The organism is Desulfovibrio oxyclinae DSM 11498, assembly GCF_000375485.1.
GTDB classification, from domain to species: domain Bacteria; phylum Desulfobacterota; class Desulfovibrionia; order Desulfovibrionales; family Desulfovibrionaceae; genus Pseudodesulfovibrio; species Pseudodesulfovibrio oxyclinae.
In genome coordinates, this window is record NZ_AQXE01000005.1 from 115,343 (window position 1) to 170,850 (window position 55,508).

A 55,508-nucleotide genomic window follows, 5' to 3' on the forward strand; every position below is an offset into this window, starting at 1 on the left:
GGATTTTCCCGGCTTCCCAGAGGATGCGCGGAAACGTCAGGTGTGCGGTGAACGGGCGGGTGAGGGCGGTCCTTGCAAGGACTGCGTCGGATATGGGCTGCCTTTCGCCTTCCTCCACCAACGACGCCTCGAAGACCTTTTCCCCCTCACGGTAAAGGCTCACGGTGACGTCCAGCCCGTGTCGCACATCGCCGAAGCGGAAGCGGTATTCTCCGCTGCGGTCGAAGAACGGGGAGACGTGAAAAGCCTTGTCGGCCCGGTAGCGGGCCGGGAAGCCATCCGTGCCGCCCGCTCCCGGCAGAGGGTAGACGTGTTTTTCCCCGAAGGTGTTGTTGACCTCCGCCACGCAGCCAAGGTGTTTGCCGTCCCGGAATATCCAGTAGAAGCTTACCGGGTTGAACACGTAGTTCAGGAACCGTGCGGAGGTGGCCACCAGCACGGTGTCGTGTGCGGTGAGCGCCATTCCTTGCGGCTTCAGCAGCCGGGAGAGCTTGTCGCGAACCGTGCCGGGGTCGTCTTCGAGATAGTCGGCGTCATGCACGGATGCCAGCCGAACGCGGTTGTGCCCGAACAGGCGCAGCTTCCGGTCCAGTTCGTCCAGTTCATCCACATCCAGCAGGTAGGTGTAGAGCGGATACTCGAACCGGTGCGCTTTTGGCCATGTCCGCTCGTGCCGGACGCGGCAGCTCAGCAGGCGGCTGTTCAAAACGATTCTCCGAAATGCGCCGCGACCCGTGCTCCGGAGCGGGCTCCGTCTTCGTGGAAACCATATCCCTGATACGCGCCGCAATAAAAGGTCCGGTTGTGTCCGTCGAGTTCGGGCAGCTCCTTCTGGGTGGCCATGGAGGCCAGCGAATACTGGGGGTGCTCGAAAAGCACGTCCTTGATGACCGTGCCGCTGATGGGCTCGCGCACGGGATTCAGCGTCACCACGTACTCTTCATGGCTCTGAATGCCCTGAAGGCGATTCATGTGATAGCTCACGCCCACCGGGGAATCCGCCGGGCGGCCCGGGTCGCGGATGAAGTTCCACGAGGCGCGACCGGCAATCCGCGGTGGCAGAAACTCTTCGTCGGTGTGCAGCACCACGCGGTTGGCGGCGTATCGCCACGGGCCAAGCAGTCTGCGTTCGTTTTCGTCCGCGTCGGAGAGCAGCCGCAGGGAATCCGAGGCGTGTGTCGCCAGCACCACCGCGTCGAAGTCCTCGGAGCCGTGGTTGGTGGCCACATGTACGCCGGTGTCGTTGCGCTTGACCGACCAGACCGGGGTCCCGGTGCGCACCTCGCCGGTGAATGTCTTGGCAAAGGCGCGGACATAGGTGTCGCTGCCGCCTTTCACGAAGTACCACGGCGGGCGTTCCATGTAGTCCAGCAGCATGTGGTTGTCGAAAAAACGCACCAGCGCCTCGGCGGGAAAATCGTGAGCCTCGCCGTCGGGCGCGGACCAGATGGAGCCCGCCATGGGCAGCAGGTAGTTGTCCTCGAATTCCCGGCTGTAACCGTGAGCTTCCAGATATTCCCCGATGGTCACGCCCTCAAGGCGGCCTTGCTCAAGGTCCTTCTTTGCCTCGGTGCAGAAGCGCTTGATGCCGGAGATCATGCGCCAGAACACCGGAGAGATGAGGTTGCGCTTGCGTGCCAGCATCCCCCGGATGCCGGTGCCCGCGTACATGAACCCCGTGGCCGGGTCGTGGAAGGCGAAGGACATGTCCGATTCGGCCCGCTCCACACCCAGTTCGGAGAGGAAGCTGTTGAAGGTCGGGTAGTTGGGCTCGTTGAAGACGATGAAGCCCATGTCCACCGGAACCTGACCGCCGTTGCGGTTGACGCGCGCAGTGTGCGTGTGTCCCCCGAGCTGCGGTTCTTTTTCGAACAGGGTCACATGGTTGCGTCTGGAGATGAGATGGGACGCGACTATGCCTGAGATGCCGCCGCCAATGACGGCCACACGCAGGCCACCGGAAGTGAGATCGAGATTTTGGTGAGACATACCGCTTCCATACCGCAGGAAAAACGATATGGGAAGTGCTGTGGAGAGATTTTGCGAAAGATTGTCGCCCGCGTCCGTGGTCAGGGTTTCCGATCCGGGGCGGTCCGCAGCCGTTGCTCGCGCCGCCGCTCGATGCGGCGAATGATGATCCGGACCGGCTGGAAAATCGCCGGTCCAAGGACTGCCCATGTGCATATCCAGCCCAGAATGGCGTGCAGCAGGGGAATGCCGAGCACTTCGAACGACCCGATGGGATCGGTGACCACGATGCGGATGATCTCGGGCACGGAGGTTTCGAAATGCTCGACGCCGAGGATGGTCTCCCCCAGCCGGAGAAACGGGATCATCAGCATGTACTGAAGCGGCGTGAAAACCAGCGATATGCCGCTGGTGACGGCCTTGTTGCAGCGGAACAGCCACGAGAGAAGGAGCGCCATGAGCGGGTTGGTGCCTATCTGCGGCCACGTGGCCGAGACGAAGCCCATGATGCAGGCCAGCGCCACCATGGCGGGCGAAGTGCCGCGCCGAAGTTCGCGCATGACCGGTTCGCGCACCCGCCGTCGCCAGAGCCGGACGGGCCAGCCTGCCTGTTCATCCCGGATAGGTTCCATGAAATCAGTCATAATCATTTTCCGTATAAAAAAACATGCTAGAGATGGATGTGACTCCCTCTCACCCTCGTCAAAGGAAACAGCATGGAACACGTGGAGACAATCTGGATAACCGGAGCCACCAGCGGCATAGGGCAGGCGCTCGTGGAGCGTTTCGTGGCGGACGGAAAGCGCGTGGCGGTAACGGCCCGCAGCCGCGAGAAACTGGAAAAGCTGGCAAACGGCCGTAACGCCGTGATCCCGGTTCAGGCAGACGTGACCGACGAAGAGGACGTGAAGCGCGCCTATGCCGAGGTCCGGGACGCGCTCGGGGTGCCTGATCTGGTCATCGCCAATGCCGGGACGCACATCAACATGGCCGCCAGCGAACTGGACGCCAAGAACTGCCGCAAGCTCATGGAAGTGAACCTCTTCGGGGCAATAACCACGCTGCTGGCGCCGCTGCCGGACATGCTGGCGCGCGGTTCCGGGCATCTCGCCGGGGTGGGGTCGCTCTCGTCCTACCGGGGATTGCCCCTTGCGGCCGCCTACGGGGCCACCAAGGCCGGGCTGAACAATTTTCTGCAAAGCCTGCGGTTCGATGTGGAGACCTACGGGCTTTCGGTGACGGCCATCAATCCGGGGTTCGTCAAGACGCCGCTCACCGACCGGAACCCGTATCCCATGCCCATGGTCATCAGCGCAGAGCGCGCCGCCGGATACATCGCGGACGGTCTGGCCCGCAGGAAGATGGAGATTCATTTTCCGCCGCTGTTCTCATGGTCCTGCAAGCTGCTGCGAATCCTGCCGTATCCCGTCTATCACGCGCTGGTCAGGCGCATAACCGGAAGCCGCAACAGGAGGGGCTGATGGAAAAACTGCTTATACCCTTGTGCGCCATGATGCTGGCCGGCTGCTCCAACATCCCCGCGTCCGAAAACGCGGCGGGCGGCACGCCCTTCGTGCTTCAGGAATTCTTTTCCGGCGAACTCGACGCCCACGGCGTCATCCTCAGCCGTGGCGGCGAGGTCCGCCGGTCCTTCAACGCGGTGATGCGCGGCAAGTGGCATCAGGAAAACGGCGTCCTGCGAGGCGTGCTCACCGAGGACTTCGTCTTTGACGACGGCGAAAAGCTTCAGCGTCGCTGGGAGTTGATCGGAACGGGCGAAGGTCGCTTCGAAGGAACCGCGTCCGACGTGGAAGGGACCGCCGTGGTGGAAAGCGCCGGGAACGCGGTGCGCATGGATTATTCGCTGGTTGTTCCGGTGAGCGGCCGCTCCGTCACGCTGTCCGTGGAGGACTGGCTGTGGCGCATGGAGCCGGATGTGGTGGTCAACAAGAGTACCATGCGTAAATGGGGTTTTCGCGTGGGAGAGATCATCACCACCATCATCCGCCGCAGGGACAGGAGCTAGTCCAAAGCCGTTCCGGGTTTTTCGGCATGTGCGTGCAGGTCCTCAAGGCTTACGTGCCGCGTGGCTGCCTCGTGCGTGCATTCAAGGAGCACCGGCGGGGCAAGGCCTACCTCTCGCGCCTCTTCCCAACGCAGGGCGCACAGGCACCACGTATCGCCCGGCACCAGCCCGGGAAAGCCGTGCTGCGGAGCCGGGCTGATCAGGTCGTTGCCGCGCGAGCGGGTGAACTCCAGAAAATCCTTGGTCATTCGGGCGCAGACCACGTGGCTGCCGCTGTCCTGCGGGCCGGTGCGGCAGGTGCCGTGGCGGAAGAACCCGGTCATGGGACGCCTGCCGCATGGCTGAAGCTCTTTGCCGAGCACGTTGCGGGCCGTTTCATCGTGCCGGGGTGTCGCGTCTTCCATCGTGACCAGTCCCCGGAACCCGTCCACCATGAGCCACTGTCCGGTACGGATGCGCGAAGTGGCCTCGGGAATGCCGGTGACGCAGGGGATGCCGTACTCGCGGGCGATGATGGCGCCGTGCACCAGCATGCCGCCGCGGCGCTCCACCACGGCGCAGGCCATGGGTGCCACAAAGGTCATGTTCGGATCGAGCGCGTCACAAACCAGCACCTCGCCTTTGCGGAAGGAGAAAAGATCGTTCGGCCCCATGACCACTCTGGCCGGGCCGCGCGCTATCCCCGAAGCGGCGGGCCACCCCGTCAATCCAGGAGATTCGTCCGAAGCCGCTTTTCTTTCGTGCCACGCGAGTCCCTTGGGCATAGCCTTCTTGGCTTCGGGTTCGGTCTCCGGCAGCTCAAGCCCGAGTGCGCGGGCGCGTTCCAGAGCTTCGTTGAATCGCGCCTGAATCCGGCCCAGATGGATGTTGTCGTCATCACGCAACCGGTATCCGGTCCGGGCCAGTTCCAGCACCGATGCCGCAAATTCCCGTCGCTCATTGGAGAAAGCGTTCAGGAACCGCTGCTCCATATCCTCCGAACGCATGGTGGCTCCCGGCCTTGGATGCTGCGGCACCGCGTCCAGCGTGAGCCGGATAATGCCCCACGGGCCCTCGTCGCACCATGAGGTGCTGCAGGCCAGATCGCCGAAGGTCTCCATGAACGCTTCGAGTCTGTCGGAATACGGCCCGGACTCCGGCAGTCTGCCTCCGCGCAGTTCGGCGGCCAGTTTCGGGTCGTGGCGCACCAGTTCCGCCATGTCTTCAAGCAGCGCGTTTCGTTCCACAGCCAGCAGGTGCTGACCCGATAGCAGGGTGGTGAACTCGAACGGGTCGTCGGGTGTCACCGCGTCGTTGTAGAGCATGCCGAACTGCCGGACCGTGTGCGCAAAGGGGATGAGTTCCCGCCAGTAAACGTCCCGCCAGTGGTCGAGCCGCTGCTTTCTGGTGGTCAGTTCACGCTTCAGTTCTTCCGGTGACAGGGCTTCCAGATCAAGCGCTTTCATGCGCCGGCTGTCCTCCTGCATCTCGGGCAGGATTGCCGACTCGATGCGCTCGCGAAGATGCAACAGGTTCTCGTGGCTTCTGGTCAGGCTCAGGTACCAGGGGCGCTTGTCCGACTTGTCCCAGCCGCTCTCGTCACCACGCTCCGAGAGCGTTGTTATGGGGCGTGACTGAAGGATGACCAGTCCTTTTTCTCCCATGGTCCATTCCACGTCCTGAGCAGTGCTGAAAATTTCCTCCACCTTGCGGGCGATGCGGAACAGCTTGGCGGCCAGACCGTTGTCCACCACCTGCGGGCCCGGACTCTTGCGCCCGACGACCTCGCCGGTGGAGCGCGCAAGGAGCGTGCGTTCCGATTCAACGGCATCGTCCACCACGTCCCTTGCAAGACCGGATACCGCTTCGATGACCAACCTGCTTTCATCCGTGGGGTCCTTGGTGAACATCACTCCCGAAGCGCGGCCGGGGATCATGGGTTGGAGGATCACGCCCATTCCCGAGGCGTCCGCGCGAAGGGTCATCTCCTTGCGGTAGAGCATGGCCCTGTCGCTCCAAAGAGATGCCCACACGATGCGCACGGCCCGAAGAATCTCGTCACGCCCGTGGACGTTCAGTTCGGTCTCGTGCATTCCGGCGTGGGACAGCCCCGAGTCTTCATTGCGACTGCACGAGCGAACCGCCAGCGGCGCATTGCCCAGATGCGTCCGAACGGCATCAAGCAGGCTTACTGCGATTGAGTCGGGAATTTTTCCCCGAAGGAACATGTTTCGCAGCGCAAGAGACGCGTCCCATATCTCCTCCCAGCGCAGGCCGTCCATGTCGGCCTCGGCCATGGCGCGCACGCGCTCGGTAAACCCGTTGTGCCGGACGAAAGCGAAGTAGGCTTCCGGAGGCAGAAAAAGCGTCGGCGGTACCGGTATCCCCTCGCGGTCCAGCCGCTGAAGATTCACGACCTTGGGGCCGGAGTCGGTGGGGAGGGACCGGCCTGCCGGGGCGGCAACGAGCGGGTGGATCGTGTCTGTCATTGGGTACTGCCTGTTCCGCCCTGCGGCGCGAGTTTTGTCGGAAACCCGCCGCGCTGGCAGACCTCCCGGCATTGATCGAAGGAAAGACGTTTCACGAAGCCGATCACGGCGGCCTCGTTTTGCATGTGCGGGTGCGTCGCCACGTCAGCCGAAGACTCTTCCTTGGCGATCAGGCGATTGTATGCCAGAGCCCGGGCGGCAAGCTGTCGTTCCGCTTCGGCATCCGGCGGGGCGTTGAGCAGATGGCGGTAAGTCAGCACGTCACCGGGCGGGAGCAAGCGTCTTCTGCCATAGTGTGTGCGGCAGATCTCTTCCATGAGGTGGACGACCCTGACCTTTCCCGTTCTGCGAAGCTGCCTGTGCATGAGCAGCACCATGAGATGGTGAATGGAACCGCACTCTACATAGGTGTCCGGCGAGTCATCGGAGGCGTCCATCACTGCCTTGGCGCGGACCGTGTCCATGTCGCGGATCTTTTCCGCATCCTCGGCAGCGAACCGGCGAACCGCTTCGATCATGGCCCCGAAGTCACCGGTGGCGGAGGACTCGTAGTAATCCATGAGGCTGCGTGTCCATGTCCGTTCCCGCTCATAGACGTCGCGTTCCGGGCCGCTCTCGGGAAGGTCGTCCGGCCCCTTGCCGGAGGCGAAGAACTCATGGATGGCGGCGAGTCGATCCATCCACGGGTGCACCTGCCTCACCCTAACGCCGTCACTGTGCAGCCGCTTCAGGAGTTCACACTGTTGGGCTGCGTAACGGGGAAATTCGAAATCGGTGAGCATGAGATACTCATCCACCGGCAATTCGTTGCGCAGCATGGCCTCGAATCCGGGCGTATCCGGCTCTTCGAGCAGCACCAAGGCATGGTCCCGCATGGCGATATTCGCATACGGCAGGGTCTCGGGCCGGAACGTGGTGAAACCGAGGGTTATTGTCGGGCGCGTGGTCATGCGTCCTCCCGCCGGCCATCATCAAGGCAGCCGTGGTCCCTTGCGGCCTGCATGGCCTGCTGCACGGCTACTTCCTTGTGTTTGGCCTCGATCATCAGGTCGAAGTCGAACGGTGCCGCATCGCAAAGCTCACGCACGTCGGCGGCTTCCACCGTATCTGCATGAGCGCCGTGTCGTGCGTCAGGGCGTCTTGAGGAAAGATGCAGCTTGGGCCTGCCGTCGGGCTCGCGCCATGTTTCACGGATTTGCGGCATGAGTTCGGGCAGCGGCGTCTCGCCGGGGTGAAAGCGGTGGTGGTGAATGTCGAAGACTGCGGGAACACCGCATCTGCGGCTGACGGTCAGGATATGTTCCGGCGTGAAGATGCGCTCGTCGTTCTCCAGCACCAGCCGGGAGCGTATGCGTTGCGGAAGGTTGTCCACTTCCCGGCTCAGTCGGTCCACGGCCTTGTCCATGTCACCGCAGCGACAGCCGCCGTGCAGAACAACCTTATGGGACGCGTCAAGGCCCATGAGCTCCAGCACCGTGCAGGAGTAGGCCAGCTCGGCAACGGTCTTCTGCACCACTTCGGGGTTTTCCGAATTCAGAACGTTGTACTGACCGGGGTGTAAAGAAAACCGAAAATCCTTGTTGCGATAGGTCTTCCCGAGATTCGCCAGACGATCCGCGACCATGGTTTGCCAGTCCAGATCCATATCAGGGTGCGAAGCAAATGGCACGAGGGATGAGCCGATGCGAAAAAGGCGCATCTGGTGGGCATCCATCCAGCCGAGGATGAATTCCATGTCATCAAGGTTGGTTCGGACGGTCCGGGAAAGTTTTTCCCGAGAAAGGTTGGCCAGTCGGAAACCGTGGTTGGTGGACCGCTTGCTGGAGTGCATGACGCAGGGAAAACCGATTCTTTCGATCATGACTGACCGTAGCAGATAATTTCACCCGTGGCATGTGCTAATTGATATAGGGGGGAGAGGGAAAGGGGCGGCCGGGGCCGCCCCTGGTGGTGCAGAGAGTGCTATTCCTGACGGAAGAGCTTTTTCCTGAAGCCGATGAGGCCGAGCAGGGGCAGTCCCATCAGCAGGAAGGTGGAGGGCTCGGGAACCGGAGCTACGCCAACGTTGTCCCAGTAGACATCGTAGGACTCGCCAAAGTTGTACGAGTTCAGGATGATGTTGCCGAGCAGTCCGTTCTGGGTATCGTCGGCAAAGGAGAGGGCGAGCGCGTCGTTGATGTAATAGTCCATGCTCGTGCCGGTGTACTTCATGGTAATGTCGTACCAGCGTCCGGTGTCGTTCGGAGCGACCATGTCGAGCCAGCCACCGACGATGTAGTCGAAAGCGTAGAAGCCGTCATCAATTTCACTGCCGGAACGCCATGCCACGATGGGGTAACCGGAAACTTCACCGAAATTGTCATAAGTGGTGCCCCAAATGCCGACGTTGGAGTCGCCCCATGCGGAGTCCACGAAAAGATCGGCGTTGATGGAATAGGAACCGACGGGCACGTTGAAGTCGCGCTTTTTGCCTTGGTAGTTGTAAAAGCTGTTGTCCTGCTGGTCGGCGCCGTCGATGCCGATGTGCAGACGGTTGTCCCCGTCGAATACGGCGGTTTCAAAAACCGAAGGCTCGAAGCGGTCGGTATACCAGCTGGAAAGATCGGGATCATCAAAAGTGAGAACTTCTGCGTTAGCGGCGTGAGCCGTCAGGGTGAAGATGGCAACGAAGCACATCAGGACAAAACGTTTCATGGAATAGCCTCCTTGTATTGTGAAAACAGAATGGCCGATATCAAAACCCGTGCCATGGTGTAAGTTGCTGAAAATGCGGATTAAAAATGCTGAACTTGGTTGACGGATGTTAGGAAAGCCGTCGGCTGTGTAAGGGATCTCGACAGGAAAAGTCTTTAATTCAAGCTCTTATAAGGAAGGTGTTGCAGCACGAACTGCCTTGGAGCTTCCAGCGACGGTTGTCGAAAATCCTATCTCAATATCTAGTGGTCAACAGCTTCGTGGTGAAGAGTTTGTCTGTTTCAGCTCTTCTTTATAGATGTTCTTCGGTGATGAAAGGAACAATCGCATTGCTATTGGTTTCATTCTTTTTGTCAGGCAATGCCGTGGGGCATGATCTTGAACGGTGTCCCTGTGTTTTTACAGGCGTAAGAGTTTGAAAAGGATGAAGTTATATCAGAGAATATGCCGGGCCATGCTCCGTCACAATACTGCTTGGTTTTTTATGAGCAGGGCGTTGGTGTTTCCAAGGACCTGAAAAAGGCCGAAGAATGGTACGCAAAAGCGGCAGCGCCAGGCTTTGCGGGGTAAAAGAAGTACTGAAGAGGATATTATAAAAGCTGCTAGCTTATGCGTTAGCGCAGAAAAAGGCGGTTGAAGGATTCCTTCAACCGCCTTTGATAATTCTGGTACCGAGGGAGAGACTCGAACTCTCAAGGGCCGAAGCCCGGCGGATTTTGAGTCCGCTGCGTCTACCAATTCCGCCACCCCGGCATGGATTGGTGGGTATTCATAGGCGAGCCCCGGCTCAAATGTCAATAAGCTTGTCTCTCGTGCGCCATGGTGATAGCCATGCTTCCTGCAAGGAGAGTGAAATGATACCAGTCGGATCTGTCGTCAACGCCGCGGCCATCGTCATCGGGTCGCTCATAGGATGCATGCTGCACAGCAGGTTCCCTGAGCGCATCAGAACCATTGTTTTTCAGGGCCTTGGCCTGTGCGTGCTGCTCATCGGGTTCCAGATGGCCTTCAAGGCGCAGAACATTCTGGTGGTGCTGTTCAGCATCCTGCTCGGCGGCATCATCGGCGAGCTCGTGCGTCTCGACACGCTGTTCGAGCGTCTCGGAAACGCCGTCAAAAAGCGCATCGGGTCGGCCAATCCCAAGTTTACGGAAGGGCTGGTTTCGGCTTCTCTCATCTTCTGCATCGGCGCGCTGGCCATCGTCGGGTCCATTGAGGAAGGCATCCGCAATAATCCGACCGTGCTTTACACCAAGTCCATTCTGGACGGGTTCGCCAGCATTGCGCTCGCCTCATCCTTCGGCTCCGGCGTGCTTTTTTCGGCAATCCCCGTGTTGCTGTATCAGGGTGGCATTACCATCGGCGCCGGCTACGTGGAAAGCTACCTCTCGCCGCTGATCATCGATCAGCTTTCTGCCACAGGCGGGCTGCTTATCGCGGGCATCGGCATCATCCTGTTGGAAATCAAGGACATCCGCATAGCGAACCTGCTGCCGTCGCTGGCGCTGGTTCCGATCCTGACGTGGGTCGCGGGGATGCTCCCCTCGCTGTAGCGCTAAAGGATGGGCGAAAGCAGGCGCGCCACTTTCACAAGAATTTTGAAGGCGGTGTGCGTGCGATCGTACTCGGCCGGGCCGGTCTCGACGCAGTTCTCGAAGTCCTTGCGGAACATGGATTCCACGTCCGCGCAAAAACTCTTGTCCTCCACCAGCATGGTTATTTCGAAGTTCAGGCGGAAGGAGCGGTTGTCCAGATTGGCCGTGCCGACTCCGGCCAGCCAGTCGTCGCATAGAAAAACCTTCTGATGCAGAAATCCGTCGCGGTAGCGGTAAACGCGGATGTTATCCATGTGCAACTCTTTGAGCGCCGCGAAGCCCGCCAACCAGACGATCTTGTGATCAGGCTTGCGCGGGATGAGCAGTCGCACGTCCACGCCGCGCAGGGCCGCGAGCTGAAGCGCCTTGGATACCGCCGAATCCGGCACGAAGTACGGGCTGGCGATCCAGATGCGTTTCTGGGCCGCGTTGATAGCCCGCACAAACATGAGCGAACACGATTCCCAGTCGTCCGCCGGGCTGGTGCCGACCGCCAGCACCTCGGCGTCGCCGCGCTTTTCGGGCGGCTCCCACGTGAGATGCAGAACCTTGCCGGTGGCCCAGTACCAGTCCTTGGCGTAACTCAGTTCCACCCCGAGCACCGCCGGTCCGGAGCAGCGCAGATGCGTGTCCCGCCAGCGGCCGATGGAGGGCTGCATCCCGATATACTCGTCTCCGACGTTGTGTCCGCCCACAAAGGCCGTATGGCCGTCCACCACCACGATCTTGCGGTGATTGCGGAAATTCAGCTGGAAGCGGTTGCCCCTGCCTCGCGTGGTCAGGAAGGGGTGCACGCGTACTCCGGCGCGCCGCAGCTCGTCCCAGTACTCTCTGGGCGTGGCGTGGCAGCCCACTTCGTCGTACAGAAAGCGAACCAGCACGCCTTCTCTGGCCTTGCGGCACAGGAGTTCCTTCATGCGTCCGCCGAGCCCGTCGTCGTGGACGATGAAGAACTGGACGAGCACATACTGCTCCGCCTGCTCGATGGCGTCGAAGATGGCGCCGAAGGTCGGGCTGCCGTCCACGAGCAGTTCGAGTTCGTTGCCGCCCATGTAGGTGATGGTGGCGATCTGTTCGAAGACGCAGCGAGCCTGATCGGAATCCTCGCGGTCCGTGGGACAGGGCAGGCTGGGCATCCGGTCCACGCCCTCGGTCATGGCCATGTAGTCCTCGCGAGCTGCGCGCATGGCCTCGACGTAGCCGTTGAATTTGCTGCGTCCGAAGACCCAGTAGAGCGGAACGCCCAGAAGCGGGGTGGTAACCAGAAACAATGCCCAGGCAATGGCCCCCTGAGAGGTGCGGGTATCACGCACGGCGCGTATGGCCGTCCAGATGCCGAGCACCTCCACCGTGGTCCAGAAAATACCGACCAGAACCAGAAGCATTGAGGATTCCATGGAGTTCTTTTATCAAACGTGTGCGGAAAAGGAAACTGGGCGCACCCGGCGTTTGACAAAGCCCTGCGGCGCGCCCAATATCCGGCTGCATGAAAGACGATTCACTCAAGGACATAACCCGCGCCATGCGGGAATTCGTGGAGCGGCGGGGCTGGCAGGAATTCCAGACGCCCAAGAATCTGGCCATGGCTCTGTGCGGCGAAGCCGGGGAGCTGGCCGCCGAGCTGCAGTGGCTGGACGGCGAAGCCAGCCGCGACCCGCTGCCGGAAAAGCGCGAGCGCGTTGCCGCCGAGATGGCCGACGTGCTGCTCTATCTGGTGCGCATGGCGGATGAACTGGACATAGATCTCGCCGCGGCCGCACTGGCCAAGTGCGAGGCCAACGAACGCAAATATCCCGAAAAAATGGTGCGGGGCGACCTGCGCCTGCGGGACGAATACGAGGAGTAAGCCAATGGGCAAAGGCATCTGGACCCTGAGCGTGACACGGGATTTTTCTTCCTCCCATCAGCTCAGGAACTACGGCGGCAAGTGCGAGCGGATGCACGGCCACAACTTCGGCGTGGAAGTCAGCGTCGAAGGCGAGCGGCTGGACGAAAAGGTCCAGTATCTCATGGATTTCAAGGAGCTCAAGAATCTTACGGATGACGTGCTGGGCGAGCTGGATCACCGCCATCTCAATGAACTTGAGGCCTTTCGGGACCTGAACCCGTCCTCGGAAAATATCGCCATGCACATCTACAAACAGCTCTCGCCGCGTCTGCCGGAGCACGTGCGGCTGGCCTCGGTCTCGGTTTCCGAAAAGGAATCTTCCAAGGCGACCTACCGGGAGGTGTAGATGCGGCTCGTGATTCAGCGCGTCACGGACGCCAGGGTGACCGTCGGGGGGGATAACGTCGGAGAGATCGGCAAGGGGCTTATGGTGCTGGCCGGGTTCGGCCGCGAGGACGGGGAAGAGCTCCCCGGGAGCCCTGTCTGGAAGAAGATTATAGACAAACTGGTCAACCTGCGAATTTTCACGGATGATGCGGGCAAGTTCAACCTGAGTCTGACGGACGTGGGCGGCGATCTGCTGCTGGTCTCCCAGTTCACGCTGTACGCCGACTGCCGCAAGGGACGGCGCCCGTCCTTTACCGGGGCGTGCCCGCCGGAGCTGGCTGACCGGCTGTTCGAGCGGTTTGTGGACGATGTGCGTCCTGTCGCGCCCGGAAGGGTGGAGACCGGTGTGTTCGGCGAGGAAATGTTTCTCGATTTCACCAACTGGGGCCCGGTGACCATTACGCTCGATTCCGACGAACTATAGAAAATAGAAAAACTGCTACTTGATTTTTATATCGATCACTGGGTAAGGTTTCTCCATTCGTTATCGAAAACGCGATGGAGGGCCGCATGGGTACGAATGGAAAGAGAGGGAGCATTCTTGAGGAGCTCAGCTCCGAAGAAGCGCGGAAGAAGATTCGAGAGGAAGGGGGCTTCGACGGCAGGCGACAGGTTCCCGTAACCGGGCAGCGGGATCTTTCGGCCGCGGAGCAGGACATTTACAATCGGTGTCTGCAGGCGCTGCGTGATGAGCGGGGCGAGGTGGATTCGCGCTTGTCCGAGCGCAGACGGGAACTGCTCGGCAGGCCGGCGGAAGGGCGGATCAGTTCTTCCCGCATCATGAAACGGCTCGACAACGACATCAAGAACCTGAAGGACGAGGCGCAGGCGGGTCTCAAGGAACTGTATCGCAAGCGCGACGCCACCGAGGCCGACCTTGAGGACTTTCGCGAGGAACACCGCATCAGCCATCAGGCACATTATCCGGAGAACCGTTTCTGGATTGTGGCCCTGCTGAGCGTCATGCTGGTGGTCGAGTCGGCGCTCAACGCCAACATGCTTGCCAAGACCAATGTCTACGGCATCATCGGCGGCTGGGCCGAGGCCATCTTCATTTCGCTGGCAAACATCTTCTTCGGCTTCTTCACGGGCCTCGTGCCGGGGCGCTGGTCCGGTTTCAGAAAGTCCGATTCCGTCAGAGGCTTCATGCGCAGCCTGCTCGGGTTCTGTGTTGTCTTCGTCATTCTCTTCAACTTCATCTTCGCACACTACCGGCTGGTGGGCACGCCCGAGGTCTCGCAGGCCATCTCTTCGGCATTGAAGAACATCATCGACAGTCCGCTGTCGATCTTCCTGGACATCAAGTCCTTTGCCCTGTTCATCGTCGGGCTGGTGTTTTCCGGTTTGGCCGGATGGAAGGGATTCACCTGGGACGACCCCTATCCGCTCTACGGCAGGATTCACCGTGCCCGAGAACGGGCCCGAGAAGAGCTGAACAACGCTCAGAACGATATCCGCAACCGTTGCATCAAGCTGGTGCGCGACTTGGTGGACGAGCTGGACTCAAGTGTCAAAAAGGCCCGCGCCTCGGTGGAAAAGACCGCTTCTCTTGAGGACCTGTGTGGTTCGGAAAGGGACGCGTTCAAAAATTACGCAGAGGCTCTTGAGGCGGGAATGCGGCATCTCATCACCCTGTACAGGGACAGGAACCGCAAGGCTCGCAGTACGCCTGCGCCCGAGTACTTCAACGAGCTGCCCTCGCTGCCCTGGGAGGACATGAACGTTGACTGCGACATGGAGCGCCTGAAGCTCGAAATCGAGTCATGCGAGGATTCGGTAAAGCAGTACGGCGAGGATGTGGATAGGGTTGTGGACACGCTTCAGAACCGCGAGCCAGAGATAACGGAGGAAATGAACGATTTCTTCAGACAGGTGGAGGCGGAGGCCGGATACGGCACCGAAGATGACGCAGAGGAACCGGAATTCGCCGGAGCCGCGTAATGAGCGGTTACGGCTTTAAAAAGCATAGCCTGCTCAAGGACAAGATCCTGCCGGGGCTGGTGATGGCCCTTGCGCTCGGGGTCATCCTCGGTGGCTCGTGGCTGGTCAAGTCGCTGCCCAAGGGGCAGAAGACGGCGGCGGCAAAGCTCGCTCTGCCGCGAAAGCACACAGTCGTGCTCATCGACCAGACCGACACCCTGAGCGCTCACTGTGCAACCCAACTGGAATTGTACCTTAAGGATTTGCCGGAATCCATGGAGCCGGGCGAAATGGTAAGCCTGTTTGCCGTGGACGCCAACTCCGACATCACGGTTTCGCCGCTTCTGAGCGAGGTGAATCCCGGAAGCAACGTCAATGAATGGCTGGAGAACTACGAACTGAAGCGCCAACTGTTCGACAAGGAGTTCGTTAAACCGATCACGGCGATAGCGGGCGAGGTCAAATCCCGGCCGGACAGCGAGACTTCGCCCATAATCGAAACCATCAACCGCATCGCCACGTGGCACAAGTTCAGCGACAAAGTGTCGGTGCGGCGCATGGTCATCTATTCCGACATGCTCCAGAACTCGCGGCACTGTTCGGACTACACCCATTCCAAGGCGGTGCACCCGGCGTCGCTCGGTTGTCCGGACCTTGAACCGCTCTGGGGGGTGGATGTGGACCTGCGCTACATTCTGCGCCGTGGCAAGAGCCACTTGCAGACGGACGCGCACAGGAAAAACTGGATACGCAGACTGCGCAGCGCCGGGGCAAAGGTGAAGCTTACACCCATATTGTGAGTTCTCGTACCCGGTTCAATAATTTGTCCCCCGTCGGAGCGAATCCGACGGGGGTTTCATTTTTTGAACCTGCGGGGCTGACGGCCTGTGGAGGAGGATACTCGCGGCCTCACAGTTAACCGTCTGAAATATATTTATAAAATTTTAATATTGGGTTGTGTCGATGTCTTGGCACGGCAACTGCTAGAAGTCGTATACCTTCACTTCTTTTGCATATGAGAAAGCACGGCTCTCCCGGGATGGTCCCGGGGGAGCCTTTCTCATTTCTGGGTGGACCGAGGATTGAAAAAGTTTAGCGGCCGGTCAGAAGGCGGGAGGGGAAGAAGCAGTAGAAATCTTCAGACTTAAGATTGTCCACGCGAAGAGTAAGGCGATGCCAGAAGCGACACAGGGCGCTTTTGCGCAGGCAGAAATGTCCTCTGGCGAAGCGTTCTATTTTGAATGGAAGAACGATCATACAAAATGCGATCAGTCCTTCAGTGAATTGCCATTCGAATTCCATGGCGAAACCTCCTTTGGTTTAGAACTAAAAGGTACGCCTCTTTTCCCCAAGGTCAACGGGGCTGGCTCTAATTCTTTTTTTCACTAACTTTCGCCGAATTTCGGCTCCGTACGACGTCGAGAATGGATTGAGCCTTGGCGTTCGGTATTGCTTGCTTTTCCAGCTGTCCTGAAAAAGCGGATGGAAGAAAAGTGACGGTAAACCGCAATGGAATTGTAACACATCAATACTACTGTGCCGCCACTATCAAGAGGTTCACGAATCGTGGCGGGCGTCCGGCGCTGACGCGGCAAAGATCGTTGCGGGTGCACGAAAGGCTTCCACGGTTTCCTCGGCGGGGTTCCGCAAAAGGCGCATTGCCGGATGAACGCCAGCGGAAAACATGCCCTGCAGGTCTTTCCAACCCAGCAGAAGTAGCGCTCATGAAAAGCAACATCGGATTTCGCGGAAAACTGTTTGCCGCAAGCATCTCAATTGTCCTGATCACCATCCTGTGCATGGCGGGTGTCAACTCCTTCCAGAGCAGGAAGGTGTATCTCGAAAACGGCATCACCGCCCTGAAAAACGTCTCGGATACCCTTGAAGAGACTATCTCCCTTCAGGATCACCTCTCCAAAACCAAGATTTCGTCCGACCTCAAGATTTTCCGCTCCATCATGGGCGTCAGCGGGCTCCCCATGCTCGAAATGCTCATGGACGTGACCATGAAGGTTACCAATCAGGATACGGGAAAGCAGGCGGAGATCACGCTGCCTGCCTTCAAGCTCGGGTCAAAATATCTGCACGAGAGTTCCGACCTTGTGGCGCGCATGAACACCATGGCGGGCGTGCGGTCCTCCGTGCTCCAACTGCACGACGAGAAGCTCGTGCGCGTCTCCACCACCATCAAGGATGAAAAGGGGGAGTCTCTACAGGGCGTCTTCATCCCCAAGAGCAATCCCGCATACAAGGCCGTTTTTTCCGGTGATACCTTTGAAGGCATCGTTACCCTCGGCGGCAAGCCTTTCGTGGTGGCCTACGAGGCCATTCGCAACTATGATGAAAAGGTCATGGGAGCCATCGAGGTGGCCAGCCCGCTCATTCCCGCCAAACTGGCGGACTTCATCCACAGCGTCACCGTCAGCGGCAAGGGGCAGTCCTTCGTGCTCGGCGCCGACGGCAGCGAGATCGTTGCTCCGGAGAGCCCGGCGGTCGGCGAGGCCGTGGCCGCCTACATCGCATCCGGCAAAGCCCCTGCGGACGGCAAGGCAGCAGTGGCCGCCATCGGGCTCGGCGACGACACGCTGCAGTCCCGGCTTGTCCACTTCAAGCCGTGGGACGCCTACCTTGTCACCGGGGTTCGTACCTCCAGACTGCTGGATGGCGTGAGCGAACAGATCATCATGAACGCGCTTGCCAGCGCCGGAGTCCCGCTGCTGCTTTCGCTGATCATCATCTGGTTCATGAGCCGCCAGCTCATGCGTCCCATGAACCGGCTGGAAACCATTGCCAATCAGGTTTGCAAAGGGAATTTCGACTTCGACTTCAACTACGACGTGGATGACGCCATCGGCCGGACCGTGGCCTCGGTCCGGCACATGGTGGGCGAAATCAAGAATCAGCTCGGCTTCAGCCGGGGCGTGCTTGAAGGCGTGACCATCCCCTGCGCCGTGGTGAATCTGGACAACGAACTCATTCATTTCAACTCGGCTGCGGCCACTATTCTCGGCAAGCGCAAGAATGCCGACCAGTATCTCGGCAAGACGCTCAACGAGGTGGTGTTCCACGACTCCAAGGAGAAGACGCTGACCCAGAACGCCATGGAGCAGCGCAAGCAGATGAACTGGGAGCTGAACCTCACCCGCGATCTGGACGGCAGCACCGTCAACCTGAACGTGGTGGCCACGCCCATTTACGATCTGGACAACGAGCTCATCGGCGCCATCTCCATATGGGTGGACCTGACCGAGGAACGCACTCAGAAGAAGGCCATCGAGGAAAAGAACCGCATCATCGAGCAGGCCGCGACCGAAGCCATCGAGGTAGCCCGCAAGGTCTCCGAGGCGACAGAGGGTCTCGCAGTGAAGATCGACTCCGCCAATGAGGGCGCAGACAAGCAGCGTGAACACGCCGGGCAGGTCTCAAGTTCCATGGAGCAGATGACCGGATCGGTGCAGGAGGTCGCGGACAACGCCAACTCCACCGTTGAGAATTCCGAGCTTGCAAGGGATTATGCGCGCGAAGGCGAGCAGATAGTTCGCCGCTCCGTGGGCATGATGCGCGAGGTGCACGAACAGTCAAAGGGCCTGCTGGGCCAGATGGACGAGATGGGGCGCCATGCCAAGGGCATAGGCGCCATCATGGGCGTGATTACCGACATCGCCGACCAGACCAACCTGCTGGCCCTGAACGCGGCCATCGAGGCGGCTCGCGCAGGCGAGGCCGGGCGCGGCTTTGCGGTGGTTGCGGACGAGGTGCGCAAGCTCGCGGAGAAGACCATGACCGCCACGGTGGAGGTGGAGGACTATATCAAGCTCATTCAGGGCAGCGCGCAGGAGAACATCGCCAGCACCCAGAAGGCCACCGATGCGCTGGAGGAATGCCGGGGCATGGTCGAGCAGTCCGGCAGCTCGCTTCAGGACATCGTCAGCAAGGTCGAGGAAGCCGCTTCGCAGGTGCGAAACATTGCGGGCGCGGCCGAAAGACAGTCTCGGGCCAGCGAGGAGATCAACGCCGCCACCGAGACCGTGAACGTTATCGCCGCCGACACCGCCGAGGCCATGCAGGAAGCGTCCGCCGCGCTGGACCAGCTCAATTCACTGGCGGATGAGCTCAAGGTTGCCATCAACCGTATGCAGGGCTGATACGCCACTGAAAGACAATCACTGCGGGAGCCCCCCGTCGTCGATGCGCGCCTTTCATCGGGAGGGCGGCGTTGATGGCGGGGGGCTCTTCGGGTATGACCACGGCAGAACGTCCGGAGAAGCCGTTTTCCCGGACAGGATGGATGCGGAGATGCTCCGCGCCGTCCCCCTTCCGCATCACACAAGGAAACGGTGGAACCATGATCTCCCGCGTCAGAACGCTGCTCCTGCTTGCCCTCTTTGTCCTTCTCGCTTCCGTCCCGGCCCGTGCCGGGGATTATTCGGTCAACGATTTCGAGGTGCAGTGGTCGTGGCGCATGCTGCACACAAAGCAGATCCAGAGCGCCATCGACGCCTGTTCCGAGTCGGGCGGCGGTACCGTAACCGTGCCCGACGGATTCTGGTTCACGGGAACACTGTTCCTGAAGGACGGCGTGACCCTGCATCTGGAAGAGGATGCCACGCTGGTGGCCGTGCCGCATCCGTCATTGTTTCCGGCCATCCAGACCCGCACGAAGGCCGGGTCCAACAAGATCAGCAACCGCGCGCTGATCTACGCGGAAGGGCGCAGGAACATCGGCGTCACGGGCTCGGGGACGCTGCAGCAGACCGGCCTGATCGACCCGCTGGTGTTCGACAGGCACGAGCGGCCCCATATCATCAAGTTTGCGGACTGCGAGAACGTCCGGGTGGCCGGAATTACCCTGAAGGGCGCGGCCACGTGGACGCAGCTGTACCTCAAGTGCCGGGACGTGGAGCTGGCGGACCTGACGGTCTACTCCATCTACGGCAGCGGCTCGGACGGTATGGACATCGATTCCTGCTCGGACGTGGTGGTCAGCAATTGCGACATCGACTCCTACAACGACGCGCTGGCCATCAAGAGCACCTCCCCGACCAAGGCCCAGAACATCCGGGTACGGGGGTGCGAACTGCGAAGCGGCAAGCGCGGCCTGAAAATCGGGACCGAGTCCGTGGGCGGCTTCGAAAACATCAGCATTCGCGATTGCGTGGTGGAAAAAGGGCGGCGGACCCTCGTGAATCCGTTTCCGAGGACCATGCGCGCGGCCATGTTCATTTCCACCGTCGATGGCGGCGACATTCGTGACCTGACGGTCAGCGGCGTGCGCATCGCGGACGCGCAGGTGCCTTTGTTTCTCACGGCCTCCAAGCGCAGTAGCAAGGTCGAGCCGGGACAGATCGTGAACCTGAACATCGAGGATATCCGTTCCGATTACGAGTTTGCGCAGCCTGCCATCATTTCTGCCTTTGAAGCCGACGGCATCAGAGGATTCCGGCTGTCGGAATTCCTCCCGGGGGCGGCGGGCCCTCGCGTGGTGAAGACCGATTTCCCGCAGAAGGCCATGATCGGCAAACCCAAGTTCGACATGTACGGTTTTGATTTCCGGCCGGGGCTTATCGTGCACAATACCGGGTTGGATCTCCGGTAGTCTCCCACTCCTTCAAGCATCAAAAAAGGGCGCATCCGGATGGATGCGCCCTTTGTATTTTCGGAGGTCGTCGCTCTTACCACTTGGTCTCGCGCTTGTTTCGCAGGTAGATGGCCAGTCCGTTCATGGAGAGCATGACTGCCAGCAACACGATGATGCCTGCGGAGGTGCGCTCCGTGAAGGCGCGCAGGGAGTCCGAGGACCAGGTGTAGATCTGTGCCGGGAGCACGGTGGCCGCGCTGGTGAAGTCGCCGGGGGCGTCGGGGATGTAGGCCATCATGCCCACGATGAGCAGCGGCGCGGTTTCGCCGATGGCCTGCGCCAGTCCGATGATGGTTCCGGTGAGGATGCCGGGCAGGGACAGGGGCAGGATGTTGGTCAGCACGGTCTGCCACGGGGTTGCACCCAGCGCCAGCGCGCCTTCGCGGACCGAGCTGGGGACCGCCCGGATGGCCGCCCGGGTGGATATGATGATGATCGGCAGGGTCATCAGCGAGAGCGTGAGTCCGCCCGCCAGCGCCGATGATCGCGGCACGCCGAAGAAGTTGATGAAGATGGCCAGACCCAGCAGACCGAAGAGAATCGAGGGGATGGCCGCGAGGTTGTTGATGTTGACCTCGATGATGGGCATGAACTTGTTGTTGGGCGCGAATTCCTCCAGATAGATGGCGGTCATGACGCCAATCGGGAAGCTGAAGAGGAAGGTGATGATCAGCACGTACATGCTGCCCACCGCCGCGGACCAGATGCCCGCCATCTCCGGCAGCTTGGAGTCGCCGTTGCCGAAGAATCCGGTGTTGAAGGCCAGTCGTGCCTGCCCGTGGCTTTTCATCTCGGTGATCAGCGTCTTCTCGGCCTTGCTCAGTCGGTTGGGCTTGCCCTTGAGGAACTGGTCCACTTCGGAATCGGCCAGAACCCACTCCTGCCTTGACGTGCCAAGAAGGGTCTTGTCTTCCTTCATGCGAACCGGAATCAGCCGGGTGTACCCGCGACTGACCAGATAGGACATCTCTTCGGAAAGAGCCCAGTTGCCCATTTCCATGGCTTCTTCACTGTAGGTCACTTCGACCTTCAACTCCGCCTGCTGGAACGCGGTCCAGCCGTTGGAGATGATGTTGTAGAAGAAGAAGACCAGAAAGGCTCCTGCCAGAGCAATGGCGCTGTAGGAATACGCCTTGAAACGGCGGTCCCTGCGCTTGCGCTTTTTTACCTGTGAAAGCGAATTTGCAAACTTCATGATGCTGCCGCCTTATTCGTATTGCTGCCTGAACCGGCGAATGACCAGCAGGGAGACGATGTTGAGCGCGAGGGTGAACACCAGCAGGACGAGGCCGAGCCCGAATGCGGAGAGGGTTTCCGGGCTGTCGAAAGCCTGGTCGCCCGTCAGGGCGTCAACGATGCGCACGGTGACCGTGGTCATGCCTTCCAACGGATTCATGGTCAGGTTGGGGCGCAGGCCCGCCGCCATGACCACGATCATGGTCTCGCCCACTGCGCGGGAGACTCCCAGCAGGAACGCGGAGACGATGCCCGGCAGTGCCGCCGGGAGCACCACGTTCTTGATGGACTCGGAGCGGTAGGCTCCCAGGGCGAGGGCTCCTTCGCGCATGGCGTTTGGCACCGAGGTGATGATGTCGTCCGAAAGCGAGGACACCAGCGGGATGATCATGATGCCCATGACGATGCCGGGGCTGAGCGCGTTGGTATAGTCGGCCTGCAGCCCGATTGCCTCCGCCGCCTGCACGATCATGGGACTGACGGTGATGGCGGCGAAGAAGCCGTAAACCACCGTGGGGATGCCCGCGAGAATCTCAAGCGTGGGTTTGGCGATCTTGCGGAAGGTGGGGCTGGCATATTCCGCCATGCAGATGGCCGAGAACAGACCCACCGGGACCGCCACGAGCATGGCGATGGCCGTGATCATGAAGGTACCGGCGAAAAGCGGCACGGACCCGAAAAGGCCCTCTGCGGATTCCGATGCGGCACCTGCGGCGTGAACCACGGCTTCGTCCGGGTTCCAGTTGGTCCCGAAGATGAAGTCCCAGATGTTGACTATCTCGAAGAACTGTATGGCTTCGAAGATTACCGAGAGGACGATGCCGATGGTGGTGAAGATCGAGATGAGCGAGGCCGCGAAAAGCAGCTTCACGATGACGCCTTCGACGATGTTCCTCGCCCTGAGGCCGGGTTTGACTTTCATGACGCCAACGGCGAGGCCGCCGGCGGCCAGGGCCAGCGCGGCGGCAACCAGCGCGGAGCCCGGCACGTGGGCCACCCCCGTCAGGCTCAGGACCGCTGCCAGCAGCGACGCGGCCAGAGCGGGCCACAACGTCCAGACCACGGCGTACCAGCCATAGCTGCCCGACGTGGAATGAAAGGTCTGTCCCTTGAATTTGAGGGAGAAGGTTTTGCGTGTCGCCAGAAAATAGGCGATCGCCGCGAAAGGCAGCAATCCGCAGAAGAGATAGAGAAAAACGGTTCCTGTATCCACAAGCAGTCCCTGTTTCATCGACGACGAAAGCCGGACCGGCTGAACCGGTCCGGCAGGAGTCGTCGGTTGTTCGTTTACTTCAGGTCTTCGAGGCTCAGGTTCTTGTAGGACAGCACGTCCTTCTGCACCTGCTTGCGAAGATCGTCATCAAGGGGAACCAGGCCGATGCGCTTGAGCAGGCCGCGGGGTCCGATCATCTTGTCGCTCATGAACAGTTCGATGTATTCCTTCATGCCGGGAACCTTATCGAGGTGAGCCTTCTTGATGTAGAAGAACAGAGAGCGGGAGATCGGGTATTCACCGCTTGCGATGGTGTCCGGTTCCGGGGAATAGCCGTTGATCTTGGCGCCCTGGATGCGGTCGGAGTTCTCTTCGAGGAAGGAGTAACCGAAGATGCCGAAGGCGTCCTTGTCCTTGGTGAGCTTCTGGACGATCAGGTTGTCGTTTTCACCGGCGGGCACGTATACGCCGTCCTGACGCACGCTTTCGTACTTCTTGGCCTTGCCCTTGGGAGCGATGGCGCTGTAGAGGTCCTTGTGCTTCTTGGCGAACTTGCCGATAACCATTTCGCCGAAAGCGTCACGGGTACCGGAAGAGGTCGGGGGACCGTAGAAGATGATCTTGCGGTTGGGCAGATCGGGGTTGATCTGGTTCCAGGTCTTGTACGGGTTCTTGATCAGCTTGCCGTTGGACGGGACCATCTCGATGACGGCCATGGCCAGTTCGTCCTTGGTGATGCTGAACGGGGCGTTTTCAGCGTTCTGGGCAACGGCGATGCCGTCGTAGCCGATGAGCGCTTCGGTGATTTCGTTGACGCCGTTCTTCTGGGCGCGTTCGAATTCGGAAGGCTTCATGCGGCGGGAAGAGTTGGTGATGTCCGGGGTGTTGAGACCGGCACCTTCACCGAAAAGCTTGTGTCCGCCGCCGGAGCCGGTGGATTCGACAACCGGGGAGGGGTGGTCGGTGGTGGCACCGAATTCTTCAGCTACGTAGCTGGAGAAAGGAAAGACGGTACTGGAGCCGACGATCTTGATCTGGTCGCGGGCCTGAGCCACGCCGGCACCAACCAGCAGAATGGCTACGAGAGACAGGGCGATTCTTACCATTTTAGTCATGAGTGACCTCCTCAAATTGGTAGACAGTATTGCCTTGAGCGATTGGGAGAACCTAAGGGAGCGCTGTTACAACACAATGGGCCCACTGTGACACTTGCGTTACTTCCGCTTCCTGGTTGCGTCTTTTTTTGACGCAAAAACCTGTCCTTCGCCGCCAAAGCATCTGCCAGCAGGGGTTCTGCCTCATCGTGGAGCATATGCTCCGCAACGAGTGCATACCGTTATAATAAGGTAAATCATCCGCGCGTGACGCAAAAAAGGCCGGAACGGATATCCGTTCCGGCCTTGACGTGACATTTCGTCAGGAGGGGAAGCCTAATCGTTGAGGGCTTCGTAAACCTTGCCCACAAGGCCTTCGCCCGGGGTCAGGGTTTTTTTGCCCGGCTCCCACTTGGCGGGGCAGGCTTCGTTGGGGTTTTCCCGAAGATGCACGTTGGCCTTCATCTTGCGCACCAGCTCGTCGGCGTTGCGGCCCACGTTGTAGTAGTTGGTCTCGGCGGAGACCAGCACGCCGTCGGGGTTGATGATGAAGGTGCCGCGCAGGGCGAGGCCGGTCTCGTAGTCCCAGATGTCGAAGAAGCGGGACACTTCGCCGGTGGCATCGGAACCCATCTGGTACTTCACGTTCTCCAGCAGACGCTCATCGTTTTTCCACGCCATGTGGGTGAATTTGGTGTCGGTGGAAACGGAGATGACTTCCGCGCCCATTTCCTTCAGCTCGGCGTGCTTCTCGGCCAAGTCCGCCAGCTCCGTGGGGCAGACAAAGGTAAAGTCCGCAGGGTAGAAGAAGAGAATCACCCATTTGCCTTCCTCGCGCAGTTTGCCAAGATCCACTTCACCGAAGAATCCTTCGGTGGGATCGAAGGTTTCCATTTTGAACGGAGGGACGGGCTGGCCCACGCGGGCGAAATCAACAACGTGCTCGTGTTCGTGATCACAAGACATAAGTATTCTCCTATGGATCTGAATGGTTATTTTTAACTTAGGAACGATTCCTATTTAGCGACAGCTTTGGTTCATGTCAAGCGGCAGCGTGAAATTTTCCGGTCTTCAACTCCGGGGCCGCTTCGTGTATGAAGAGCCTGCATCGTCGGATGCCCGCGGGGCTTCCGGCAGTCTTCACGGCCGAGGCGGTTGCTTCGGTTTGCATATTTCGGAGTCGCGGCCCGCGCCGCGTCTTTGCGTCCGCAGTGCGACATGGCTGCCGGATCGAACGGTTGCCCCGAGGGGGCGTCCCACATTGTTAACAGAAAAACGAAAAGAGAGAAGCGCGGATGAGTCACGGATTCGATAAGGTTCGCGAAATGGAAATAAAGGAACTGGGCAGCGTGGCCCAGATCTGGCGTCACCGCAAGACGGGCGGCCGCGTGCTGTCCATGATCAACGACGACGAGAACAAGGTCTTCGGCCTGAGCTTTCGCACACCTCCCAAGGACTCCACCGGGGTGGCGCATATTCTGGAACATTCGGTGCTGTGCGGCTCCCGCAAGTACCCGGTCAAGGAACCGTTCGTAGAGCTGCTCAAGGGCTCGCTTCAGACCTTCCTCAACGCCCTGACCTTCCCGGACAAGACCTGCTACCCGGTAGCCAGCGCCAACCACGCCGACTTCTACAATCTGGTGGACGTCTACCTCGACGCCGCCTTTTTCCCGCTGCTGGACGAACACCGCCTGAAGCAGGAAGGCTGGCATTACGAGCTGGACGACCCCGAAGGCCGCATGAGTTACAAGGGAGTTGTCTATAATGAAATGAAGGGCGCATACTCCAGCCCGGACTCGCTGCTCTACGAATACTCCCAGCAGTCCCTGTTTCCGGACAACACCTACGGCCTCGACTCCGGCGGCGACCCCTTCGCCATCCCGGATCTGACGTGGGAGCAGTTCAGCGAGTTCCATCGCACCCATTACCATCCCTCCAACGCCTACGCCTATTTCTACGGCGACGATGACCCGGAGAAGCGCCTCGAAATTCTGGACGAATACTTCAACCAGTTCGAACCGCTTACCCCGGAATTCTCTCGCGTGCCCCTGCAGACGCGTTTCGACAAGGCCGTCGAGGTTCGCAAGAAATTCCCGGCCTCCGCCAAGACCAAGAAGGGCATGTTCACCGTCAACTGGATGCTCGCGGAAACCGCCGACGCCAACCTGAACCTCGCCCTGCACATTCTGGAGCACATCCTCATCGGCCTGCCGTCCTCGCCGCTTCGCAAGGCGCTCATGGATTCCGGCCTTGGAGACGATCTGGCGGGAGTGGGGCTCGAAGCCGACATCCGGCAGATGTTCTTCTCCGTGGGACTCAAGGGCGTGCATCCGGCAAACGCCGTCAAGGTCGAGGCCCTGATCCACGACACTCTCAGCAAGCTGGTCAAAGACGGCATCGACCCCAAGGATGTGGAGGCCGCCGTGAACAGCGTGGAGTTCGATCTGCGCGAGAACAACACCGGCAGCTACCCGCGTGGTCTGTCCCTCATGTTCCAGTCCCTTTCCACGTGGCTGTATGACTCCGAGGACGGCTCCGAAGGCGATCCGCTCCTGCTGCTGCCCTTTGAAGAACCGCTTCGCAACATCAAGACATGGGTGGGCGAGGGCGAAAAGATTTTCGAAGAACTCCTGAGCCGCCTGCTGCTGCAGAATCCGCATCGCTCCACCGTGCTGCTCGAACCCGATAGCGAACTGGGCAAGGAGTTGACCACCAAGGAACGCGAGCGTTTGGAAAAGGCTAAACAGGCCATGAGCGAAGAAGACGTGCGGCGCGTCATTGACGAAACCGCCGAGCTTCGTCGCCTTCAGGAAGCTCCGGACACTCCCGAGGCTCTGGCGACCATCCCCCGCCTGTCCAAGGACGATCTGCCGGAAGAGAACGTGCGGATTCCTTCCGAGGAACGCGAAGTGGGCGGCGTGACCTGCCACTTCCACGATCTGCATACCAGCGGCATCGCCTACGCCGATCTGGCCTTCGACATCTCGGGCGTGCCCGACGAGCTGCTCCCGCTGGTGCCGCTCATGGGCCGCGCACTCGTTGAGGCCGGGACGAAAAAACGTGACTACGTGGACCTCTCGCAGTGGATAGCCCGGACCACCGGCGGCATCTCCCCGCAGGTGCTCTGCCAGCCCGTGCTGAACTCGCCCGAAGCAGCACAGCGACTGGTTGTGCGCGTGAAGACCACCGGCGAGAAGCTCCCCGAGACCGCCGAAATCCTCAAGGAAATCCTCACCGAAGCGCGGCTGGACGACAAGGTCCGCATCCGCCAGATCGTGCAGGAATCCGTTTCCCGTCTGGAACAGGCGCTGGTCCCGTCCGGCCACATAATGGTGGCCCGCCGCCTCAAGGCCCGCGCCCATCAGGCCCACGCCATGGAAGAGGCCATGACCGGCATCACCGCACTGGAAGCCCTGCGCACCCTGTCCGAGCGCGTGGAAAACGATTTCCGCCGAGTGGGCAAAGAGTTCGTCCGTCTGGCCGAGATCATCCTGCGCCGCGGCAACCTCGTGCTTAACGCCACCTGCGAATCCTCACTGTTCGACACCGCCGCCCCGCTGCTGGCCGACGTGGTCGCCGCCCTGCCCGAAGGCGCAAGCGAACCAGCCGAACGCACCATGCCCAGCTTCCCGGAACGCGAAGGTCTCGCCATTCCCGCACAGGTCAACTACGTGGGCAAGGGCGTGAATATCTATGAACAGGGCATCGAATATCACGGCTCCATGAACGCCGTGTCCAAGTTCCTGCGCACCGGCTACCTCTGGGACCGCATCCGCGTCCTCGGCGGCGCCTACGGTGGATTCACCGTTTTCGACTCCGTCAGCGGCAGCCTGAACTACCTGAGCTACCGCGACCCCAACGTGGAAAAGACCATCGAAAACTACGACGGCGTGGTTCAGTATCTCGAAGGGCTCGACCTGCCCGACGGCGACCTCGAAACCGCCGTCATCGGCGCCATCGGTGAAATGGATTCCTACCAGCTGCCCGACGCCAAAGGCTTCACCAGCTTCGTGCGAACCCTCACCGGCCAGACCCCCGAGCATCGCGACCGCGTCCGTAAAGAGATCATGAACTGCAGCGCTGACGATTTCCGCGCCATGGCCAAGGCCGCCCGTGCCGTTGCCGAGAAAGGCGACATCGTGGTCATGGGCAACGAACCCGCCATGGACGTCTCCGGCCTGAACCTCGACATCAAGGAAATCGTCTAAAATGGGCAGGCTGGTACTCGACAATCTCGGCAAGGTCTTCGGCGAAGGCGATAAAGCCGTCACCGCCCTGCAGGATATCTCCATGCAGGTGGAACACGGCGAATTCGCCGTCGTGGTAGGGCCGTCCGGATGCGGCAAATCCACACTGCTCAACATCGTGGCAGGACTCGAAAACGAAACCTCCGGCTCCGCCAGCATCGACGGACGACGCATCAAAGGTCCCGGCGCAGACCGAGGCATGGTCTTTCAGTCCTACACCCTGTTCCCGTGGCTGACCGTCCGCAAGAACGTGGAATTCGGCCTGCGCATCAAAGGCATCCCCGCAGCCGAACGCGCCGAAACCGCCCGCCACTACCTGAGCCTCGTGGGGCTTTCCGAATTCGAAAACTCCCTGCCCCGAGAACTCTCCGGCGGCATGAAACAACGCACCGCCATCGCCCGCGTGCTGGCCAACAAGCCGGACATGCTCCTGATGGACGAACCCTTCGGAGCCCTCGACGCCCAGACAAGACTGCAATTGCAGGACCTCACCCTCGACGTCTGGCGCGAAGAATCCGCCACCGTGCTGTTTATCACCCACGACATCGACGAAGCCATCCTGCTCGCAGACAACGTCTACGTCATGTCACGCCGACCCGGGAAAATTGTCGAGAAAATCGAAGTGGAAATTCCCAGACCACGAGATCACCGCATCTCGCTCACACCGGAGTTCTCAGCCATAAAAAAAGTCATCATGGAACGACTCTGGAAAGAAATCGACGGCGGCTCCTAATCTCTGATCCATATGAAAAAAACGGCGCCCGCTCCAAGCGGACGCCGTTTTTTTGTGCCTCCGGCGGGCCCTTCAGGCGGACCAAAGGGGCGGGCCCCCTTTGGAAACCCTATGTTGTCAGCGGGGTTGCAGCTGTTGAGTCCATGCGACCGCACAACTCGCGTCCCAGCTGCAACCCCGCTGACGGGGATTCAAAATCTTTGCGTTTTGGCTGACGAACTCCGTTAACAGAGTTCAGCTAAGCAGGACTCTCTCAACTCACTAATCACCTTTCAGAAGTTCCAACAAACCTACCACTCCCGCTTACCAAGTACCGCAGCAATGTTGATCAAGTCTCTTGCCGAGAGCGGCGGCGCACCCCCAAACAGCGCAGTTTTTGCCTTCTTTTTTCAGCGCAAGCAAAAAAGAGGGTCGGTCAACAGGCCGAAACCTGCATCTGGTGCCAAGCAGCAATGCCTCCGGCGGGCCCTTCAGGCGGACCAAAGGGGCGGGGCCCCTTTGGAAACCCTATGTTGTCAGCGGGGTTGCAGCTGTTGAGTCCATGCGACCGCACAACTCGCGTCCCAGCTGCAACCCCGCTGACGGGGAGTTGTGGTCTGTGTGTCTTGGCTGCACGGTTTGGAGCTGCTTAGGTTCGTCATATCCCTTAGAGCAAAAAAACGCCGTCAGCATATACGCCAAGCCGCCTCCGCACCTTAGCTTTCGGAAAGTCGAGTGCGGCTTGGCAAGCTAAATGTTTTTGGGAGATTCTTAAGAACCCTTTTGCAAAAGGGTTCTTAAGCCCCCGGAGGGCCGTCGGAGACCCACCGGAGGCTTAGGGATTCAGGATATTGTCGGCCAGACGAAATTCGTCGCCTCGCCAGTAGGCGGTGGCTTTTTGCACGCCGAACTCACGGGCGGCTTGGATGTCGAGGCCGAAGTAGAGGTCGATGCGTTTTTTGAATCTTCGGTTGGTCTTGTCGAGGACGGTGTATTTGCCGTCGAAGGTGCCGAGGCCTTCGAGGTGGACTTCGGTTCTGTGGTCGAGTCCCATGGGGATGAGGTCACGGGAGACGGCTACGGCGCGCTGCCCGGGCTTGAGGGTATCGCTCCATGCGGCGAGGAAGGGTTGCGAGTTGGTTTGTGAGGGCACGGAGTTGTAGGCTGTGACGGTTACTTCGATGGAATCCCAGAGGTAGGGGTTCGGCTTGTTCCAGCCGAGGCCGAAGAGCACGGCTCCGAGCAGGGCAGTGATGGCGATGAGATATTTCAGCATGATGGCATCATACGATGCCTGGGAGATTTCGGCAAGTCGGTGAAAATGTGATTACAGTCCGGGCAGTCCGGCTTGTTTTGCGGCGGGTTTTTCCGGGGCGACTTTGCCGAAGGTCATGCGGTGCATGCGGCATGGGCCGTGCTTTTTGATGGCTTCGCAGTGAACTTTGGTGCCGTAGCCCATGTGAGCGTCAAAGCCGTATTGGGGGTGTTGGCGAGCGAGTTTTATCATGACGCGGTCGCGGAAGGTTTTGGCAAGGATGGACGCGGCGGATATGGCGGGAACGGTGCCGTCGCCTTTTATCACGGCCTCTTGGGCGGTGTTGTAGGGCATCAAGTGGGCGGGGAGCGTCTGGTTGCCGTCGATGCGTATCAGTCGAGGTGTTGTGCGCAGGTGTTTCAGGGCTCGGCTCATGGCGCGGAACGTGGCCTGCAGGATGTTGACGCGATCGATTTCAGCTGGCCATGCGACGCCAATTGCCCAGAAGAGGGCCTGTTCGCGGACCTGATCGAAGAGGACTTCCCGCTTGGCGGCGGTGAGTTTCTTGGAGTCGGTGAGGTAGGGGAGGTCATAGTTTTCGGGCAGCACGGCGGCGCCAGCAACCACGGGTCCGGCAAGGCAGCCGCGACCGGCTTCATCTACTCCGGCGATGTGCTCGGGGAGCAGGGTGGCTGATTCGATCAGGGAACCGGGTTGCATGGGCGCCTCCTGTGCGTGAATTATGCTGCGATGGCCGGGTGGGTGCGGTCATCATCGGCAAGAGCGGCACCCCGGGCGTGTCTGTCGGCGCGGCATCCTGAGGATACACGAAAACCGCCGATGCCCGTTCGGGCAGGCGGCATAGGCTGGCGTTCCTGCTGAGAGCATGGTGGTCATGCTCTCGCGCAATGCCGGGAGCTCGGTCTCGCATGGTCCACAAGCACGACAAACCGCCCAGAGCACTGCGGGAATGCTCAAGGCGGTTGCCGAAATTCTTGCGGCGTCCGGGGCCGGGAGGTTTATTCCCAGTTGGCCTTGGACTTGATGCGGGCGGCCTTGCCGCGGAGCTGGCGCAGGTAGTAGATGCGGCTGCGGCGAACCTTACCTTCGGCAGCCACTTCGACGCTGTCGATGAAGGGGCTGTGCATGGGGAACACGCGCTCAACGCCGACGCCGTCGGAAATCTTGCGGACGGTGAAGGTGGCGTTGGTGGTGCCGCGGCGAACGCGAAGGACCGTGCCCTGGAAAACCTGGATGCGTTCCTTTTCACCTTCGAGGATGCGGTAGTGCACCTTGACGGTGTCTCCGCCCTTGAATTTGGGCAGGTCGAGGCGCAAGTGTTCGGCTTCGATCTTCTGAATGGCGTTCATGTCAGTCTCCTTGTAACGAATATTTACCAAATGTCCCCGAGCAGGCGATCAATGGTGATGGCCACCGCGCTCCTAACGGACAGGTGATTGTAGTCGTCCATGAAACGGATGGGTCTGATAGTGCCTTCGCAGGCGTCGAGCACTTCCTCGGCCAATCCGTGCCCCGTTCCGAATACAAGCAGAACCGGGCGTGATTCCAACTGGTTGCGGACTTCTTCCACCGTCATGGGCGGTGGTGCCCCCTTTCTCCAGTCGAGTTTCGCAGACGTTGCCGCGAGCAGGGGTAATTGCCCTGTTCTGGCGGAAATGTCAACCACAACCTGCGACAAATCGTCTGAAACGGAAACCAGCGACAGGGCTTCGGCCCGATCGGGGTTGACGCGGCTTCCGGGGCCGCTGGTCCAGTGGGCCAACAGCGAGCGCGCCAGTTCCTTCTGGTCCTCAAGCGGCGTGACGGCGTAGAATCCCCCAAGCGCATAGGAGCGCGAGACCCGCGACATGTCGTGCACGTCAAGGTTGGTCAGGGAGACGGCCACCTTTTGCTTGTGCTTGTTCCAGACGGGATAGTGCACCAGCGCGATGTACAGGTTCCGGCCCAGCCGATGCCGCGACAATTCGCTCAGGAAGTCGATATCCTCCTGCGCAAGGCCGGCTCCGTCCAGAAGGTCGGGCCTTCGCGACAGGGTCTGCGAGAGGGCCTGTTCCCTGCGCCAGCGTGCGACGCGACCGTGGTCGCCGCTCTTGAGGATCTCAGGCACTTCATGGCCCTTGTATTCCACCGGGCGCGTATAGTGCGGATATTCCAGCGTTCCGCCGGAAAAGCTCTCCTCATCGCCGGAATCCTCGTGGCCCATGAAGCCGGGAACCAGCCTCGCCACAGACTCCACCATGCAGACCGCCGCGGCCTCACCGCCGTTGAGCACGAAGTCGCCCATGCTCACCAGTTCCACATCGTAAAGATCCAGCAAGCGTTCGTCGATGCCTTCGTAGCGACCGCAGAGGATGGTCACGTCCTCTTCCTGTGCCAACTCGCGGGCCATGGATTGGTCGAACGGTTTTCCGCGCGGCGACATCATCAGGATGCGTCCGGGCTTTTCGATGCTTTGCAGCGCCTGATCCAGTGGGTCGAGCATCATGACCATGCCGGGGCCGCCGCCGTAGGGGCGGTCGTCAACGGTGCGATGCCGGTCCGTGGTGAAATCCCTCGGGTCCACGTGATTGAAGCGCACGAGGCCGCTCTCTGTCGCCTTGCCCATGAGGCCGGACGAGAGGGGAGTCTCGAAGAACTCGGGGAAGAGGCTGACGAGGTGGAAATTCATGGATGAGCCGGAGCGTGAAAAGGTTGTGAGGAAAGGGTCGCGCTAGTCGGTGCAGACGTCGGCGAGCCCTTCGGGCGGATCGACGACGATGCGCTTGTCGTCAAGGTCGATGTCCAGAACGAATTCGGGAACAGCGGGCAGGAGCAGTTCGCGTCCTTCGGGCGTGGTGATGCTCCAGGTGTCCTGTTGCGGTGTCTCGATGAATCCGGTGAGCACGCCGAGGGGAGCCCCATCAGGCAGTACCACGTCGCATCCTTCAAGCTCGTGCAGGTAGACTTCGTCCTCGTCCGGCGGCGGCAGATCGCGTTTTCGCACCTGCACGTCCGCCCCTCTCAGGCCTTCGGCCGCAGTGCGGTCATCAACGCCTTCGAGGGTCACGAGAACCAGCCCCTTGTGCATCCGCCACTTGGCAACAGTATACCGTTTGGGCCGCCTGCCTCCCATATCGAGAAACACGCGGTCCACTTCGTCAAACAGCGAAGGGGAGTCAGCATACAGACGCATGCTGAACTCCCCGCGGATGCCATGCGGTTTGACCACCCTGCCGACGGTCACAAAGGACTTGTCGGGGGCGGGCCTGGCGGCTGCGGTCATGGTCTCCTACTCGAGGATTTCCAGAACGGCGCGCTTTCTGGCCTTGGTGGACGCAGCACCCAGAAGGGTGCGCATCGCACGTGCGGTGCGGCCCTGCTTGCCGATGACCTTGCCGAGGTCTTCCTTGGCGACCTTCAGCTCAATCACAGACGTCTGCTCGCCTTCGACTTCGGAAACCTGTACTTCGTCCGGGTTGTCCACGAGGGCTTTGGCAATGAACTCAATAAGTTCCTTCAGCATGATCTACCTCCGATTCAGGCGGTGCGATGTGAGAGCGCCTACGAACATGAAGTTCCGCCAAACAAGCCCGGACCAGTAGCGCCGCAACAACTACTTTCCGGCCTGCTTGAGCAGGGAACGAACGGTATTGGACAAAGTGGCGCCTTCGTTGACCCACTTCTCGACCTTTTCCTTGTCGATCTTGACATCTGCGGGTTCGACCATCGGGTTGTAGTGTCCGAGGTACTCCACCGGACGACCGTCGCGACGGGTTTTGCTGTCGAGTGCGACGACGCGGTAGAACGGACGCTTTTTGGAACCCATGCGGGTCAGTCGAATAGTCATAGCCATGGTGTCAATACCCCCAGTTTTTATTCTTTACGTTTTAAGCCAGTCTTTGGCAAGTAATCACCGTTATTTTCGAAGCTCTCCGCAAAAGCGGCGCAAAAATTACTTTTTCTTCTTTTTGCGCTGTTTCTTGTTAAGCTTTTTCCGCTTTCTTTCCTTGAGGGATTTCTTGGAAGGGCCTTTCTTGGGCTGCTCGCCGCCGCCCATGCCGGGCATTCCTTCCATTCCCTCCATGCCCTCCAAGCCTTCCATCCCGGGAAGGCCGGGCATTCCGCCACCGGCGCTGCCGCCCATGCCGGGCATCTGGCCTGCCATGCCGCCGAGTCCCTTGGGCAGCTTGGGCATGCCGAGTTTGCCCTTCTTGCCTTTCTTGCCGCCCATCATCTGCTGCATCATGCCGCTCATCTGCTTGAAGTTCTTCAGCAGGGCGTTGACGTCGGCCACTGTCATGCCGGCGCCCTTGGCGATGCGCTCCTTGCGGCTGGCCTTCTTCAGCACGTCGGGGTTGCGGCGTTCCTCCATGGTCATGGAGCTGATGATGGCCTCGGACTTTTTCATCTCGTCCTCGGGCAGCTGGGCATCGCCGAGCTGCTTCATCATGTTGCCCATGCCCGGAATCATCTTGAGCAGGCCCTCCATGGAGCCAAGCTTCTTGATGCGGCGCATCTGGGTGCGGAAATCTTCGAGGTCGAACTCGGCCTTGGCCATCTTGTCGGCCATGCTCTTGGCTTCGTCCTCGTCGATCTCGTCCTGCGCTTTCTCGATGAGCGTGAGCATGTCGCCCATGCCGAGGATGCGCGAGGCAATTCGGTCGGGGTGGAAAAGTTCCAGTTCGGAGAGCTTTTCGCCCATACCGACGAACTTGACCGACTTGCCCGTGACGGATTTGATGGAAAGCGCCGCGCCGCCTCGGGCGTCGCCGTCCATCTTGGTCAGCACCACGCCGGTGATGCCGAGGGTCTCGTCGAACTTGTCGGCCACCGTCACCGCGTCCTGACCCGTCATGGCGTCCGCCACGAACAGGATCTCCTGCGGCTGGCACTCACGCTTGATGGAGGAAAGCTCTTCCATCAGCAGTTCGTCGATGTGCAGTCGGCCCGCGGTGTCGAACAGGATGACGTCGCATCCCAGTTCGGCGGCCTTCTTTTCCGCGTCCCGGCAGATGTCCACCGGATTCATTTCCGTGGTGGACGGATAGACGGGTACGTCGAGCTGCTTGGCCAGCGTGTTGAGCTGGTCGATAGCCGCCGGGCGGTACACGTCCGCAGGGACGAGGTAGGGCTTGCGCTTGTGGTTCTTGCGCAGCCAGAGGGAAATCTTGCCGGAGGAAGTGGTCTTACCGGAGCCCTGCAGGCCGACCATCATGATTTTAAGCGGCTTGGCGGAGAGGTCCACACCTTCCTGTTCGCCGCCGAGGAGCTCGGTAAGTTCCTCGTTGACGATCTTGACCACCTGCTGCGCCGGATTCAGGCCCTTGAGGACGTCCTCGCCGAGGGCGCGCTCCTTGACCTGGTTGACGAAGTCCTTGACGACCTTGAAGTTGACGTCGGCTTCGAGCAGGGCAAGACGTACCTCGCGCAAGCCTTCCTTGACGTTGTTTTCATCAAGGCGGGTCTGTCCGCGCAGTTTCTTGAAGGCTCCCTGAAGCCGATCCTGAAGGCTGTCAAACACTCCGAAACTCCCGTGATCCGTCGTTTTCCACGCACAAAAGGCCCGTCCAACACGGGCAAAGAAGCCGTGAGTTATTCCATTGTCAACCGTTAGTCAAGCCCGGCGGGCCTTCACAAGGGGAGAAATGGGCCGGAAAATGGCCGTCTGTCAAAGCGGAAGCCGGATTCGGCGGCCTTGTGGATTCGAAAAGGCGCATTGTCTGGCGAGGGCGGATCAGGACGCGCATTCCACGCACAGTTCGGCTTCCGGCATGACCAGCAGCCGCTTCATGGGGATTTTTTCGCCGCATTCCTGACAGATGCCGAATTCGTCGTCTTCTTCCAGCCGTTTCAGGGCGCCTTCCAGCTTGAGGATGCGCGTGCGGGTCTGCGAAAGTTGTTTTTCCACCACGCCCTGATTGACCATGTTGTCCAGTCGGCTCAGCCTGCCGATGGACTGGTCCGGCGAAACCGGAGACATGCGTTCCTCAAGCGAGGGCAGCTGTTCCCTGAGATTCTCCAGTTCCTTTTGGATGACGTTTGTGAATTCTTCGCGTTCCTTGCTGTTCATGCACCCGGTCCTCTTGTTGGAAGCCCCGCAATGCGGTAGCTTGGTGACAAACGATATTTTCCGAAAAAGAGGTGATAAAGGTATTATGATAACGCTGAAAAATCAAACATTGGTGATTACCGGCGCTTCGGAAGGGATTGGCCGTGCCCTTGCGCTCGCTCTGGCGCGACGCGGGACGAACCTTGTGCTCAACGCCCGGCGCGAGCGGCCGCTCAATGCCGCAAGGAATGCATGCCGGGCCGAGGGCGTAGCCGCCGAGAGCGTTGCGGGTGATGCCTCGGCCCCGGAAAACGTCCGGCGCATGGTGGAGACTGCGTGCGACATGGGGAATTTCTTTGGCTTCATTCACGTGGCAGGCGTACTCAAGCCCGGCCCGGCGGTCTGGGAAATGGCTACCTCGGATTTCCATGAGGTGATGGACGCCAGTGTCACGGCCTCGCATCTGCTCATTCGCCATGCCGTGCCGCATCTTCGCGAGAAGGGGCGGGGGCTTGCGGTGTTTTTCGGTTCGGGCGCTGCCGAGAAGACCCAGCCGGGCATCGGCACCTATTGCGCCGCCAAGGCCGCGGAGGAGCATCTTGCGCGGCAGCTTGCGGTGGAGGCGCCGGAGATACTGACGCTGATCTGGCGGCCGGGCATCGTGGAAGGCCAGATGCAGGAGCAGGCCAGAAACGCCGAAGGCGAATGCGCCGAGCCGTTGCGCAAGGTGTTCAGACCATGGAAGGAACAGGACATGCTCATCACGCCCGAAGAGTCGGCGGATGGGTTGCTGGAGTTTCTGGAATACCGGCCCGAAAACTATCATGGTCGCGTCGCGGACATCAGGAAGGTTCTGCCTCGCAAGGATTGATGCCTGCGCGGCTGTGCGGACCGCATTGCTGCCCGCCTTGGCTTCTTCGGGGGAAAGTAGTACCTGCACGCTGATTTCGAAAACCGACTGCCCGAGCGGGGGGAACAATTGTCCAGCGTGTATTTCATTGGTGCAGGGCCGGGTGATCCGGAACTGATCACCGTCAAGGGAAAGCGGCTCATAGAACAGGCGGATCTGGTGCTGTATGCCGGTTCGCTGGTGCCGCGCGAGCTCGTGGCCTGTGCCCGCGACGATGCCGAAGTGGCCGACTCCGCGCCGCTTTCGCTTTCCGAAACCCACGAACTGATGCTGCGGGCGGTGCGTTCCGGCGGGATTGTGGCTCGGGTGCATACCGGTGATCCGGGACTCTACGGGGCAGTGCGCGAGCAGGCGGAGCTGCTTGATCGCGATGGCGTGCGCTGGGAGATCGTCCCCGGCGTGACCTCGGCTTCGGCCGCAGTTGCCGCAGCCGGACGTTCCTTCACGGTTCCCGGCGGCACCCAGACTCTCATCCTTTCGCGCCTTGCCGGGCGCACTCCCGTTCCGGAATCCGAACACCTGCGCGAGCTGGCGCGGCACGGATCATCCATGGCCGTGTATCTTTCCGCGGGCGACCCCGAAGGCGTGCGCAACGCGCTGCTTGAAGGCGGCATGGCTTCGTCCACTTTTGCGCTAGTGGCCTACCGCGTGGGCTGGCCCGAAGAAAAGATCGTGGAAACGACGGTCTCCGGGCTGGCGGAAACCGCGCGCGACAACGGATTCACCCGTCAGACGCTCTTTATGGTGCTGCCGGGACAGGACGCCGAAAGCGCCCGCTCCCTCTTGTACGACGAAGATTTCCGTCATATGTTCCGAGGGTAGGAGGATTTTCATGGAAACACTGCACATCGACACCGCCCAACGCGAAGAAATGATCGACATCACCGGGCTCGTGCAGCGCACGGTCCGCGAAAACGGTTGGAACGACGGTGCGCTTCTGCTCTACTGCCCCCACACTACGGGTGCCGTCACCGTCAACGAGGGCGCCGACCCCGACGTCAAGCGGGACATAGTGGCCAACATGCGGCGGCTCGTGCCGCATAAGGGTGACTACCGCCACGCCGAGGGCAACTCCGACGCGCACATCAAGGTCAGCATGTTCGGTCCCGAGCAGTTTCTCATCGTCGAGTCCGGCGAGGTGAAGCTCGGCACGTGGCAGCGCATCTTCTTCTGCGAGTTCGACGGCCCCCGCTCCCGCAAGCTGTGGGTCAAGTGGCTGGGAATCTAGCCGTCGATTTGCGGTCCGGGCGGACTCAGAACCGCTCGAAGGTGTCATCCTCCATGTCGATATCGGTTCCGGAGGATGAATTGCCCGGTGCCAACGCCTGAGGCTTGGGCTTTGTCTTCTCGGTGCGGGGCCGTGCGCTGGTTGATCCGAGCTGGAAGAACGACAGGGCCTTTTCAAGCTCCATGGCCTGTGCCGACAGCTGTTCGGCCGTGGAGGCGATCTCTTCGGCCGAGCCTGCATTGGTCTGGATGGCGCTGTCGAGCTGTTGCAGCGCGCTGTTGATCTCCGTGGCTCCCGCGTTCTGTTCGCTGCTGGCTGCCGTTATTTCCTGAACCAGTTCGGCGGTTTTCTCGATGTTCGGCACGATGGAGTCGAGCATGTGCCCGGCCTTGGTGGCAACCTCGACGGATGCGCCGGAAAGGTCGCTGATCTCGTTGGCGGCCGCTCCCGATTTTTCCGCCAGCTTGCGCACCTCGGCTGCGACCACGGCGAACCCCTTGCCGTGCTCTCCGGCGCGCGCCGCCTCGATTGCCGCATTCAGCGCCAGAAGGTTCGTCTGTCGCGCTATTTCTTCAATGATGGATATCTTTTCGGCAATCTGGGTCATGGACTCAACGGTCTGACGCACCGCGTCGCCGCCCTGTCTCGCCTCTGTGGCGGTCTGTCTGGCGATGGTTCCGGTCTCGCCGGAGCTGTCCGTATTCTTGCTGATGCTGGATGAGATCTCTTCCATGGAGGAGGAGACTTCCTCCACCGACGAAGCCTGTTGGGTGGCGGCCTCGCTCAGGGAAACAGAGGAGCTGGCAAGTTCCTCACCGCTGGAGGCCACGGTTCCGGTCGCCTCCTGAATCTGATGCACGATCCCGCGCAGCTTTTTGATCATGTCACGCATGGCAAGGGCAAGATCGCCGATCTCATCCCCTCTGTTCACGTCGAGTTCCACGTCGAACTGGCCTTCGGAAAGCGACTTGGCGACATCGGCGGTTGCCTTCATTGCGCCGGAAATGCGCGCGGCGAAGACCAGTGTCACGGCCAACGCCACAACGATGAAGGCTATGGTCACAATGATGTAGATGAACGTGCTCCAGTCGATAATGTTCCCAAGGTCGGCCTGTGCTGTCTTGACGCGGGCAAGTTCCTGCTGGCCAAGCTTGTCGATGGTGGTGCGCATGCTGGAAAAGAGTTTTTCGCTCTTGTCCATCAGGGACATCTTTTCGAGTTTCTTGTCGATGTTGGCACGTGTCAGGGAAACGACCTGTCTGCTGTTCTCTTCCCATGTGGTATAGAGGTCCAGGAACTGCTGTTTCATTCCGGCGGTTCCGCCGATGATATCTGCCCCGGCGGTCACTCGGTCTCTGGTCTGGGCTACGTTTTCCGCAAAGGATTCCGCTCTTGCGTCCACGATTTTCGCATCATCGGCTCGCTTGATGAGAAGCTGGGCGACATATGCCTGATAGGCGTCGCGGTCCGCATTGAGAATCCTTGAGAGTGCGGATTCAAGCTGCAGCCGTCGGGCGAGGTCTATCCCCGTCGCCGAGAGCCTTTCTTCGGCCAGCACTCCCAGCTTGTCGATGATGTCTCGCATGGCACCGAAAGAGGCAAGAGCGGCTTCCTCGGCCCTGTCGCGTTCAAGGTTTGCGTCAAGGGTCTGTTTCGCAAGCTGCAGGATGCTGGTATTGACATCCTTCCACTGGCGATACTCCGACTTGAATGCCTTGAAATTGGGCTCCATTTCCGGGGTAAAGCTTTCGGCGGGGCCGGCAATCCTGTTCCACGTCTGCTCAAGGTTTTCCATGGCGGAATCGTTGGCCGACTTGAGGGCCGCATCCGAGCGGGCTTCCACTGCGCGCATGACTGCCACCTGAGCCTGATACGCGTCGCGGTCCGCGTCGATCATGGTGGCCCGGTCCTGATGCATGGAGTTTGTATCCACCGTTTTGGACTCGATGCCCTGAAAGCTCCACAAACCCACCAGAAAGATGATGATCATGGCTGCGATCGGGACTGCTACTACGGACAAAAGCTTCCACTTTATGCTCATTGTGTTCTCCTGAAATCTTCAGGGAATTCTGAATGCCCACTTTTTATAGAGCTATTATTATCTATTTGATAATAGATTTTGACAGCTTTGGGTGCCGTGTTTCGGGGGTTGTGCGGTGCCGGGCTGTTGGGCGGCGATGCGACTGTGACCGCAAAGCGGGGGGCGGTTTGCCCGAAGGGCTGAACTCGGCTAGAATGCCGTGATCAAGTGTTGCAATGATCCGGTCGGCTGTTTGCAAAAATACGACCAGCACCGGATGAAACAAAGATGAAACAAAAAGGAAATGGGATGCCAAAAATCAATGTCGAGCGCACGGGCGTACTCAAGCGTCTGGCCGTGACCATAGTCTGTCTGCTGGTGTTCGAACTGGTGCGACTGCTTGTGCAGGTCTCCGCGCTGTTCCAGTATGCGTGGATGCTCATCTCCAAGAGCTACAGCGCGCCGCTGCGCAACTTCAACAACAGGCTGTCGCTGTATGCCTACAGGCTGTTGCGTTATGCCACGCTGAACGAAAACGCCCGCCCCTTCCCGTTCGAGGAATTCCCCTCCAGCGGCGAACCGGCGGAAGAACCGGAGTTCGACAAAGAGTGAAGAACAGCTACCGTTTTTTTCGCAATGAGGAGTGCGAGTATTTTCCCTGTCACAAGGTGAAGGATCCGCAGAAGTTCAACTGCCTGTTTTGCTTCTGTCCGCTGTATTTCTATGAGGAGTGTGGCGGACGGTATTCCGTCACCGGATCGGGCGTAAAGGACTGCACGCTGTGCACCATCCCGCATATGCCGGAAGGGTATGACTACATCCTCAAGAAAATACGGGAGCGCATGGGCCGTTAGGCCCGGGGAACCGTGAGCAGATGGCGGTTGATTTCCGCCTCCAGCTCGCCATTCTCCTTCTGATGCAGAGAGTCCGCACGGTCTCCGGCCCGTTCGAGGTTCTGGAAGCGTGAGAGCTGCACAAAGGCATTCTTGATGCGCGTAAGCTCCTCGTGCTGGTTGTTGCGTGCAAATTGGTAGGCCAGAATCTTCAGTGCGCTCTTGAGCTTGTCCTTCGGGTAGGGAAGCTCGCCCGTATCGCGCACGTCCTGCACCGACTCAAGGAGCGGCAGGACTTCCATGGCAACCTTGTGCGACGCCTTGAGCGACTCTTCGGAGATGACGTAGCGCTTGCCTTTGACGGGCTTCCACGCGGCCCGGATGATCAGCAGGACTCCCAGCAGCGCAAAGGCCGGAATCCAGATGGTTTCGTCAAACATGGTCGTACCGCCTATTCCCGTGTCTGAATGTAGGGTTTGAGGTTGAGCTTGTACTGCGAGGGGTCGGCGCATTCCACAATGTTGAAGACCGGGTTCTGCTCCGCCGCCAGGTCCACGAGTTTGGCGGGGATGGGGCGCAGATCCTCGTCAAGGATGACCTTGATCTTCGGCAGCAGCGGGCGTTCCGGATTGCTCTCGAAGACCACGCCCAGATCGCCGGTGTTCAACCGCACGAGACTGCCGGAAGGGAAAATCCCCAGACATTTGATGAACATCTGCACTTCGATGGAACAGAAGTCCTGATCGCGCATTCCGTACATGATGGCCAGCGCCTTGTTGGGCAGGATGGCGTCCTTGTAGGAGCGGTCGCTGGTCAGGGCGTCGTAGACGTCCGCCAGTGACAGGATGCGGCCGAACACGCCGATGTCGTCCTTGCGCATGCCGTGCGGATAGCCGGAGCCGTTGAATTTCTCGTGATGCTGGGCGACCGCCTGAACCACGCGCGGAGCGATGTTGCCGGACTTCTCCAGAATCATCTGGCCGTAGGTGGGGTGCTTGCGCACTTCCTCGAACTCTCGCGGCAGGAGCCGTCCCTGCTTGTTGATGATGCGTTCGGGGACCGCCGTTTTGCCGAGGTCGTGCATCATGCCCGCGAGTCCGAGCAGGACGAGGTCTTCCAGAGGCAGGCCGAGATATTCGCCGAAAACCACGGCGATGGAGGCCACGTTGATACAATGGGCGTAGGTGTAAGAGTCGTAGCGGGAGAGTTTGGAAAGGCAGATGAGCGCGTCCGGATTCTGCACGGCCACGTTGATGATGCCTTCGACCGCGTGGGTGGTGCTCTCGACATCCACCTGGCGGCCCATCTTCACGTCGCTCATCATCCGCTTGGTCTGGACCAGAGCTTCGTCGTAGGCTTTTCTCGCCTTGCGAATCTCGCGTTGAAACGGAGCGCGCCGCTTGCGGGGCGGGTTGTCCCGGCGTTGCAGGACGATGCGTTCCAGCCGTTCGTCGTCGGTCTTTCCGTCATCCGGGACTTCCTGCCGGATGAAGACATCCAGATAGCCTTCCTGCCGGATGCGATGGACCTCCATCTCCGACCGGATGACTCCGGGTTTCGTGTACAGATATGGAAGGTGCGTCCACATGTCCGATGCCATGCGCACCACTTCCATGCCCGGCCTGAGGTCCTGAACCGAAATCTTTCTGATCACCGCCGCCCCCTCCTTCGGCGGATCGTCAGATGCTCAGTCTGGCGATCCTCTCCACGTAAGTGGAAATGAGCTGTTGCTCCTCTTCGCTTATGTCGATGAACATGCAGCCGAGCAGCAGGACTCCCTGCTTTGCGACGATGTTCTTGATGTTCACGGGTATCTTGATGTTGCCCAGATTTCCAAGGCGCATGCTGACGACCATGTCGTCGCCCACCTCAGCCATGTTCAGCGCATCACGGCTGCCCACGGCCACGGAAAGCCGGCAGCCTGTGTCGCTGGCGTTGACCACAAGGCAGTCGTAGTCCGAGTCCGCGGTGTGCAGGGTGGAGTCGATGTTGCAGTTGGTGCGGGAGGCGTTGCGCAGGTCGATTTTTTCGATGGAGTCCGGGTATTCGAAGAAGAGCAGGGGAGCGGGGCGGGTGATGTGGTTGAGAACGAGGGTGTGAAATCCGTAGACGGTGCCTTCGTGGAGGTATTTGACCACGATGGAGTCCTTGTACCCCATGCCGCCGCGCACGGACGACGGCAGGCGTACGTTGGCCACAAGGTATTCATACGGGTCGAAGCCCACGATGCGGCCGCGGTAGCCGCGCTGCATCCCGGGAAACGTCACTACCAGATCGGCGCCGAGCGCCACCTCAAGGTTTACGCCCGCCATTTTGGTGATGCGGCTGTCTCTGCTTGCGTTTTTTGTATCGGTCGTCGTGAGGTGGTCCGCCATAAACGGTAGCTGTCTCCGGGCGTTGGGTAATATCAGGAAGACCAATATATGCGGTTCAGGGGCAATATGGCAAGGGAAAGGGCACGGGATATTCTCCCGGAATTGGGTCGAATTCTCGGGATAATTGCCCGGTGGCCCCTGCCAGTAACCAAGGTTATGGCGGAGCCGTGTCGGCAGGTTTTCGGATCAGGACACCACCCAGACGGTGCAGTCCCTCGCGGAGTGGACGATCTTGTTGGAGACCGACCCGAACAGGAATTCTTCGGCCTTGGAGAGGCCGCGGCGTCCCACCACAACCGTGCCGAAGCCGCCCGACTTGACGGTTTCAAGAATTTCCAGCGCCACGCTGGTGCCCATGCTGCAACGCGAAGTCTGGTCGTTGAAAGGGGAATGGCAGAAGGCCACGTAGTTCTTCTCCACCTCTTCCTCGCTCATGCCCATGGCAAGGAGTCGCTCGCGCCCTTGTTCGAGGAAGTCCTCAAACTCGGCGCGTCCATTCCGGCAGGCCTGCACCCAGCTTTCCTCGTTTTCGAAAAGGTCCCGGTGGGGCAGCTGTTCGATGCACAGCAGACGGACCTTGAATCCGGGGCGACCGGCAACGACTTCGCCAACATAGTCGATGGCTCGCAGGGCGTTTGCACTGGCATCCACCGCTACGAGAATCTTTTTGGGGTTCATGGCGTCCCCTCCTTCGGTTCCTGCGGGTTGGGAAGAAGGTCGAGGCAGGGGCGCAGTTCAAAGAGCATTTCGTCCACGGAGTCATAGAACGTTTCGGCCCCTTCCGAAAAGTGAAGCAGCACATTGTTGAGCGGCTTGGGAATGTAGGGGAACAGGCGGCGCAGGTTGACCAGCCTGTTCCGGATGACCGGGGAGAAGTCTCCGGGCTGTAATGCCTCCGAGCCTTCCATTCCCTCGAAGACGTGAGGAGTATATATTCGTTTGCCCACAAGAAACAGCAGGCTGTTGCCAAGCCCGTACAGGTCCAGCCCGAACGGATTGGCCCGCGTCTCGTAGGCGTAGTCGAAATCCAGCCAGCGGCCACGGCCCGTAGAGGTTTCCATCCAGAGGTGATCGCGCCGCACATCGCCGTGTTGCTCGCCATGCTGGTGCAGAAACCCTATGGCCTCGCAGGCGTCGATGAACGTATTCAGCACCGGCCGCAGGTTGTTATGGAAATAGAAGGCGTGATCGCCGGGGAGCGCATCCACCACCTCGTCGAAGCGCTTGCCGCGGATGACCTCCAGCACGCGCACGAGGTTTCCTGCCTCGTCGCGGGCTGAAAAACCGTGCATGAACCGCGGGTCGTCGCGGACCAGATCGAGGATGCGTGCCTCCTTGGTGGCGCTTCGGAAGCTGCGGATGCGCATGGAGCCGATCTGCTGCGTGAATTCCTCGTGAAAGACCAGCTTGAGGATGGCGGGTTCCTTGGTCTCCAGGCAGCGGCAGCGTTTGACCCAGAACTTGAAGTCCTCGATGCCGAAGCGTCGTTCCGCCTCGTCGCGCAGGACCATGTAGTGCCGGTCGGCAAGACGGATCACGTCCCCGTATCCGATGGACGTGAAGTCGGTCGTGTCGGTGTAGAGCCGACCGATGCGCCGTCGCTCGATATGCGGCATGTGTTCGAGGACGAAATCCCTGAAATCCTGTTCCATGCGTTCTTTCCCTCCTGATACGAGGGTACGCCGCCGGAAGGCACGGGGAATTATAATGAGGACGAAACAGGAACGACCCGGCGCCTCCGTCGGGAAGGGGATGCGCCGGGTCGATGGGACTCGGAAAAGGGGGGAACGGCTAGAAGATTTCGGCCTCGAACCACAGGATGTTGGTGCCGACCTTGTTCCAGCAGTCCTCGGGCAGCCCGGCCTTGCGGCAGGTGTTGGCGAGGAACTGGTACTTGTCCCAGCCCTGTTCCACGGCCACCTGCGGCAGCAGCAGACCGGTGTTCTGGTTGCGCTGGATGATCAGCCCGTGGCGGCCCACTTCGATCTGTTCCGGCGAGCGGCAGTAGTTCAGCGGGCTGAGGATGGAGATTTCGATGTCCACCTTGTCGAACTCTTCGGCGCTCAGGGGCGGGAAGCGCGGATCGCTGAACGCGGCGGCGCGGGCCATGTCCCAGATGGTCTGGAAGATTTCGCCGCCGCCCTGAACGTTGCCGATGCAGCCGCGCAGCTGGCCGTCGATCTTCAGGGTGACGAACGCGCCGAACTCCTTGCGCAGCTTGTGGGATTCCGGCTCGGCCGGGGCAGCGGATTCGTCGCCCTCAAGCTTGGCGCGGATGGATTGCCTGACGAGGTCCTTGAGGTAGGTTTTTTCCTCGTCGCTGAGCATGAAATGGAAATCGGACATTATGTGTGCTCCTCGGTGGTTTGTTGCTTCTTGACGCGCGGCACGGCCGCGAGCAGGGCCAGACCGATCAGGAAAAGTCCCACGACAGAGGCCATCCCGGCCCGCTGGCTGTCGGCCGCGACGGTGATCCACCCCACAAGGAGCGGACCCAGAAAGGCCGTGACTTTTCCGGACAGGGCGAACAGCCCGAAAAACTGGTTTCGAAGATCGGCCGGTGCCGCGCGGGCCAGATAGGAGCGGCTCGACGCCTGCACCGGACCGACGAATATACCTACGGTCAGGCCGAAAATCCAGAAAAGCGTTTTATCAGTCACGATCAGGGTGCAAACGGCGGTGGCGGTGAGCGCCGTGAGGGAGACAATCAGCGTCCTGCGCGGCCCCACGTAGTCGTCGATCCATGCGAACCCGGCGGCGCCGAGGCCCGCGGTCACGTTCAGGCCGATGCCGAACAGGATGACCTCCGAGGTTTGCATCCCGAAGGTTCCGGCCGCATAGATGCCGCCGAAGGCGAACAGGGTGGTCAGTCCGTCGTTGTAGAACATGCGCGCCAGCAGGAACAGGCCAACGCCTTTGTATCGCCTTGCGTTGGCGAGCGACCCCTTCAGCTGCCGAAAGCCGTGCCCGACCGCCGAGCGCATGGTCTCTCCAGTGGCGAGCGTGTCCGGGGTACGCAGGAACATGGGCAGTGCGAACACGAGATACCAGCCAGCGGAGAAAAGCATGGCCGTTCGCACATGCAGGGCATCGTCGTGCGGCACGCTGAACAGGGCGCTGTCGTCGATGAGGCCGTAGAGCGCGGCCACGAGACAGATCAGTCCGCCAGCGTAGCCCATGGCCCAACCCCAGCCGGACCAACGGCCGAGCCGGTCTTCGGGAACCAGATCGGCCAGCATGGCGTTGTAGAATATCTGTGCGCCTTCGGACGCGGTCACGCCCACGAAGGCCAGCGTCACGGCAAAGAAGGCCCATGTCGGGTCGGGTCTGACGAACCACAGCAGGGCTGTGGCAGCGATGCATACGGCGGTAAGAACCCCCACCCAGGGCTTGCGGCGGCCGGTGTGGTCGGCGATGGCCCCGACCACCGGTCCGGACAGCCCGACGCAAAGGCCGGCCAGCGCCATGGCGTTGCCCCACATGGCGGTCCCGGCAGCCTTGTCGGCAGCGACGGCGGAAGTGAAATAGGCAGCGAACACGAAGGTCTGCACCAGCGTATTGAAGCCGGCGTTCGCCCAGTCGTAGAAGGCCCATGCCCAGACTCCGTGCGGTTTTTTGCTCAAATCGTCACTCCGTGGACCTTACCGTGCAGCCGGGAAGACCAAAAGGCAAGTAAACTGTCCTTTTCACCGGCCTTCGCTTGCGTTACAACGCAGCCATGAAAACGACAGAACCCGTTTGCGTGCTGGGCATGAATCCCGGCTCGCTCGATATACCCGATAACTGTTCCCATTTGCTTGAGAATGCAACGCTTCTGGCCGGCGGCAGTCGCCTTCTGGACGCCGTGGGGCGCGAAGTGGCCCCGGATGCGGACAGGCTGCCCCTGTCCTCGCCGCTGGACCGCTGCGTCAGGCGAATCCGCAAAGAGATGGACGGCGGAGGCCGGGCGGTGGTGCTGGCCGACGGCGACCCGCTCTTTTTCGGCATCGGCAACCTGCTTTCGCGTGAGCTGGGCCGTGAAAGACTCAAGGTGCTCCCGGCGGTGAGCACGCTGCAACTGGCGGCATCGCGGCTCGGGGTTTCTTGGGAGCGGACGGTTTCCATTTCCCTGCATGGGCGAAGCGACTATACGCCGCTGTTCGCCGCGCTGGTCCGGGCGGACACCATTGCGATCTTCACCGATGAAGAAAACGACCCTTCCGCCGTGGCCCGCGCCATGCTGGAGCGAGGCGCGGACGGGTTCACCATGACCGTGCTGGAACGCCTCGGCACCGAGGGTGAGCAGGTCCGCCGCGTGGGTCTTGAGGACACGTGGGGCATGGGGTTCGACCCCCTGAACCTCGTCTTTCTGGAGCGGGAGTATCCACCGGAAGTGCCCTTGCGCCTCGGGGTGCCGGATCATTTCTATTTTCATCAGCGCGGGCTGATCACCAAGCTGCCGGTGCGCGCCACCGGGCTGGCCCTCCTGGCCATCGCCCCGGGAGCTACGGTCTGGGACCTCGGCTCGGGATGCGGTTCCGTGGCCATCGAGGCCTCGCATCTGGCCGTGGATGGCCGTGTGGTGGCAGTGGAGCGCGACCGTACCCGCGCCGCCATGATCCGTGAGAATCAGCGGCGCATGGGCGCGTGGCTGGTGGAGGTGGTGACAGGCGGCCTGCCGGGGTGCCTCAAGAGGCTGCCCGATCCTGACCGGGTGTTCATCGGCGGCGGGCTCGGCGGCGAATCCAACAAGGAGTCCGACCTGCTGGAAGCCGTGGCCGAGCGACTGCGTCCCGGCGGCAGGCTGGTGGCGCACTGCATCCTGCTGGATACGCTGCACCGGACGCAGGCCTTCTTCAAGGAGCGCGGCTGGCTGTTCGGAGTGACCCAGCTTCAGGCCAACGAAGCCGACCAGCTCGCGGGCGACCTGCGTTTCCGTGCCGCCAACCCCGTGTTCATCCTGTGGGCCGAGAAGCCCTGAGGGGATGTTTTCTTTCGGGAACGCCCGTGCTATCGAGGCCTTTCCCGCATCGGCGGAGAATCCCAAAGACAGGAGAAACAGCCATGTCCGGCAGAATGCCATGGCCCGATTATTTCATGAAGATCGCCCATTTGGTGGCCCAGCGTTCCACGTGCACCCGTCGCGCCGTGGGCGCGGTGGCGGTCATCGACAAGCGCGTGGTGGCCACCGGCTACAACGGCGTGCCCACCAAGGTGCCGCACTGCGGCGAGGTAGGGTGCATCCGTGAACGCATGGAGATCCCCTCCGGTCAGCGGCACGAGCTGTGCCGCGGGCTGCACGCGGAGCAGAACGTCATCATTCAGGCCGCCTCCTACGGGCTTTCCCTGAAAGGGTGCGACATCTACTGCACCACCCAGCCGTGCCTGATCTGCACCAAAATGCTCATCAACTGCGGCGCGCATAACATCTATTATGCGGAACATTACCCCGACGAACTGGCCGAGGCCATGTTGGCCGAAGCGGGAGTGAACCATGAGCTGCTGTCCGGCGAATACTGCTAGGGAAGGCTTCATGGCCCGCGCGGTGGAGCTGGCCCGCAAGGGCCGGGGACCTGCCGCGCCGAATCCCTGTGTGGGCGCGGTGCTCGTGCACGGCGAACGCATCGTGGCCGAAGGCTGGCACACCCGCGCCGGCGAGCCGCACGCGGAGCGCGAATGTCTGGCCGATGCCCGTGAAAAGGGCGTCTTCGACCGCCATCCCGCTTCCGAGTGCACCATGTACGTGACGCTGGAGCCGTGCAATCATCACGGCCGCACGCCGCCGTGCACCGAGGCGATCATCGAGGCCGGACTCGGCGAAGTGGTTATCGGTTTTCGGGATCCCAACCCTCTCGCCGCAGGGGGCATGGAGCGGCTGGCGGAAAACGGCATCACCGTGAGTCACGGCGTTCTGGAAGATGAGTGCCGCGACTTGGTAGCGGACTTTCTGCTCTGGCAGAAAGCGGACCGCACCTACAACATCCTCAAGCTCGCGGCCACGCTCGACGGCCGCATCGCCGCGGCCGACGGCACGCCCGAGGCCGTGTCCTGTCCCGCGTCCTTCGACTGCGTTCAGGACATCCGCTCCTTCGTGGGCGCGGTGGTGGTGGGCGGCGAAACCTTCCGCAACGATGATCCGTCCCTGACCTGCCGCTGCGCCGGTCTGCCGGAGGAATTCGAGCAGCCCCTTGCCGTGGTCGTCACCTCCAGCCTCCCCGCTCCCGACGCGGAGCGCAAGCTGCTGCGCTTCCGTCCGCACCAGACCGTCATCTGGACCGGACAGGCCCAGGCCGCTTCCGATGTGGCCGCTGCGCTCCGGGAAAAGGGCGTCCGGGTCATCGGTCTGCCCGCTGACGACACCGGCCTGCTGCTGGAAGAAGGCTTCCGCTGGCTCAGAAAGGAATGCGGCTGCTACTATTCCATGGTGGAAGGCGGCGGAAGACTTGCCATGACGCTGGTCCTGCAAGGGCTGGCCGATGAGATGGACTATTTCCTCGCCCCCCGCGTCCTCGGCGACATGACTGCGCGGTCCGCCTTTTCCGGCAGGATCGGGATGCGCATGGCCGACGCCGTGGATTTCCGCATCGCCCGCATCCGGCACGTTGGACGCGATCTGCGGCTGACGCTTCTGCCGGACCGGGACTGATCATTCGAGTTTCGCAAGGGAAAAGCGATTCGTTTTCGTTTTCAAAAGTATCGACTTGTCTGTTGCGGCCCGTCGGTTGCTGTGCTACTTCGCCCCGATGAAGAAGGGACTTTCTTGTATAGCACTTTTGATAGCAATAATCATTTCTCCTGTGCGGGCTTCGGAACTGCCTCAGGCGTCCGGCCCGGCTGGTCTCGAATATTACTCCGAGAATCTGCCTCCTTACAATTATTTGGATGCCGGTGTCGTGCAGGGACGCTCCATGGACCTGCTGCGGCGGGCGTGGAAACGTCTGGGAGTGCCTGAAGGGAGGGTTAACATCCTGCCCTGGGCACGCGCCATGGATTCGGCAATGACCGATCCGCGCGGCGTGCTCTTCAGTACGGCCCGCCTCCCTTCGCGAGAGGATATGTTCAAGTGGGCCTGCCCGTTTCCGAGCGAGCCGCTGGTGATGGTGGGGCGGCGTGACTCCATCCCGGCATCCGAGCTGTGCCTTGACGGCTACCCCGTGCGCGTTGGCGTGGTGCGAGGCGGTGCGGCCTATGAGATCGTGAAAAACCAGTGCGGCGACAAGCTGATTCCCGAGGTTGCCAACTCCGCCGAGCATAACATGCGAAAACTCCTTGAAAAGCGGCTGGACTATATCGTGGTCACGGAGCGCTATCTGATGAGCGCGAAAGGCCGTCATGCCGCCGATGAGCTTGTCACCATCCGTCAGCTTGGAGAAATCAGCATGTGCATGGCCTTCAACAAGGCTGTTCCGGATCAGGTGGTGGAGAGCTTCCGCCGCGCCTTCGACGACATCTCCCGCAACTAGCATCCGCTCCGGCGTTTACACCCCGGCACTCTCCTGCTATCTGATCATCCACGCAACCAAGTGGAGGATGCACCATGTTCACCGGACTCGTACAGGGAACCGGCGCCATCGAGAGCGCCGAAAATCGCGGCGCGGAGACCCGTTTCCGCATCAGGGCCAACTACGCCCTTGATGATATCGTCCTCGGGGAATCCATTGCGGTCAACGGCGTCTGCCTGACCGTGGAGACCTTTGGCGAACGCTGGTTCACGGCCTACGCCAGCCGCGAGACCATCTCGGTCACGAGCCTCGGCGAGCTGCGCACCGGCTCCACCGTGAATCTGGAACGCGCGCTGGCCATGGGCGATCGCCTTGGCGGGCACATCGTCAGCGGGCACGTGGACTGCATCGCGGAGGTGGCCGAGGTCCGTCCCGCCGGTGAATCGAAGATCTATCGCCTGAGCTTTCCCGCGGAGCACGGCCGGTACGTCATCGGCAAGGGCTCGGTGGCGCTGGACGGCATCAGCCTGACAGTCAACGGGTGCGGCCCCGACTGGCTTGAGGTGAACATCATTCCGGAAACGCAGGGTGCCACCACCATCAAGGGCTGGACCCCGGGCCGCAAAGTGAACATGGAGACCGATGTCATCGGCAAGTACGTGGAGCGCATGGTGGCCCCATGGACCGGCGGCGCATCGCAGGACGCGCCAAAGTCTTCCATCACCGAAGATTTTCTGAGAAAGCACGGATTCTAGTCCGTGCCGGACAAAACGAATATTACCCCTGTCAGCCCGCCCGGGCCGTCAGGGGTTTTCTTTTGGAGAACGCAATGAACGCACTCCTCGTCGTGGACATGCAACGGGACCTGTTTCGCGATGCCGATGCTCGGCATGATGCGCAGGGCGTGGTGAGCCGTATCGAAACGCTGTGCAGGGCGATGCGCGCCACAGGCGCAACGGTTGTATTCGTGCGTCATGCGGGTGTGGACGGGTGGCTGGAGCCCGGGACCGAAGGCTGGGAGATTCTGCCGGAGCTGCCGCTTTCCGAGCTGGACCTGCCGGTGGAAAAGATATCCTGCGACTCGTTCTGCCGTACGCCGCTGGAAGCCATGCTGCGCGAGCGCGGCGTGGAGCATCTTTATGTGGTCGGCTGCTGTACCGATTACTGCATCGACGCCACGGTTCGGGCTGCGGCGAGCCTCGGTTTTCGGCTGACCGTCCCTTCGGACTGTCACACCACCGGCGACAAGCCCGTGCTGGATGCGGCCACGGTCGTCAGGCATCACAACCACGTCTGGGCGACCATGATCACCCCCGAGCAGCCCGTGCGCGTCATGCCGCTTGCCGACTGCCTGAAGGAGCTCGGGAACGGTTGACCCATTTCGTCGTTTTCGTGCTAATGAAGGAAAGAAAAAAAGGAGCCGATCCATGGAGACGCTGTTTCAACTGGCCGTTCTTGTCCTGATCATCGCCGGGAGTTGGAAGACCTACCAGAAAGCCGGTGAGCCGGGCTGGGCGGTGCTGATTCCGTTCTACAACCTCTGGGTGCTGCTTCGCATCGTGGACAGGCCCGGATGGTGGTTCATCATGTTCCTGATCCCGCTGGTGAATCTGGTCTTCATGCTGCTGACCTTCATCGACCTTTCGCGACGGTTCGGGATGCCCGCCGTGTTCAGCGTGGGGCTGTTTCTGCTGCCCTTCGTGTTCTGGCCCATACTCGGTTTCGGCAACAGCCGCTACAACTCGCTGGCAATGTAGCCAGCCGCCGGAGCGGAACTCCGGCTCGATTGCATAAAAGGAGCAACGCCATGCGTCTTGGAATGGTGGGACTAGGAAAGATGGGCATGAACATGGCCCGGCGGCTGATGCTTTCCGGCCATGAAGTCGTCGGCCACAACCGCAGCCCGGCCAAGGTGGAGCGGCTCGTTCATGAGGGCGGCGAAAGTGCCTACTCCCTTGAAGAGCTGGTGGAAAAGCTGGAGTCGCCGCGCACCGTCTGGCTCATGCTGCCAGCCGGGGCCGCCACCATTCAGGCCGCGCATCGCTTCGAAAGTCTGCTGGAGCCGGGTGACGTGCTCATCGACGGCAGCAACTCCTTCTACAAGGACGCGGTGCGCCGAGCGTGGGAATGCTCCAAGAAGGGCCTGCATTGCCTCGACGTGGGTGTTTCCGGCGGTGTCTGGGGGCTGGAGAACGGCTACTGTCTCATGATCGGCGGCAATCGCGAACAGTTCGAGCGCGTGGAGCCCGTCTTCAAGTCACTGGCCCAGCCCGAAGGGTACATGCACTGCGGCGGCCCCGGAGCCGGGCATTTCGTCAAGATGGTCCACAACGGCATCGAATACGGCCTGATGCAGGCCTATGCCGAGGGATTCGCCATGCTGGAAGACTCCCGCTACGGCCCGGAACTGGATTATTCGGCCCTGTCGCACCTGTGGAATCGCGGCAGCGTCATCCGTTCGTGGTTGCTTGAACTGGCGGAAAAGGCCTTTGCAGACTCCGGACGGCTGGAAGATGTCAAGGGATGGGTCGAGGATTCCGGCGAGGGGCGCTGGACCGTGCAGCAGGCAGTGGAGAGCGGCACGCCGATTCCAGTGCTTTCGCTGGCCCTGATGGAACGCTTCAGCTCCCGGCGCGAGAACGACTTTCGCAACCGCATCCTTGCCGCCCTGCGACGCGAATTCGGCGGTCACGCCGTGAAAAAGGAGGGGGGCGATGCATGACGACCCGTGTTCCCGTTCAGCCGCCAAGGACCCCTGTGTCATCGTCATCTTTGGTGCCACCGGTGACCTGACTGCACGCAAGCTTTTCCCGGCCCTGTGCCGCCTGTTCCAGACAGAGGCGCTGCCGGAGAACTTCGCCGTGGTGGGCGCGTCACGTACCGAGCTGGATCATGACGCCTTTCGCGAGCGCATGAAACAGGCGGCGGAAAAGGCGGACGCCATGCCGCAGGCTTGGGACGCGTTGGCCTCGCGCCTGTTCTACCGTCCGTTGCGCTTCGACAGTCCGGAGGATTACCGGTCGCTTTCCGAATTTCTGGGCGAGTTGGACGAGCGGTTCGAGACCGCAGGCAACCGCATGTTCTACCTTGCCGTGCCGCCCGCGGCTTATGAAGAGATTGCGATCAACGCCGGAAAGGCCGGACTTGCCGAACAGCAAACGAGCTTTTCCCGCATCGTCATCGAAAAACCCTTCGGCCACGATCTGGCCTCGGCACAGCGCTTGAACACCGCATTGCTCGGCAGCTTCGACGAGTCGCAGGTCTTTCGCATCGACCACTATCTCGCCAAGGAGACCGTGCAGAACATGCTCATGCTGCGGTTTGCCAACGCCATGTTCGAGCCGGTCTGGAACCGCCAGTTCGTGGAGTCCGTGCATATCACCGCCGCCGAGAGTGTGGGAGTGGAGCACCGCGCGGGCTACTACGACAGCGCGGGCGTGCTGCGCGACATGTTTCAGAACCACATGATGCAGCTGCTCTCGCTGGTGGCCATGGAGCCGCCGTCCATCTACGAGGCAGAACGTATCCGGGACGAAAAGACCAAGCTCTACCGCGCGCTCAAGCCGTTTCCCACCGAGGACATCGAGTCGCTGCTCACGCTGGGCCAGTATGCCTCCGGCGTGGTGGACGGTGAAAAGGTCCCGGCCTATGTGGACGAGCCGGGCGTCCCGGCGGAGTCCGATACGCCGACGTACGCGGCCATGCGCGTCTACATCGACAACTGGCGCTGGCAGGGCGTGCCGTTCGAGTTGGTCTCCGGCAAGCGGATGCGGGAGAAGCGCACCCGCATCGAGGTTCGTTTCAAGGAGGTGCCGTGCTCCATGTTCCGCAATATTCTGGGCGAGCACATCACCGCCAACCGGCTGATCATCAACATTCAGCCGGAAGAGGAGGTGCGTCTCGCGTTTCAGGCCAAGGTGCCCGGCTCTGGCATGTGCCTGCGCAACGTGAACATGCATTTCGACTACAAGGATGAGCACGCGGACAACCTCGGCGCGTACGAAAAGGTGCTTCTGGACGTGCTTTTGGGCGACCAGACGCTGTTCTGGCGTCAGGATGGCGTGGATTTGTGCTGGGGATTCTTGACGCCCGTCCTGATGGAGTGCAATTGTCCCGAGCGCAGAAACATGCTCAAGCTGTATCGGGCTGGATCCGATGGGCCGGAACCCGCCGAATGTTAGCTCCACCGACCATGCGAGGAACCATGGAAATTCGTATTCTGGATGATCATGAGGCGGCGAGCCGCGCAGCGGCCGATCTGTTCGTAGAAACCTCGCACCGCGCGCTGGAACGCTCCGGGCGTTTCACGGTCGCGCTGGCAGGCGGTTCGA

The 55,508-nt window shown here is 60.7% G+C and carries 57 protein-coding genes and 1 tRNA gene (2 of these 58 running past the window's edge); 27 read left to right on the forward strand and 31 right to left on the reverse strand.

The genetic code is table 11. From position 1 onward, the window contains the following. From B149_RS16680 to B149_RS0106920, 3 genes are all read right to left on the reverse strand, one after another. Positions 1 to 706: the 5' end (the start) of a DUF1365 family protein gene (locus B149_RS16680; RefSeq protein WP_018124454.1), read on the reverse strand. 1,349 nt of this gene lie to the left of the window's left edge; the window shows 706 of its 2,055 coding nt (coding positions 1-706); the start codon lies at positions 704 to 706; its stop codon lies off the left edge, out of view. Continuing rightward, complete coding sequence (locus B149_RS0106915; RefSeq protein ID WP_018124455.1) at positions 703 to 1,989, reverse strand: NAD(P)/FAD-dependent oxidoreductase; 1,287 nt, start codon at positions 1,987 to 1,989, stop codon at positions 703 to 705. The genes B149_RS16680 and B149_RS0106915 overlap by 4 nt, the downstream gene beginning before the upstream one ends. An 80-nt stretch (positions 1,990 to 2,069) precedes the next feature. After that, on the reverse strand, positions 2,070 to 2,612 hold the full coding sequence (locus B149_RS0106920; protein ID WP_018124456.1) for a DUF2062 domain-containing protein: 543 nt from the start codon (positions 2,610 to 2,612) through the stop codon (positions 2,070 to 2,072). Between the two features lie 72 nt (positions 2,613 to 2,684). Here B149_RS0106920 and B149_RS16685 point away from each other — a divergent pair, with 72 nt between their 5' ends. Together B149_RS16685 and B149_RS0106930 are read left to right on the forward strand one after the other, a co-directional pair. Next, positions 2,685 to 3,449, forward strand: coding sequence for an SDR family NAD(P)-dependent oxidoreductase (locus B149_RS16685; RefSeq protein ID WP_018124457.1), 765 nt, complete (start codon positions 2,685 to 2,687; stop codon positions 3,447 to 3,449). Further along, positions 3,449 to 3,994: a DUF3833 family protein gene (locus B149_RS0106930; RefSeq protein ID WP_018124458.1), complete on the forward strand. Its 546-nt coding sequence runs from the start codon at positions 3,449 to 3,451 to the stop codon at positions 3,992 to 3,994. Before B149_RS16685 ends, B149_RS0106930 begins: the two co-directional genes overlap by 1 nt. Here the strand turns inward: B149_RS0106930 and B149_RS16695 are convergent. The 5 genes from B149_RS16695 to B149_RS0106955 all read right to left on the reverse strand — a co-directional run bounded on the left by B149_RS16695 (position 3,991) and on the right by B149_RS0106955 (position 9,909). Beyond that, entirely contained in the window at positions 3,991 to 6,462 is a 2,472-nt protein-coding gene (locus B149_RS16695) for a DUF2237 family protein (protein WP_018124459.1), read from the reverse strand. The genes B149_RS0106930 and B149_RS16695 overlap by 4 nt on opposite strands. Continuing rightward, a complete protein-coding gene (locus tag B149_RS0106940; protein WP_018124460.1) occupies positions 6,459 to 7,412 on the reverse strand; it encodes a hypothetical protein in 954 nt (317 codons plus the stop codon). Before B149_RS0106940 ends, B149_RS16695 begins: the two co-directional genes overlap by 4 nt. Continuing rightward, positions 7,409 to 8,323, reverse strand: coding sequence for a UV DNA damage repair endonuclease UvsE (gene uvsE, locus B149_RS16700; protein ID WP_018124461.1), 915 nt, complete (start codon positions 8,321 to 8,323; stop codon positions 7,409 to 7,411). Before uvsE ends, B149_RS0106940 begins: the two co-directional genes overlap by 4 nt. Positions 8,324 to 8,424: 101 nt before the next feature. Continuing rightward, positions 8,425 to 9,156 carry a PEP-CTERM sorting domain-containing protein gene (locus B149_RS0106950; RefSeq protein WP_018124462.1) on the reverse strand — a complete coding sequence of 244 codons (732 nt, stop codon included), beginning with the start codon at positions 9,154 to 9,156 and terminating at the stop codon, positions 8,425 to 8,427. A 666-nt stretch (positions 9,157 to 9,822) separates the two neighbouring features. Then, a tRNA-Leu gene (locus tag B149_RS0106955) sits at positions 9,823 to 9,909 on the reverse strand. Between the two features lie 101 nt (positions 9,910 to 10,010). Between B149_RS0106955 and B149_RS0106960 the strand changes: the two genes are divergently transcribed. Beyond that, complete coding sequence (locus B149_RS0106960) at positions 10,011 to 10,709, forward strand: DUF554 domain-containing protein (protein WP_018124463.1); 699 nt, start codon at positions 10,011 to 10,013, stop codon at positions 10,707 to 10,709. A gap of 2 nt (positions 10,710 to 10,711) precedes the next feature. Here the strand turns inward: B149_RS0106960 and cls are convergent, their stop codons facing one another. Next, positions 10,712 to 12,136: a cardiolipin synthase gene (gene cls / locus B149_RS0106965; RefSeq protein WP_018124464.1), complete on the reverse strand. Its 1,425-nt coding sequence runs from the start codon at positions 12,134 to 12,136 to the stop codon at positions 10,712 to 10,714. Positions 12,137 to 12,237: 101 nt separating this feature from the next. Between cls and B149_RS0106970 the strand changes: the two genes are divergently transcribed. From B149_RS0106970 to B149_RS0106990, 5 genes are all read left to right on the forward strand, one after another. After that, positions 12,238 to 12,597 carry a nucleotide pyrophosphohydrolase gene (locus B149_RS0106970; RefSeq protein WP_018124465.1) on the forward strand — a complete coding sequence of 120 codons (360 nt, stop codon included), beginning with the start codon at positions 12,238 to 12,240 and terminating at the stop codon, positions 12,595 to 12,597. Between the two features lie 4 nt (positions 12,598 to 12,601). Then, the gene (queD, locus tag B149_RS0106975) at positions 12,602 to 12,985 is read left to right on the forward strand and encodes a 6-carboxytetrahydropterin synthase QueD (RefSeq protein WP_018124466.1); all 384 of its coding nucleotides are present in this window, start codon (positions 12,602 to 12,604) and stop codon (positions 12,983 to 12,985) included. After that, a complete protein-coding gene (gene dtd / locus B149_RS0106980; protein ID WP_018124467.1) occupies positions 12,986 to 13,450 on the forward strand; it encodes a D-aminoacyl-tRNA deacylase in 465 nt (154 codons plus the stop codon). 86 nt (positions 13,451 to 13,536) lie between these two features. Next, the gene (locus B149_RS0106985; protein ID WP_018124468.1) at positions 13,537 to 14,967 is read left to right on the forward strand and encodes a hypothetical protein; all 1,431 of its coding nucleotides are present in this window, start codon (positions 13,537 to 13,539) and stop codon (positions 14,965 to 14,967) included. Then, positions 14,967 to 15,746, forward strand: a complete 780-nt coding sequence (locus B149_RS0106990) for a hypothetical protein (protein WP_018124469.1) — start codon at positions 14,967 to 14,969, stop codon at positions 15,744 to 15,746. Before B149_RS0106985 ends, B149_RS0106990 begins: the two co-directional genes overlap by 1 nt. Positions 15,747 to 16,038: 292 nt before the next feature. On the opposite strand, the gene B149_RS0106995 is transcribed toward B149_RS0106990, so the two are convergent. Beyond that, a complete protein-coding gene (locus tag B149_RS0106995) occupies positions 16,039 to 16,248 on the reverse strand; it encodes a hypothetical protein (protein WP_018124470.1) in 210 nt (69 codons plus the stop codon). Positions 16,249 to 16,670: 422 nt separating this feature from the next. Between B149_RS0106995 and B149_RS0107000 the strand changes: the two genes are divergently transcribed. Together B149_RS0107000 and B149_RS0107005 are read left to right on the forward strand one after the other, a co-directional pair. Continuing rightward, a complete protein-coding gene (locus B149_RS0107000) occupies positions 16,671 to 19,091 on the forward strand; it encodes a methyl-accepting chemotaxis protein (RefSeq protein ID WP_018124471.1) in 2,421 nt (806 codons plus the stop codon). A 200-nt stretch (positions 19,092 to 19,291) separates the two neighbouring features. Further along, the gene (locus B149_RS0107005; RefSeq protein ID WP_018124472.1) at positions 19,292 to 20,542 is read left to right on the forward strand and encodes a glycoside hydrolase family 28 protein; all 1,251 of its coding nucleotides are present in this window, start codon (positions 19,292 to 19,294) and stop codon (positions 20,540 to 20,542) included. A 76-nt stretch (positions 20,543 to 20,618) separates the two neighbouring features. On the opposite strand, the gene pstA is transcribed toward B149_RS0107005, so the two are convergent. The 4 genes from pstA to B149_RS0107025 all read right to left on the reverse strand — a co-directional run bounded on the left by pstA (position 20,619) and on the right by B149_RS0107025 (position 25,093). Further along, positions 20,619 to 21,779: a phosphate ABC transporter permease PstA gene (pstA, locus tag B149_RS0107010; protein WP_018124473.1), complete on the reverse strand. Its 1,161-nt coding sequence runs from the start codon at positions 21,777 to 21,779 to the stop codon at positions 20,619 to 20,621. A 12-nt stretch (positions 21,780 to 21,791) separates the two neighbouring features. Beyond that, a complete protein-coding gene (gene pstC, locus B149_RS0107015) occupies positions 21,792 to 23,051 on the reverse strand; it encodes a phosphate ABC transporter permease subunit PstC (RefSeq protein WP_018124474.1) in 1,260 nt (419 codons plus the stop codon). A gap of 56 nt (positions 23,052 to 23,107) precedes the next feature. Further along, positions 23,108 to 24,148 (reverse strand): PstS family phosphate ABC transporter substrate-binding protein, encoded by a 1,041-nt coding sequence (locus B149_RS0107020; protein ID WP_018124475.1) that lies wholly within the window; start codon positions 24,146 to 24,148, stop codon positions 23,108 to 23,110. Between the two features lie 315 nt (positions 24,149 to 24,463). Beyond that, positions 24,464 to 25,093 carry a peroxiredoxin gene (locus tag B149_RS0107025; RefSeq protein ID WP_018124476.1) on the reverse strand — a complete coding sequence of 210 codons (630 nt, stop codon included), beginning with the start codon at positions 25,091 to 25,093 and terminating at the stop codon, positions 24,464 to 24,466. A gap of 329 nt (positions 25,094 to 25,422) precedes the next feature. Here B149_RS0107025 and B149_RS0107030 point away from each other — a divergent pair, with 329 nt between their 5' ends. Next, positions 25,423 to 28,335, forward strand: coding sequence for an insulinase family protein (locus B149_RS0107030; RefSeq protein ID WP_018124477.1), 2,913 nt, complete (start codon positions 25,423 to 25,425; stop codon positions 28,333 to 28,335). A 1-nt stretch (position 28,336) separates the two neighbouring features. Next, complete coding sequence (locus tag B149_RS0107035) at positions 28,337 to 29,107, forward strand: ABC transporter ATP-binding protein (RefSeq protein WP_018124478.1); 771 nt, start codon at positions 28,337 to 28,339, stop codon at positions 29,105 to 29,107. A gap of 814 nt (positions 29,108 to 29,921) precedes the next feature. On the opposite strand, the gene B149_RS0107040 is transcribed toward B149_RS0107035, so the two are convergent. The 9 genes from B149_RS0107040 to B149_RS0107080 form a co-directional block, all read right to left on the reverse strand. After that, complete coding sequence (locus B149_RS0107040) at positions 29,922 to 30,362, reverse strand: RlpA-like double-psi beta-barrel domain-containing protein (protein ID WP_018124479.1); 441 nt, start codon at positions 30,360 to 30,362, stop codon at positions 29,922 to 29,924. A 51-nt stretch (positions 30,363 to 30,413) separates the two neighbouring features. After that, positions 30,414 to 31,061 carry a ribonuclease HII gene (locus B149_RS0107045; protein ID WP_018124480.1) on the reverse strand — a complete coding sequence of 216 codons (648 nt, stop codon included), beginning with the start codon at positions 31,059 to 31,061 and terminating at the stop codon, positions 30,414 to 30,416. A gap of 299 nt (positions 31,062 to 31,360) precedes the next feature. Further along, positions 31,361 to 31,711, reverse strand: coding sequence for a 50S ribosomal protein L19 (gene rplS, locus B149_RS0107050; protein ID WP_018124481.1), 351 nt, complete (start codon positions 31,709 to 31,711; stop codon positions 31,361 to 31,363). A 23-nt stretch (positions 31,712 to 31,734) separates the two neighbouring features. After that, positions 31,735 to 33,030: a tRNA (guanosine(37)-N1)-methyltransferase TrmD gene (gene trmD, locus B149_RS0107055; protein ID WP_018124482.1), complete on the reverse strand. Its 1,296-nt coding sequence runs from the start codon at positions 33,028 to 33,030 to the stop codon at positions 31,735 to 31,737. 42 nt (positions 33,031 to 33,072) lie between these two features. Continuing rightward, positions 33,073 to 33,624 carry a ribosome maturation factor RimM gene (gene rimM, locus B149_RS0107060; protein WP_018124483.1) on the reverse strand — a complete coding sequence of 184 codons (552 nt, stop codon included), beginning with the start codon at positions 33,622 to 33,624 and terminating at the stop codon, positions 33,073 to 33,075. Between the two features lie 6 nt (positions 33,625 to 33,630). Next, complete coding sequence (locus tag B149_RS0107065; RefSeq protein WP_018124484.1) at positions 33,631 to 33,864, reverse strand: KH domain-containing protein; 234 nt, start codon at positions 33,862 to 33,864, stop codon at positions 33,631 to 33,633. Between the two features lie 90 nt (positions 33,865 to 33,954). Continuing rightward, positions 33,955 to 34,194, reverse strand: a complete 240-nt coding sequence (rpsP, locus tag B149_RS0107070; protein WP_026167497.1) for a 30S ribosomal protein S16 — start codon at positions 34,192 to 34,194, stop codon at positions 33,955 to 33,957. Positions 34,195 to 34,293: 99 nt separating this feature from the next. Continuing rightward, a complete protein-coding gene (gene ffh / locus B149_RS0107075) occupies positions 34,294 to 35,862 on the reverse strand; it encodes a signal recognition particle protein (RefSeq protein ID WP_018124486.1) in 1,569 nt (522 codons plus the stop codon). 213 nt (positions 35,863 to 36,075) lie between these two features. Next, positions 36,076 to 36,411, reverse strand: a complete 336-nt coding sequence (locus tag B149_RS0107080; protein ID WP_018124487.1) for a TraR/DksA family transcriptional regulator — start codon at positions 36,409 to 36,411, stop codon at positions 36,076 to 36,078. 85 nt (positions 36,412 to 36,496) lie between these two features. On the opposite strand from B149_RS0107080, the gene B149_RS0107085 reads away from it, so the two are divergent. The 3 genes from B149_RS0107085 to B149_RS0107095 all read left to right on the forward strand — a co-directional run bounded on the left by B149_RS0107085 (position 36,497) and on the right by B149_RS0107095 (position 38,528). Beyond that, a complete protein-coding gene (locus B149_RS0107085) occupies positions 36,497 to 37,261 on the forward strand; it encodes an SDR family NAD(P)-dependent oxidoreductase (protein ID WP_018124488.1) in 765 nt (254 codons plus the stop codon). Positions 37,262 to 37,369: 108 nt separating this feature from the next. Next, positions 37,370 to 38,122, forward strand: a complete 753-nt coding sequence (cobM, locus tag B149_RS0107090) for a precorrin-4 C(11)-methyltransferase (protein ID WP_018124489.1) — start codon at positions 37,370 to 37,372, stop codon at positions 38,120 to 38,122. A gap of 10 nt (positions 38,123 to 38,132) precedes the next feature. Further along, positions 38,133 to 38,528 carry a secondary thiamine-phosphate synthase enzyme YjbQ gene (locus B149_RS0107095; protein WP_018124490.1) on the forward strand — a complete coding sequence of 132 codons (396 nt, stop codon included), beginning with the start codon at positions 38,133 to 38,135 and terminating at the stop codon, positions 38,526 to 38,528. 25 nt (positions 38,529 to 38,553) lie between these two features. On the opposite strand, the gene B149_RS0107100 is transcribed toward B149_RS0107095, so the two are convergent. Continuing rightward, on the reverse strand, positions 38,554 to 40,569 hold the full coding sequence (locus tag B149_RS0107100) for a HAMP domain-containing methyl-accepting chemotaxis protein (protein WP_018124491.1): 2,016 nt from the start codon (positions 40,567 to 40,569) through the stop codon (positions 38,554 to 38,556). A gap of 288 nt (positions 40,570 to 40,857) precedes the next feature. On the opposite strand from B149_RS0107100, the gene B149_RS0107105 reads away from it, so the two are divergent. Then, positions 40,858 to 41,160: a DUF4389 domain-containing protein gene (locus B149_RS0107105; protein ID WP_018124492.1), complete on the forward strand. Its 303-nt coding sequence runs from the start codon at positions 40,858 to 40,860 to the stop codon at positions 41,158 to 41,160. Next, positions 41,157 to 41,402 (forward strand): cysteine-rich small domain-containing protein, encoded by a 246-nt coding sequence (locus B149_RS0107110; protein ID WP_018124493.1) that lies wholly within the window; start codon positions 41,157 to 41,159, stop codon positions 41,400 to 41,402. Before B149_RS0107105 ends, B149_RS0107110 begins: the two co-directional genes overlap by 4 nt. Here the strand turns inward: B149_RS0107110 and B149_RS0107115 are convergent. The 7 genes from B149_RS0107115 to B149_RS0107145 all read right to left on the reverse strand — a co-directional run bounded on the left by B149_RS0107115 (position 41,399) and on the right by B149_RS0107145 (position 47,379). After that, positions 41,399 to 41,821: a hypothetical protein gene (locus B149_RS0107115; protein WP_018124494.1), complete on the reverse strand. Its 423-nt coding sequence runs from the start codon at positions 41,819 to 41,821 to the stop codon at positions 41,399 to 41,401. The genes B149_RS0107110 and B149_RS0107115 overlap by 4 nt on opposite strands. A gap of 11 nt (positions 41,822 to 41,832) precedes the next feature. Further along, positions 41,833 to 43,035 (reverse strand): HD-GYP domain-containing protein, encoded by a 1,203-nt coding sequence (locus B149_RS0107120; RefSeq protein ID WP_018124495.1) that lies wholly within the window; start codon positions 43,033 to 43,035, stop codon positions 41,833 to 41,835. 25 nt (positions 43,036 to 43,060) lie between these two features. Further along, positions 43,061 to 43,756 carry a flagellar brake protein gene (locus B149_RS0107125; RefSeq protein WP_018124496.1) on the reverse strand — a complete coding sequence of 232 codons (696 nt, stop codon included), beginning with the start codon at positions 43,754 to 43,756 and terminating at the stop codon, positions 43,061 to 43,063. A 186-nt stretch (positions 43,757 to 43,942) separates the two neighbouring features. Continuing rightward, positions 43,943 to 44,434, reverse strand: a complete 492-nt coding sequence (locus B149_RS0107130) for a universal stress protein (RefSeq protein WP_018124497.1) — start codon at positions 44,432 to 44,434, stop codon at positions 43,943 to 43,945. Beyond that, positions 44,431 to 45,408: a serine/threonine-protein kinase gene (locus B149_RS0107135; RefSeq protein WP_018124498.1), complete on the reverse strand. Its 978-nt coding sequence runs from the start codon at positions 45,406 to 45,408 to the stop codon at positions 44,431 to 44,433. Before B149_RS0107135 ends, B149_RS0107130 begins: the two co-directional genes overlap by 4 nt. A 139-nt stretch (positions 45,409 to 45,547) precedes the next feature. Further along, the gene (gene amrA, locus B149_RS0107140; protein ID WP_018124499.1) at positions 45,548 to 46,102 is read right to left on the reverse strand and encodes an AmmeMemoRadiSam system protein A; all 555 of its coding nucleotides are present in this window, start codon (positions 46,100 to 46,102) and stop codon (positions 45,548 to 45,550) included. After that, the gene (locus B149_RS0107145; RefSeq protein WP_018124500.1) at positions 46,102 to 47,379 is read right to left on the reverse strand and encodes an MFS transporter; all 1,278 of its coding nucleotides are present in this window, start codon (positions 47,377 to 47,379) and stop codon (positions 46,102 to 46,104) included. Before B149_RS0107145 ends, amrA begins: the two co-directional genes overlap by 1 nt. Before the next feature lie 95 nt (positions 47,380 to 47,474). Here B149_RS0107145 and B149_RS0107150 point away from each other — a divergent pair, with 95 nt between their 5' ends. The 10 genes from B149_RS0107150 to pgl all read left to right on the forward strand — a co-directional run. After that, on the forward strand, positions 47,475 to 48,716 hold the full coding sequence (locus B149_RS0107150) for a bifunctional cobalt-precorrin-7 (C(5))-methyltransferase/cobalt-precorrin-6B (C(15))-methyltransferase (protein ID WP_026167499.1): 1,242 nt from the start codon (positions 47,475 to 47,477) through the stop codon (positions 48,714 to 48,716). A gap of 83 nt (positions 48,717 to 48,799) precedes the next feature. Then, positions 48,800 to 49,258, forward strand: a complete 459-nt coding sequence (locus B149_RS0107155; protein ID WP_018124502.1) for a deoxycytidylate deaminase — start codon at positions 48,800 to 48,802, stop codon at positions 49,256 to 49,258. Continuing rightward, positions 49,230 to 50,381: a bifunctional diaminohydroxyphosphoribosylaminopyrimidine deaminase/5-amino-6-(5-phosphoribosylamino)uracil reductase RibD gene (ribD, locus tag B149_RS0107160; protein ID WP_245533202.1), complete on the forward strand. Its 1,152-nt coding sequence runs from the start codon at positions 49,230 to 49,232 to the stop codon at positions 50,379 to 50,381. Before B149_RS0107155 ends, ribD begins: the two co-directional genes overlap by 29 nt. Positions 50,382 to 50,508: 127 nt before the next feature. Then, positions 50,509 to 51,198, forward strand: coding sequence for a substrate-binding periplasmic protein (locus tag B149_RS17890; protein ID WP_169332908.1), 690 nt, complete (start codon positions 50,509 to 50,511; stop codon positions 51,196 to 51,198). A gap of 74 nt (positions 51,199 to 51,272) precedes the next feature. Next, positions 51,273 to 51,932 (forward strand): riboflavin synthase, encoded by a 660-nt coding sequence (locus B149_RS0107170; RefSeq protein WP_018124505.1) that lies wholly within the window; start codon positions 51,273 to 51,275, stop codon positions 51,930 to 51,932. A 74-nt stretch (positions 51,933 to 52,006) separates the two neighbouring features. Then, positions 52,007 to 52,552, forward strand: coding sequence for a cysteine hydrolase family protein (locus B149_RS0107175; protein ID WP_018124506.1), 546 nt, complete (start codon positions 52,007 to 52,009; stop codon positions 52,550 to 52,552). Between the two features lie 52 nt (positions 52,553 to 52,604). After that, positions 52,605 to 52,934: a DUF5684 domain-containing protein gene (locus B149_RS18840; RefSeq protein ID WP_018124507.1), complete on the forward strand. Its 330-nt coding sequence runs from the start codon at positions 52,605 to 52,607 to the stop codon at positions 52,932 to 52,934. Continuing rightward, entirely contained in the window at positions 52,883 to 53,899 is a 1,017-nt protein-coding gene (gene gnd, locus B149_RS0107185) for a phosphogluconate dehydrogenase (NAD(+)-dependent, decarboxylating) (protein ID WP_281109907.1), read from the forward strand. The genes B149_RS18840 and gnd overlap by 52 nt, the downstream gene beginning before the upstream one ends. Continuing rightward, positions 53,892 to 55,358, forward strand: a complete 1,467-nt coding sequence (gene zwf / locus B149_RS0107190; RefSeq protein WP_018124509.1) for a glucose-6-phosphate dehydrogenase — start codon at positions 53,892 to 53,894, stop codon at positions 55,356 to 55,358. Before gnd ends, zwf begins: the two co-directional genes overlap by 8 nt. Positions 55,359 to 55,381: 23 nt before the next feature. Further along, positions 55,382 to 55,508 carry the start of a 6-phosphogluconolactonase gene (gene pgl, locus B149_RS0107195; RefSeq protein ID WP_018124510.1) on the forward strand. Its footprint extends 578 nt past the window's final position, so 127 of the gene's 705 nt are visible here — the first part of the coding sequence; it begins with the start codon at positions 55,382 to 55,384; the stop codon falls past the right edge of the window.

Coding starts and splice junctions, on each gene's coding strand:
- B149_RS0106920 (WP_018124456.1), bottom strand. CDS start 2,612: ATGACTGATTTCATGGAACCTATCCGGGATGAACAGGCAGGCTGGCCC.
- B149_RS0107130 (WP_018124497.1), bottom strand. CDS start 44,434: ATGAACCCCAAAAAGATTCTCGTAGCGGTGGATGCCAGTGCAAACGCC.
- pstA (WP_018124473.1), bottom strand. CDS start 21,779: ATGAAGTTTGCAAATTCGCTTTCACAGGTAAAAAAGCGCAAGCGCAGG.
- B149_RS0107005 (WP_018124472.1), top strand. CDS start 19,292: ATGATCTCCCGCGTCAGAACGCTGCTCCTGCTTGCCCTCTTTGTCCTT.
- B149_RS0107030 (WP_018124477.1), top strand. CDS start 25,423: ATGAGTCACGGATTCGATAAGGTTCGCGAAATGGAAATAAAGGAACTG.
- B149_RS0107065 (WP_018124484.1), bottom strand. CDS start 33,864: ATGCTGAAGGAACTTATTGAGTTCATTGCCAAAGCCCTCGTGGACAAC.
- B149_RS0106930 (WP_018124458.1), top strand. CDS start 3,449: ATGGAAAAACTGCTTATACCCTTGTGCGCCATGATGCTGGCCGGCTGC.
- B149_RS18840 (WP_018124507.1), top strand. CDS start 52,605: ATGGAGACGCTGTTTCAACTGGCCGTTCTTGTCCTGATCATCGCCGGG.
- zwf (WP_018124509.1), top strand. CDS start 53,892: ATGCATGACGACCCGTGTTCCCGTTCAGCCGCCAAGGACCCCTGTGTC.
- B149_RS0107150 (WP_026167499.1), top strand. CDS start 47,475: ATGAAAACGACAGAACCCGTTTGCGTGCTGGGCATGAATCCCGGCTCG.
- B149_RS0107100 (WP_018124491.1), bottom strand. CDS start 40,569: ATGAGCATAAAGTGGAAGCTTTTGTCCGTAGTAGCAGTCCCGATCGCA.
- B149_RS0106995 (WP_018124470.1), bottom strand. CDS start 16,248: ATGGAATTCGAATGGCAATTCACTGAAGGACTGATCGCATTTTGTATG.
- B149_RS0107125 (WP_018124496.1), bottom strand. CDS start 43,756: ATGGCGGACCACCTCACGACGACCGATACAAAAAACGCAAGCAGAGAC.
- B149_RS0106950 (WP_018124462.1), bottom strand. CDS start 9,156: ATGAAACGTTTTGTCCTGATGTGCTTCGTTGCCATCTTCACCCTGACG.
- B149_RS0107115 (WP_018124494.1), bottom strand. CDS start 41,821: ATGTTTGACGAAACCATCTGGATTCCGGCCTTTGCGCTGCTGGGAGTC.
- B149_RS0107045 (WP_018124480.1), bottom strand. CDS start 31,061: ATGCAACCCGGTTCCCTGATCGAATCAGCCACCCTGCTCCCCGAGCAC.
- B149_RS0106915 (WP_018124455.1), bottom strand. CDS start 1,989: ATGTCTCACCAAAATCTCGATCTCACTTCCGGTGGCCTGCGTGTGGCC.
- trmD (WP_018124482.1), bottom strand. CDS start 33,030: ATGAATTTCCACCTCGTCAGCCTCTTCCCCGAGTTCTTCGAGACTCCC.
- B149_RS0107155 (WP_018124502.1), top strand. CDS start 48,800: ATGTCCGGCAGAATGCCATGGCCCGATTATTTCATGAAGATCGCCCAT.
- B149_RS0107095 (WP_018124490.1), top strand. CDS start 38,133: ATGGAAACACTGCACATCGACACCGCCCAACGCGAAGAAATGATCGAC.
- B149_RS0107000 (WP_018124471.1), top strand. CDS start 16,671: ATGAAAAGCAACATCGGATTTCGCGGAAAACTGTTTGCCGCAAGCATC.
- B149_RS0107175 (WP_018124506.1), top strand. CDS start 52,007: ATGAACGCACTCCTCGTCGTGGACATGCAACGGGACCTGTTTCGCGAT.
- B149_RS0106960 (WP_018124463.1), top strand. CDS start 10,011: ATGATACCAGTCGGATCTGTCGTCAACGCCGCGGCCATCGTCATCGGG.
- B149_RS0107135 (WP_018124498.1), bottom strand. CDS start 45,408: ATGGAACAGGATTTCAGGGATTTCGTCCTCGAACACATGCCGCATATC.
- rpsP (WP_026167497.1), bottom strand. CDS start 34,194: ATGGCTATGACTATTCGACTGACCCGCATGGGTTCCAAAAAGCGTCCG.
- B149_RS0106970 (WP_018124465.1), top strand. CDS start 12,238: ATGAAAGACGATTCACTCAAGGACATAACCCGCGCCATGCGGGAATTC.
- amrA (WP_018124499.1), bottom strand. CDS start 46,102: ATGTCCGATTTCCATTTCATGCTCAGCGACGAGGAAAAAACCTACCTC.
- B149_RS0106940 (WP_018124460.1), bottom strand. CDS start 7,412: ATGACCACGCGCCCGACAATAACCCTCGGTTTCACCACGTTCCGGCCC.
- B149_RS0107020 (WP_018124475.1), bottom strand. CDS start 24,148: ATGACTAAAATGGTAAGAATCGCCCTGTCTCTCGTAGCCATTCTGCTG.
- uvsE (WP_018124461.1), bottom strand. CDS start 8,323: ATGATCGAAAGAATCGGTTTTCCCTGCGTCATGCACTCCAGCAAGCGG.
- dtd (WP_018124467.1), top strand. CDS start 12,986: ATGCGGCTCGTGATTCAGCGCGTCACGGACGCCAGGGTGACCGTCGGG.
- cls (WP_018124464.1), bottom strand. CDS start 12,136: ATGCTTCTGGTTCTGGTCGGTATTTTCTGGACCACGGTGGAGGTGCTC.
- B149_RS0107025 (WP_018124476.1), bottom strand. CDS start 25,093: ATGTCTTGTGATCACGAACACGAGCACGTTGTTGATTTCGCCCGCGTG.
- B149_RS0107080 (WP_018124487.1), bottom strand. CDS start 36,411: ATGAACAGCAAGGAACGCGAAGAATTCACAAACGTCATCCAAAAGGAA.
- B149_RS16685 (WP_018124457.1), top strand. CDS start 2,685: ATGGAACACGTGGAGACAATCTGGATAACCGGAGCCACCAGCGGCATA.
- queD (WP_018124466.1), top strand. CDS start 12,602: ATGGGCAAAGGCATCTGGACCCTGAGCGTGACACGGGATTTTTCTTCC.
- B149_RS0106990 (WP_018124469.1), top strand. CDS start 14,967: ATGAGCGGTTACGGCTTTAAAAAGCATAGCCTGCTCAAGGACAAGATC.
- ribD (WP_245533202.1), top strand. CDS start 49,230: ATGAGCTGCTGTCCGGCGAATACTGCTAGGGAAGGCTTCATGGCCCGC.
- B149_RS0107040 (WP_018124479.1), bottom strand. CDS start 30,362: ATGCTGAAATATCTCATCGCCATCACTGCCCTGCTCGGAGCCGTGCTC.
- rimM (WP_018124483.1), bottom strand. CDS start 33,624: ATGACCGCAGCCGCCAGGCCCGCCCCCGACAAGTCCTTTGTGACCGTC.
- rplS (WP_018124481.1), bottom strand. CDS start 31,711: ATGAACGCCATTCAGAAGATCGAAGCCGAACACTTGCGCCTCGACCTG.
- B149_RS0107035 (WP_018124478.1), top strand. CDS start 28,337: ATGGGCAGGCTGGTACTCGACAATCTCGGCAAGGTCTTCGGCGAAGGC.
- B149_RS0106985 (WP_018124468.1), top strand. CDS start 13,537: ATGGGTACGAATGGAAAGAGAGGGAGCATTCTTGAGGAGCTCAGCTCC.
- B149_RS16695 (WP_018124459.1), bottom strand. CDS start 6,462: ATGACAGACACGATCCACCCGCTCGTTGCCGCCCCGGCAGGCCGGTCC.
- B149_RS0107105 (WP_018124492.1), top strand. CDS start 40,858: ATGCCAAAAATCAATGTCGAGCGCACGGGCGTACTCAAGCGTCTGGCC.
- B149_RS0107170 (WP_018124505.1), top strand. CDS start 51,273: ATGTTCACCGGACTCGTACAGGGAACCGGCGCCATCGAGAGCGCCGAA.
- B149_RS0107085 (WP_018124488.1), top strand. CDS start 36,497: ATGATAACGCTGAAAAATCAAACATTGGTGATTACCGGCGCTTCGGAA.
- pstC (WP_018124474.1), bottom strand. CDS start 23,051: ATGAAACAGGGACTGCTTGTGGATACAGGAACCGTTTTTCTCTATCTC.